The organism is Blastocatellia bacterium, from assembly GCA_035275065.1.
GTDB lineage: Bacteria > Acidobacteriota > Blastocatellia > UBA7656 > UBA7656 > DATENM01.
Map to the genome: position 1 here is coordinate 1 of DATENM010000097.1, position 57,671 is coordinate 57,671.

The 57,671-nt window shown below is 62.7% G+C and carries 47 protein-coding genes (1 of these 47 running past the window's edge); 17 read left to right on the forward strand and 30 right to left on the reverse strand.

Going from position 1 to position 57,671, the window contains the following annotated elements; translation table 11 throughout:
- Nucleotides 1-46: 46 nt before the first annotated feature.
- Nucleotides 47-1,750 carry a bacillithiol biosynthesis cysteine-adding enzyme BshC gene (gene bshC / locus VJ464_21550; GenBank protein HKQ07726.1) on the reverse strand — a complete coding sequence of 568 codons (1,704 nt, stop codon included), beginning with the start codon at nucleotides 1,748-1,750 and terminating at the stop codon, nucleotides 47-49.
- Nucleotides 1,751-1,866: 116 nt separating this feature from the next.
- Nucleotides 1,867-2,778, reverse strand: a complete 912-nt coding sequence (locus VJ464_21555; GenBank protein ID HKQ07727.1) for a dihydrodipicolinate synthase family protein — start codon at nucleotides 2,776-2,778, stop codon at nucleotides 1,867-1,869.
- 298 nt (nucleotides 2,779-3,076) lie between these two features.
- On the opposite strand from VJ464_21555, the gene fmt reads away from it, so the two are divergent.
- Entirely contained in the window at nucleotides 3,077-4,027 is a 951-nt protein-coding gene (gene fmt / locus VJ464_21560; GenBank protein HKQ07728.1) for a methionyl-tRNA formyltransferase, read from the forward strand.
- 117 nt (nucleotides 4,028-4,144) lie between these two features.
- Here the strand turns inward: fmt and VJ464_21565 are convergent, their stop codons facing one another.
- The 3 genes from VJ464_21565 to VJ464_21575 form a co-directional block, all read right to left on the reverse strand.
- A complete protein-coding gene (locus VJ464_21565; protein HKQ07729.1) occupies nucleotides 4,145-5,629 on the reverse strand; it encodes a hypothetical protein in 1,485 nt (494 codons plus the stop codon).
- A 90-nt stretch (nucleotides 5,630-5,719) separates the two neighbouring features.
- Nucleotides 5,720-6,580 (reverse strand): zf-HC2 domain-containing protein, encoded by an 861-nt coding sequence (locus tag VJ464_21570; protein HKQ07730.1) that lies wholly within the window; start codon nucleotides 6,578-6,580, stop codon nucleotides 5,720-5,722.
- Entirely contained in the window at nucleotides 6,577-7,128 is a 552-nt protein-coding gene (locus VJ464_21575) for a sigma-70 family RNA polymerase sigma factor (GenBank protein HKQ07731.1), read from the reverse strand. The genes VJ464_21570 and VJ464_21575 overlap by 4 nt, the downstream gene beginning before the upstream one ends.
- Nucleotides 7,129-7,277: 149 nt before the next feature.
- On the opposite strand from VJ464_21575, the gene VJ464_21580 reads away from it, so the two are divergent.
- The 10 genes from VJ464_21580 (at nucleotide 7,278) to ilvD (ending at nucleotide 19,801) form a co-directional block, all read left to right on the forward strand.
- Nucleotides 7,278-8,864, forward strand: coding sequence for an AAA family ATPase (locus VJ464_21580; GenBank protein ID HKQ07732.1), 1,587 nt, complete (start codon nucleotides 7,278-7,280; stop codon nucleotides 8,862-8,864).
- Complete coding sequence (locus VJ464_21585) at nucleotides 8,864-9,907, forward strand: hypothetical protein (protein ID HKQ07733.1); 1,044 nt, start codon at nucleotides 8,864-8,866, stop codon at nucleotides 9,905-9,907. Before VJ464_21580 ends, VJ464_21585 begins: the two co-directional genes overlap by 1 nt.
- Nucleotides 9,904-11,652, forward strand: coding sequence for a VWA domain-containing protein (locus tag VJ464_21590; GenBank protein ID HKQ07734.1), 1,749 nt, complete (start codon nucleotides 9,904-9,906; stop codon nucleotides 11,650-11,652). The genes VJ464_21585 and VJ464_21590 overlap by 4 nt, the downstream gene beginning before the upstream one ends.
- 144 nt (nucleotides 11,653-11,796) lie before the next feature.
- On the forward strand, nucleotides 11,797-12,387 hold the full coding sequence (locus VJ464_21595) for a hypothetical protein (GenBank protein ID HKQ07735.1): 591 nt from the start codon (nucleotides 11,797-11,799) through the stop codon (nucleotides 12,385-12,387).
- A gap of 3 nt (nucleotides 12,388-12,390) precedes the next feature.
- On the forward strand, nucleotides 12,391-12,960 hold the full coding sequence (pnuC, locus tag VJ464_21600) for a nicotinamide riboside transporter PnuC (GenBank protein ID HKQ07736.1): 570 nt from the start codon (nucleotides 12,391-12,393) through the stop codon (nucleotides 12,958-12,960).
- Nucleotides 12,924-13,949: an AAA family ATPase gene (locus tag VJ464_21605; protein ID HKQ07737.1), complete on the forward strand. Its 1,026-nt coding sequence runs from the start codon at nucleotides 12,924-12,926 to the stop codon at nucleotides 13,947-13,949. The genes pnuC and VJ464_21605 overlap by 37 nt, the downstream gene beginning before the upstream one ends.
- Nucleotides 13,924-15,345, forward strand: coding sequence for a capsule biosynthesis protein CapK (locus VJ464_21610; protein ID HKQ07738.1), 1,422 nt, complete (start codon nucleotides 13,924-13,926; stop codon nucleotides 15,343-15,345). Before VJ464_21605 ends, VJ464_21610 begins: the two co-directional genes overlap by 26 nt.
- Nucleotides 15,346-15,411: 66 nt before the next feature.
- Nucleotides 15,412-15,984: a hypothetical protein gene (locus VJ464_21615; protein HKQ07739.1), complete on the forward strand. Its 573-nt coding sequence runs from the start codon at nucleotides 15,412-15,414 to the stop codon at nucleotides 15,982-15,984.
- A 237-nt stretch (nucleotides 15,985-16,221) separates the two neighbouring features.
- A complete protein-coding gene (locus VJ464_21620; GenBank protein ID HKQ07740.1) occupies nucleotides 16,222-18,015 on the forward strand; it encodes a trypsin-like peptidase domain-containing protein in 1,794 nt (597 codons plus the stop codon).
- A gap of 112 nt (nucleotides 18,016-18,127) precedes the next feature.
- The gene (gene ilvD, locus VJ464_21625) at nucleotides 18,128-19,801 is read left to right on the forward strand and encodes a dihydroxy-acid dehydratase (GenBank protein ID HKQ07741.1); all 1,674 of its coding nucleotides are present in this window, start codon (nucleotides 18,128-18,130) and stop codon (nucleotides 19,799-19,801) included.
- Nucleotides 19,802-19,903: 102 nt separating this feature from the next.
- Here ilvD and glnA read toward each other — a convergent pair whose 3' ends face one another.
- The 19 genes from glnA to cobA form a co-directional block, all read right to left on the reverse strand.
- Nucleotides 19,904-21,313: a type I glutamate--ammonia ligase gene (gene glnA / locus VJ464_21630; GenBank protein ID HKQ07742.1), complete on the reverse strand. Its 1,410-nt coding sequence runs from the start codon at nucleotides 21,311-21,313 to the stop codon at nucleotides 19,904-19,906.
- A 199-nt stretch (nucleotides 21,314-21,512) separates the two neighbouring features.
- On the reverse strand, nucleotides 21,513-22,250 hold the full coding sequence (locus VJ464_21635) for a hypothetical protein (GenBank protein HKQ07743.1): 738 nt from the start codon (nucleotides 22,248-22,250) through the stop codon (nucleotides 21,513-21,515).
- A gap of 310 nt (nucleotides 22,251-22,560) precedes the next feature.
- Nucleotides 22,561-23,847 (reverse strand): ammonium transporter, encoded by a 1,287-nt coding sequence (locus VJ464_21640; GenBank protein ID HKQ07744.1) that lies wholly within the window; start codon nucleotides 23,845-23,847, stop codon nucleotides 22,561-22,563.
- Between the two features lie 205 nt (nucleotides 23,848-24,052).
- Nucleotides 24,053-24,391, reverse strand: coding sequence for a P-II family nitrogen regulator (locus VJ464_21645; GenBank protein ID HKQ07745.1), 339 nt, complete (start codon nucleotides 24,389-24,391; stop codon nucleotides 24,053-24,055).
- Nucleotides 24,388-27,180: a [protein-PII] uridylyltransferase gene (gene glnD, locus VJ464_21650; protein ID HKQ07746.1), complete on the reverse strand. Its 2,793-nt coding sequence runs from the start codon at nucleotides 27,178-27,180 to the stop codon at nucleotides 24,388-24,390. Before glnD ends, VJ464_21645 begins: the two co-directional genes overlap by 4 nt.
- Before the next feature lie 547 nt (nucleotides 27,181-27,727).
- Nucleotides 27,728-28,681: a LysR family transcriptional regulator gene (locus tag VJ464_21655; protein ID HKQ07747.1), complete on the reverse strand. Its 954-nt coding sequence runs from the start codon at nucleotides 28,679-28,681 to the stop codon at nucleotides 27,728-27,730.
- A gap of 10 nt (nucleotides 28,682-28,691) precedes the next feature.
- Nucleotides 28,692-29,864: an aminotransferase class I/II-fold pyridoxal phosphate-dependent enzyme gene (locus VJ464_21660; protein HKQ07748.1), complete on the reverse strand. Its 1,173-nt coding sequence runs from the start codon at nucleotides 29,862-29,864 to the stop codon at nucleotides 28,692-28,694.
- Between the two features lie 134 nt (nucleotides 29,865-29,998).
- Entirely contained in the window at nucleotides 29,999-30,943 is a 945-nt protein-coding gene (locus VJ464_21665; GenBank protein ID HKQ07749.1) for a branched-chain amino acid transaminase, read from the reverse strand.
- Nucleotides 30,933-32,627: a citramalate synthase gene (cimA, locus tag VJ464_21670; GenBank protein ID HKQ07750.1), complete on the reverse strand. Its 1,695-nt coding sequence runs from the start codon at nucleotides 32,625-32,627 to the stop codon at nucleotides 30,933-30,935. The genes VJ464_21665 and cimA overlap by 11 nt, the downstream gene beginning before the upstream one ends.
- A 186-nt stretch (nucleotides 32,628-32,813) precedes the next feature.
- The gene (gene gltB / locus VJ464_21675; protein HKQ07751.1) at nucleotides 32,814-37,349 is read right to left on the reverse strand and encodes a glutamate synthase large subunit; all 4,536 of its coding nucleotides are present in this window, start codon (nucleotides 37,347-37,349) and stop codon (nucleotides 32,814-32,816) included.
- A gap of 228 nt (nucleotides 37,350-37,577) precedes the next feature.
- Nucleotides 37,578-37,952 (reverse strand): cupin domain-containing protein, encoded by a 375-nt coding sequence (locus VJ464_21680; protein ID HKQ07752.1) that lies wholly within the window; start codon nucleotides 37,950-37,952, stop codon nucleotides 37,578-37,580.
- A 9-nt stretch (nucleotides 37,953-37,961) separates the two neighbouring features.
- Nucleotides 37,962-38,978: a ketol-acid reductoisomerase gene (ilvC, locus tag VJ464_21685; protein HKQ07753.1), complete on the reverse strand. Its 1,017-nt coding sequence runs from the start codon at nucleotides 38,976-38,978 to the stop codon at nucleotides 37,962-37,964.
- Nucleotides 38,979-39,204: 226 nt separating this feature from the next.
- A complete protein-coding gene (gene ilvN / locus VJ464_21690; GenBank protein ID HKQ07754.1) occupies nucleotides 39,205-39,735 on the reverse strand; it encodes an acetolactate synthase small subunit in 531 nt (176 codons plus the stop codon).
- A 24-nt stretch (nucleotides 39,736-39,759) separates the two neighbouring features.
- Nucleotides 39,760-41,448 (reverse strand): biosynthetic-type acetolactate synthase large subunit, encoded by a 1,689-nt coding sequence (gene ilvB, locus VJ464_21695; GenBank protein HKQ07755.1) that lies wholly within the window; start codon nucleotides 41,446-41,448, stop codon nucleotides 39,760-39,762.
- A gap of 212 nt (nucleotides 41,449-41,660) precedes the next feature.
- Entirely contained in the window at nucleotides 41,661-41,816 is a 156-nt protein-coding gene (locus VJ464_21700; protein ID HKQ07756.1) for a hypothetical protein, read from the reverse strand.
- Nucleotides 41,817-42,028: 212 nt separating this feature from the next.
- A complete protein-coding gene (locus VJ464_21705) occupies nucleotides 42,029-43,636 on the reverse strand; it encodes a nitrite/sulfite reductase (protein ID HKQ07757.1) in 1,608 nt (535 codons plus the stop codon).
- 33 nt (nucleotides 43,637-43,669) lie between these two features.
- Entirely contained in the window at nucleotides 43,670-44,257 is a 588-nt protein-coding gene (cysC, locus tag VJ464_21710) for an adenylyl-sulfate kinase (protein ID HKQ07758.1), read from the reverse strand.
- A gap of 32 nt (nucleotides 44,258-44,289) precedes the next feature.
- A complete protein-coding gene (locus tag VJ464_21715) occupies nucleotides 44,290-45,048 on the reverse strand; it encodes a phosphoadenylyl-sulfate reductase (GenBank protein ID HKQ07759.1) in 759 nt (252 codons plus the stop codon).
- Nucleotides 45,049-45,061: 13 nt separating this feature from the next.
- Complete coding sequence (cobA, locus tag VJ464_21720; protein ID HKQ07760.1) at nucleotides 45,062-45,892, reverse strand: uroporphyrinogen-III C-methyltransferase; 831 nt, start codon at nucleotides 45,890-45,892, stop codon at nucleotides 45,062-45,064.
- A 442-nt stretch (nucleotides 45,893-46,334) separates the two neighbouring features.
- Between cobA and VJ464_21725 the strand changes: the two genes are divergently transcribed.
- From VJ464_21725 to VJ464_21740, 4 genes are all read left to right on the forward strand, one after another.
- A complete protein-coding gene (locus VJ464_21725) occupies nucleotides 46,335-47,867 on the forward strand; it encodes a sigma 54-interacting transcriptional regulator (GenBank protein ID HKQ07761.1) in 1,533 nt (510 codons plus the stop codon).
- Between the two features lie 253 nt (nucleotides 47,868-48,120).
- Complete coding sequence (locus tag VJ464_21730; GenBank protein ID HKQ07762.1) at nucleotides 48,121-48,336, forward strand: hypothetical protein; 216 nt, start codon at nucleotides 48,121-48,123, stop codon at nucleotides 48,334-48,336.
- A 499-nt stretch (nucleotides 48,337-48,835) separates the two neighbouring features.
- Complete coding sequence (gene thrC / locus VJ464_21735) at nucleotides 48,836-50,074, forward strand: threonine synthase (GenBank protein ID HKQ07763.1); 1,239 nt, start codon at nucleotides 48,836-48,838, stop codon at nucleotides 50,072-50,074.
- 39 nt (nucleotides 50,075-50,113) lie between these two features.
- Nucleotides 50,114-50,389, forward strand: coding sequence for a ubiquitin-like small modifier protein 1 (locus VJ464_21740; protein ID HKQ07764.1), 276 nt, complete (start codon nucleotides 50,114-50,116; stop codon nucleotides 50,387-50,389).
- Between the two features lie 221 nt (nucleotides 50,390-50,610).
- On the opposite strand, the gene VJ464_21745 is transcribed toward VJ464_21740, so the two are convergent.
- Together VJ464_21745 and VJ464_21750 are read right to left on the reverse strand one after the other, a co-directional pair.
- A complete protein-coding gene (locus tag VJ464_21745) occupies nucleotides 50,611-50,790 on the reverse strand; it encodes a DUF1272 domain-containing protein (GenBank protein HKQ07765.1) in 180 nt (59 codons plus the stop codon).
- 15 nt (nucleotides 50,791-50,805) lie between these two features.
- Nucleotides 50,806-51,474, reverse strand: a complete 669-nt coding sequence (locus VJ464_21750; protein ID HKQ07766.1) for a pyridoxamine 5'-phosphate oxidase family protein — start codon at nucleotides 51,472-51,474, stop codon at nucleotides 50,806-50,808.
- 129 nt (nucleotides 51,475-51,603) lie between these two features.
- Here VJ464_21750 and VJ464_21755 point away from each other — a divergent pair, with 129 nt between their 5' ends.
- Nucleotides 51,604-53,127, forward strand: coding sequence for a PLP-dependent aminotransferase family protein (locus VJ464_21755; protein ID HKQ07767.1), 1,524 nt, complete (start codon nucleotides 51,604-51,606; stop codon nucleotides 53,125-53,127).
- Between the two features lie 58 nt (nucleotides 53,128-53,185).
- Here the strand turns inward: VJ464_21755 and VJ464_21760 are convergent, their stop codons facing one another.
- The 4 genes from VJ464_21760 to VJ464_21775 form a co-directional block, all read right to left on the reverse strand.
- On the reverse strand, nucleotides 53,186-53,374 hold the full coding sequence (locus VJ464_21760) for a hypothetical protein (protein HKQ07768.1): 189 nt from the start codon (nucleotides 53,372-53,374) through the stop codon (nucleotides 53,186-53,188).
- Between the two features lie 129 nt (nucleotides 53,375-53,503).
- Nucleotides 53,504-53,746, reverse strand: a complete 243-nt coding sequence (locus VJ464_21765) for a hypothetical protein (GenBank protein HKQ07769.1) — start codon at nucleotides 53,744-53,746, stop codon at nucleotides 53,504-53,506.
- A gap of 339 nt (nucleotides 53,747-54,085) precedes the next feature.
- Nucleotides 54,086-55,318, reverse strand: a complete 1,233-nt coding sequence (locus VJ464_21770; GenBank protein ID HKQ07770.1) for an ATP-grasp domain-containing protein — start codon at nucleotides 55,316-55,318, stop codon at nucleotides 54,086-54,088.
- Nucleotides 55,319-55,365: 47 nt separating this feature from the next.
- Nucleotides 55,366-56,646, reverse strand: coding sequence for an MFS transporter (locus VJ464_21775; GenBank protein ID HKQ07771.1), 1,281 nt, complete (start codon nucleotides 56,644-56,646; stop codon nucleotides 55,366-55,368).
- Between the two features lie 105 nt (nucleotides 56,647-56,751).
- Here VJ464_21775 and VJ464_21780 point away from each other — a divergent pair, with 105 nt between their 5' ends.
- Nucleotides 56,752-57,671, forward strand: partial view of a YbiU family protein gene (locus VJ464_21780; GenBank protein ID HKQ07772.1) — the 5' portion only. The gene runs 328 nt beyond the window's last position; 920 of the gene's 1,248 nt are visible here — the first part of the coding sequence; its start codon is at nucleotides 56,752-56,754; its stop codon lies beyond the right edge, outside the window.

The window sequence follows — 57,671 nt, forward strand, 5'->3', positions numbered from 1 at the left end:
CTAACAGATTACTTCAGCGTCGGAAGAATGAGTTGCCGCCTGCCGGTCAGCGGGCGTTGACGACCTGCGAGGCCGCGCCGCCTATGTATACCAGTTGATGATTCGTGTAGCCTATGTCTATCGCGGCGTACAACTCGTCGAGAAGGCTTGGGCCGTAGCGCGAAAGAAAGTAGTAAACATTCAGTTCGCGCTCCTGAAGGTTCTTGTCTGGAAACAGCGTCGTGTAGGCGCGCTCGACCTGGCGATAGACGGTCTCTTCGCGGCGCGCGCTGGTATGCACGAAGCGCGTGCGCAGATGTTCGAGCTGATAGATGATCTTCGCCCGCGCGTTCTTCGTGGCGTCAGACAAACTGGCGTCGGCGCGGCGCAGGCTGGCTTCGAGGCGGTCGAGTTGCTCGGTGATCTGGCGCTCGGTGTCGGCAAACGCGTTGGCGGTTTCGCGGTCGAGGCTCTGCTCGACGACTTTGGTGATCGCCGCGTGCAGGCCGTCGAAGAAATCCGGCAAGTTGAGCTTGAGCTTCTTGAGCGTCTTCTGATGGCGATGCTCAACGATGGTCATGCTGGCGCGCGGCAGCACGCATGGCGGCTGGCGCTCCAAGGTCTCATAGACGGCGCGAATCTGCGCGAAGTAAGCGATTTCTGCCGGGCCGCCGATGTAGGCGGCGGTCGGCAAGAGCCAGTCTTGCACGACGGGCCGCAACGTCACGTTCGGGCTGAAGCAGTTCGGACAGCGCGCCGCCAGCTCCGTAAGCTCGGCTTGATCGAACGAACGATTCGAGCCTTTCACATAGAAGCGGCCTTCGTGCTGAGTCATCGCCACGCGCCGGCCATCGTCCATAATAAACAGCGGCGCGGCGTCTTCCGAAACGTGAACCTGCGCGTGATAGCCGGCCTGTTCCAGCTCGCGGCTGCGCTCGACCAGCGCCCGCGCGATCTGCGGCGCGCGCTCGATGGCTTGCGCATAGAGCGGCGCGGCGACCTGCTTCAACTCCTCGTCGAGCGGGTCGAGCAGGACAACGCCATAGTCTTTAAAGATGCGCGCCATCAACTTTGCGAACGCGTCGGCAAAGCCCTCGCCTGCCGCGTAGCTGTCGCGCAGGTCGCGTTCGATGTCGGTTAGAAACTCCGACGGCGGCAGCGCCGCGACGAACTCATCAATGGCCGTCGCAATCCCCGCATCGATCTCGACGCGACCGACCGGCGCATCCGTGGGCCGCTCTGCCGGCTCGTAGTGAATCGTCTTCAGATGGCCTTCCGTATCGATCAGCCGGCAGTGATTGACTTCTTCATAATCGTGATCTTCACTGGCGACCCAGAAGACCGGCACCGCCTCGATGCCCTGCTCGCGCAGACAGTCGGTAAGCTTGATGACGGTCATCGCCTTATGGACGGTGTAGAGCGGCCCCGTGAACAGGCCCGCCTGCTGGCCTGTAACGATGGCTACAGAGCCCGGACGGCGCAGCACCTCGATGTTCTTGAAGGTCAGCTCGGACGAGCCTGCACGCCGGTTGATGCGTTCAAGCGCGTCGGCGACACGCTGGCGGTCGAAGGAGCGCGCGCCGACCTCGCGGGCATGCGCGGCGAGCGGCGACACGGCGCGCCCGCAGTCGGTGTAGAAGCGCGCTACTTTGTCGTAATCGTAAAGAAAATCGTTGAACAGGCGAGAGGTGCGCGGAATCTCCGTGAAGCGGAGCGCGTCCTCGGTTCGCTCGGCGGCGGCTTCGAGGTTGGTACAGTCGGCGTCTTTCATAAGCAGTTACCAGTAGGCAGTGACCAGTTGTCAGTTGTCAGTTGTCAGTTGGGTATGCTGCCTTCTGGCTGGCAACTGCCAACTGATCACTGACAATTGAATAACTGACAACTGCTTTACTCCATCTCTGGGAAGAGTCCGGTGTCGCGCATCACGGCGCGAACGCGCTCGCGCTCTTGCTCACTGAGCGGCGCGAGCGGGGCACGCGGCTGACCGCCTACAAAACCATTCAAGGCCATCGCCGCCTTCAAGGCCGCGACGCCGAGGCCGGCGGTCACGACCTGCGACAGTGGCGCAAGTCTATTCTGCAAGTCGCGCGCCAGCGCCGTGTCGCCGGCGCGCACGGCATCGTAAAGCTCAACGCAGGCGCGCGGCGCGGCGCAGGCGACCGCAAGGATCGCACCGCTCGCGCCCATCAATAATGACGGGTAGAGGATGCCGCCGTTGCCCACCATGACGCGGAAGCCGGCAGGCGCGAGGCGGAGGGTTTCGGCAAGCGGGCCGAAATTACCAGAGCTGTCTTTCACGCCGATGATGTTCGGATGCTCGGCCAGCCGCGCAATCGTTGCCGGCTCGATGATGACGCCGGTATTCTGCGGCACGTTATAGATGAAAACCGGAAGGGGCGACGCCTCGGCGACGGCGGTGAAGTGTTCGCTGAGCGCCGCCTGCGTCATGCGCGATTTGTAAAAGTAAGGCGTGACGACCAGCGCCGCGTCGGCCCCGGCAGCCCTGGCGCGCGCGGTGGCGGCAATCGCGGCTTGCGTTGAAAACTCGTTCACGCCGGCGATGAGGGTATGATCGGGCCGCGCCGCTTGCCTGATGGTTTCGATGACCTCGGTCTGTTCTTCTCTGGTCAGGTGGACGGCTTCGCCATTCGAGCCGAGCGCCACATAGCCGGCGAGGCCGGTTTCGTTAAAGCGCGCGACGTTGCGCCGCAGCCCTTCAAAGTCAACTCGACCTTGCTCGTCGAAAGGCGTCGTCAGCGGCGGCAGTATGCCGTTGTAGTGAAGTTCGCGGTCTTGCATCGCCAGTATTCCTACGTCCTCGCGCGCGCCGCCGTTTCAATGGCACGCATAGAATATTGGCAATTATAGGGAGGGCCGCCACAAGGCGCAACTTTGCCGCACTTAGCCGCCGCGCCGCAAAATGTAAAAAGATGTAAATCAGTGACGCGGAGAGAAGTCAGAAGCCCGAAGCCGGAAGTCAGAATGAACAAGGAAGTCGGCTCTCGCCTCCGCTCTCATTCTGGCTTCTGACTCCTGACTCCTGACTTCCTTCTTCTTGTCACTTGTCACTCGTCACTTGTCACTCTTTAATAAAGCTATGAGATTGATTTTCATGGGCACGCCGGAATTTGCCGTGCCGTCGCTTAAGCGATTGCTTGCCGATGGCCAAGAGGTCGCCGCCGTTTTTACACAGCCCGACAAGCCCGCGGGGCGCGGCCATCATCTGCACACGCCGCCGGTCAAGCAGTTGGCGCTTGAACGTGGCATAGCGGTTCATCAACCGGCGCGGATTAAGGCCAGCGACGAGGTGCGCGCCGTCTTTGAACGCATTCAGCCGGACGCCTGTGTCGTCGCGGCGTATGGCAAGATTTTGCCGGCGTGGCTGTTGCAGATTCCGCGGCTTGGGTGCATCAACGTGCATGCGTCACTACTGCCGCGCTATCGCGGCGCGGCGCCAATCAACTGGGCGATTGCCAATGGCGAGCCCGAAACCGGCGTCACCATCATGCAGATGGACGCAGGCATGGACACCGGCCCGATGCTCGCTAAACGCGCCACGGCCATCGGCGCAACCGAAACCGCCCCGGAATTGGCGGTCAAGCTTGCCGAGCTGGGCGCGGCGCTTTTGTCAGAAACATTGCCAGCGGTCGAGCGCGGCGCGGTCACGGCCGAGGCTCAAGACAACGACGCGGCGACCTATGCGCCCATGCTGAAGCGCGAAGACGGGCTGTTGGACTGGCGCTTACCAGCGGCGGAGATCAGCAACCGCGTGCGCGCCTTTCAGCCGTGGCCCGGCGTGTACACGACGCTCGGCGGGGCGCGCTTGCATCTCTGGCGAGCCCGCCCCGAAGACCAGCCGATAGCCGATGAGCCGCAAGCCGCGAACCCGCCCGGTACGATCCTGCGCATAGACCGCGCCGGCCTGCTGATCCGTTGTGCTGCGGGTAGCGCCTTGCTTATCGAAGAGTGTCAGCTCGAAGGCAAGCGGCGCGTCGCCGCGCGCGAGTTCGCCAACGGCATGCGGTTGAAAGCCGGCGACCGCTTGTGATCAGGAAGCAGTAGGCAGGAGGCAGGAAGCAGTCAGGAGAGCATGCAAACTCTGTTGACGATCAGCAGCCGGTAATGATCAACAACTGCCTCCTGCCTCCTGCCTACTGCTTCCTGCCTACTGCCTCCTGTTCTTCAGTTCTTCGACAATCTGTTTATACGCCGGGTCGTCGCGCAGCCCCTCTAAATCCTTGTCACCCTCGATGGCCGCCGCGTCCTTGAAGCCTTTGGCGACGGCGCGCCGTAGCGCGTCGAGCGCATTGCGGCGGTCGCGGTTGAGCGCGTAGGCGCAGGCCAGGTTGTAGAGCAGGCGTGGATTGTCGGGGGCAATCAATATCGCAAGCGACAGGCTCTCTGCCGCCGCCGCGTACTGCTTGCGCTGTTGCAGGATGCTCGCCTCTTCGCTCAGGTAAACGAAAAACTGGTTGATGACCCGCCGCGCTACGACCCGTTCGGCGCTCCCCGGCGGTGCGTCGGAGCGCTTCTTGAGGGCCGCGAGGTTCTTTTGCAAATCGGCGTAAGCCTGCCGGCGCTCGTCGCTACTTTTCGCCGGCTGGTCACCAAAATCGCTCAAACGTTCAGGCGCAAGCTCCTGGCGTTCGTCCTGGCCTCGCAACGACGCCTTCAACTTGTATAGCTCTTTAACGCGGGTCTGCTGCTCGCGCTCCTGCTCGTCTTCCTGTTTGATCGCCTGCTTGACCGCATTCGCGTCCTTCAGCTCGGCGGCGCGGCGTTCGACTTCGGCAACCTCGCGCAGCCCTTTGAAGTCGCTGGCCGCGTCATTGAAGCGAATGTAAGCTTCGTAACTTTTGCCGGCGGCTTCGGCGGCTCGGGCGCGGCTGACGCTCTGCTCGAACCATTCATTGATGAGCGCCTCGTCGCGGGCGCGGCGCTCGCTCTTCATCGCTTGCAGCTCAAGCCATGCGATGGCCTCTTCGGCAAGCGCCGCCGGCAGCCAGTCGTGCCCGCCGTCGAAAGTGGCAAAGCGATTCGCCAGCCCCAGCCGGTCAAAGGCGCGCGTCAGGTTGCGCATTTCGGGATAGTTGAAATCTTCACGGCCTGCGGTGGCAAAGAGCGCAAAGGTCACGCTGCGCGTCGGCGCGGCGGTTGCCGGGAAGCCGCCTCCACAGGCGATGACCCCGGCCACCGCGTTGCCGAGCGACAGGGCGACACCTGTGGCGACGCGCCCGCCGCCGGAAAAGCCCGCCGTGTAGACGCGGCGCGGGTCTAACGCCAGCCGCTCGCGCGTGTCGTTCATCATGGCGCGCACGGCGGCGGCAACGTCGCCTGCGCCGTTGCGCGAGTTGTTCGAGCCCGCGACGATGACGCCATACTTTTCCGCCGCCGCTTTGAAACGCTCAAGCGGGACGCGCCCGCGCGCCGCCGGGTCGAAGCAATAGATGATCGGCCAGCGTTTTTGCGGCGTATAGCCCGCGGGCAGAAACAAGGCGTAGCTCTGATCGGCGGCGGCGCGGCAGACGACGCGCTCGCTGATCGCGCCTCTCGCGAAGGTGTCGGATTGACCGGCAAATACCGAAGCTGAAGAGAGGAGAGAGACAACGGCAACGCCGAGGAGTCGGGCGTAGAAATATACAAACTTCATGGTTTTATTGATCCAGCAAAAAAGTCGCTGGGCACTACCATGAAGATAAGCGAAGCGCGCGGCGATTGGCAACTGTCTGCGAAATCGTCTTCACGCGTCGAGCCGGTTGAGGAACGATTGCACCGATGGCGCTAGCGCGGCGGCGATTTGCAGATTGTCTTCGCGGCTCAAATCAGAGACGACGAAGGCGAGATAGTCGCGCGTTTCAAAGCCGGTGACTTCCAGATTGTTCAGGCGGGCGCCAAAGACCGGCACGCCCGCGGCATCGAGCATCGCCGCGACCTGATTTTGCGTGAACGATTCGCCGTTCTTTTTCGTGACCACCAGCGACAGCGCCGTTTGCGGGCTCTTCAAGATCAGGTGAACGTACTCGCGCCCTTTGGCCTTGCAGTGGTGGCCGACGACGACGCGATAGGCACCCGGCAGCCTGTCGTTGACCATCGCCACCAGTCCGAAGAAATCAGGCCCGAGCTGCTCGCGCATCTGCGCTTCGGTGAACTGGCGATTGGCAAAGCCCGAATCCAAAGCGCAATGGAGATGATCTTTCAGCCCGATCTCAAGGATTTGCGCGCCGGCCATCTGAGCCGTCACTTCAGGGCCGGGCGAGGCCGAGAGATTCCGCAATCGCAGCCCGAAGAGGCTGACGGCGATGAGGACGACTGCCGCCGCGGCAATCAGCGTCCAGGTGGGCCATCCCGGCTTTGCGTCTTTGCGAATGCGCTTGCGAATCTTCTCCTGCAAGGCGGGCGGCACGGACTCTTTCATCACCGCGGCCTTTAAAAGTTCTTTGATGCGCCGGCGATTCTCCAGCGATTCCGAGCAAGCCGCGCAGCCTTCGAGGTGGCGCAGCACTTCGTGCGTGGTTTCGACCAGCAGCTCGTTATTCAGGTATGAATCCAGGTAAGCGCGCACTCTTTGGCAGTGGTGCTGCTCGAAGTTGACGACATTCATGCGCCCTTCCCCCTTTCTGTTTGATTGATGCCATAGCCGCCGGCGAACTCGGCCAGTTCCAGGCGCAGCAGCTTTCTGCCGCGGTTGAGCCGCGACATCACTGTGCCCAGCGGAATGCCGAGCGCCGCCGCGACCTCTTTGTAAGACAGCTCGTCAACGTCGGCCAGCAGCACGACCTCGCGGTAATGCTGCGGCAGTTTCTCGAAGGCCGCCAGCACGTCTTCGTCGCTGAGGTGCGGCGAAACCGGCGGCTCGTAGCTGACGGTTTCCTCGATCCGCTCGTCCTCGTTGCTGACCAGGCGCATCTTGAACCACTTGCGGCGGTGGTGCTGGATGACATGAAAAAGAATCTTGAAGAGCCAGGCGCGGCAGTTTGTACCGGGCTCGAAGCGGTGGAACGATTTCCACGCTTGCAGGTAAGCTTCCTGCACCAGGTCTTCGGCTTCGGCGCGGTCGCGGACGAGGCGCAACGCCGTGCGGAACAGGTCATTCAAATGCGGCAGCGCCGCGCCCTCGAACTCTTCTGTCTTGGCCGAACGTCCAAACATTGCGCTCACACCTCTCAGAGCAAATTCGTATGACCGCCACTCGGTGAATCGCCGCCGCGAAGCCAAATATTCCCGCCGCCGCCTGAAAAGGCAAATTAATTCGGGGGCGCATCTTGACAGGCTTGCGCCCAAGTTGGTATCCCTTCGGCATGGCTCCGCCGTTCGATCTCTTCAAGAAAGTCTCGCAAGCGCCGACCAATCCGCAACCGACGCCGGCGCGCCAGTCGTTCGATGTCGCCGACCTTTACACGGGACCGGCGGCGACCGCTACGGCTGACACGACGCCGCGGGTGGCGCTGGATGAAAAGCTGCGGCAGGCGTATTTCTGGATCGTCAACGCCGCCATCATCAGCCCGTATTATGACATTGAGTACAATGACGCGCCGCCGCAGACGTTCAGCTTCGGCGACCAGAAAAGCCGGCTGGTGCTGCCGTCGGATCAGAGCTATTCGAGCTTCGTGCTGATGCCGCTGCTGAACCTCGTGCTGCGCCGCCGCTGTTTGCTGGTCGGCGGGCCGGGGCGCGGCAAGACGGCCAGCGCCATCTTGATGGGCGTGCTTGCAGGCTACACGATCAAAGACATCAAGCGCGCCATTCAACATGGCCAGCCGCAGATGACCATCTCTGACCTGCTCGGCAACCCGCTGCCTTCGACGCTCGTCGCCGCCAAGAGCATGGACGAAGTGCAAATCTCATGGCGCAAGTGGCTCGCCATGCGCGTCAAGATCATTGACGAATACAACCGCATCCCGACGCGCACGCAATCGGCGCTGCTCACGGTCATGGGCGACAACTACGCCGAGGTGCTCGATCAGATTTACGAATGCCCCGAAGCGGCATGGTATCTGACCGCCAATGACGACGCCGGCGGCGGCACTTATCAGGTCATCGAAGCGCTGCGCGACCGCATCGACATCGTCGTCAAAGCCTTGCACTTCAACACGCGCTTTCTCGGCGACCTGCTGGCGCGCATCGAAGAGAACATCAAGCCCGAAGAGGTCGTGCCGCGCGAGATCGTTTTTACCGAAGCCGAGCTTGACCGCGCCTATCAAGAGATTCTCGACGTGCGGCTCGCAACCGAGTTGCGCCGCCGCATCGAATTCTTTGCCAGCCACTTCGAGTTTTTTGACGCCGCCGCCGATCAGATCGAGTACAAGACGAAAGACACGATGAAGCTGGCGGCGATTGACTTCAACCTTTTGAGCGCCCGCGACACCGGCAAGGACAAGCTGAAAGACCTGGGCAGCCAGACGCGCAACGGCTTGTCTGTGCGCGCGCTGATGACCTTGCTGGTCTTCGCCAAAGCGCTCGCATGGTTTCGCGGGCTACAGGAAGTCGGCTTTGAAGACGTGCGCCAGATCATTCCTTTCGTGCTGCACGACAAGCTGGCTCAAGACGCCGACTCGCCCTTCTTTGACGCGCCGGAAAACGGCGCTTTTCGCAGCGACAAGGTCGGCTGGATTCGCCGCCTCTTCGACCTGTCGTGCGCCGAATACGACCGCCTCGACCGCGACCGCGATGACGTGGTGGCGCAGATGGAAGCGGAATTCGCGCGCGGCCTGGAAGGCGTCAGCGAACAAGAAGCCCGCGCCCGGCTGGTCAAGATCGAGCGCACGCTCGCCGATTGGAGCAAAGGCCGCAAGCTCTACGGCCACCTGTTTGACGACATCCTCAAGCTCAAGTACCTGCATCAGCGCTACACCAATTACTTGAAGTGGCTGCAATGGAAGGCGTGATGATAGAAACGCTCGTCCGCGGGCCGCTGGCCGATGCGCTCAAGCGCGGACGCGACCGCTTCAATACAAAATTCGCTTATGCGCGCCATCGCTTCGCGGCGCTCGACGGCGACGCCGTGAAAGCGCATCTGCGCTCGACGGTCGCGCCCATCGCCGAAGCCGTCCACGCGACCGCCGCGGATCGAGTAGACGCGGTCGTTGATGCGCTCTATGACCTGTCGCTGGAATTGATCGGCGGCGGCTTTCTCGGTCGCGAGTCGCGCTACCCGGCGCTGCTGCGGGCGTGGCGCGAGATGCTGCCGCGCCTGCCGCATCTGCTCGCCCGCGAGCCTTCGCGACTGGCGAGCGCCGTGACCAACGCGGTCTACAATCTCTCGACGGCGGCGACGGCGCGACCGACTTTCTGGATAGACGCGATGACGCGGCTCGGCGTGACCTGCGGTGACGTGCAAACCTTTTTAGAAGCCGGCAAAGTCGTCGCGTGGCGCAGCGGCCTGGCCGAGTACCGCGACGGCGCGCTCGCGGCCTGCTTGAATCTGGATGAAGCGCTTGGCCGTGCCGCGCTCGGCTTGCCCGTGGCCGACACGACGCCCGTGGCGACGGTCATCGCGCGCTTGCGGCAGGATCGCTGGCTCGCGCCTGCCGCGGCGGCCAGTCATTCAGCCGACAAAGAGAAACGGCTGCGCGTCGTCGCAGTGGTCGGCGCGTTTCGCGGCTTTGGCGGCGTCTTTGTCGAGCCGCCCCGCGTGCTGCTGCGCGATGGCGAGTGGCTGGCTTATGATCGCGAGGCTTGTTGGCTGGTGACGGCTGACCTGTTCGGCGCGACCTTTCATCGTGCAGGCCCGCGCCCGCCCACAAGCGACCGCCCGGCGCAATTCGACTTCAAGATCGACCGCGGCGGGCGCGTGATGAAAGGCGCGCGAGCCGAGACCTTCGCACATCTGGCCGACCCGAGCAGCTCGGCGGCGACGGAGACGACGCTGGCCGTTACCCTGCCCCGCTCGCACAGCATTTATTTCGTCGCGCTGATGGATGAGACGTGAACGATCAACTCGACAAGCTAAAAGCCGCGTGGCTGTCGCGCTGGCCCGAGGCGCTGGCGCTGTGGAGCAAGTTCACCAAGCTGCGCGAGCCGCGCTGGTGCTGCACCGCCGCGGACGAGCAGGCCGAAGGCTTGAGCGATAGCTTTGCCATGATCCGCCTGAATGACACGTCGGTCGTCATCAGCCTGGCGCAGATTGCCGAGCGCAAGCTCGATGGCTTCCCGCTCGAAATTCTCGGCCACGAGATTGGCCATCACGTCTACTGCCCCGCCGACCTCACCGATCAAGGCCGCATGATCGCGCGCATGCGACGGGCGCTGCCGACCAAAGAACACCTCGCCGGGTTCATCGCCAATCTCTACGCCGACCTGTTAATCAACGACCGCTTGCAGCGCGGCGCGCGGCTGCGCATGGCCGATGTCTTTCAAACGCTCGGTGGAGATTCGACGAATCGCATGTGGACGTTCTACATGCGCATCTATGAAATTCTCTGGAGCCTGCCCCGGCAGACACTGGCGAAAGGCGACATCGATGCGCAGCTCGAAGGCGACTCACACCTTGGCGCGCGGGTCATTCGGGTCTATGCGAAAGACTGGCTGCGCGGCGCGGGGCGCTTCGCGGCGCTCTGTTTGACTTATCTGCTCGAAGACGAAGGCCAGCAGGTGCGGCTGCTTTTGAAAGGCTGGCTCGACACGAAAAACGCCGGCGTCGGGGCGCTGCCTGATGGGCTGGTTGAAATTGATGCCGACGAAGCCGGCGACGCTATTCACCCGGCGCTCGATCCCGAAATCACCGGCGTCATCGAAGACGACGAAGCGCCAGAGAAAGCCCGCAAGGCGCGCCTATCAGCGACGCAAGCGGCGGGCGGCGGCCAGGGCCAGTACCGCGAGCCGTTCGAGTACGGCGAAATTCTCAAAGGGCTGGGGATCAACTTGCCGCCCGACGAGCTGGCCATCCGTTACTATCGCGAGCGTAGCATTCCTTACCTTGTGCGTTTCCCCTCGCGCATCATCCCCGAGACTCAAGAGCCAATGATCGAAGGGCTGGACGTCTGGGACATCGGCTCGCCGATAGAAGACGTGGACTGGTTCGAGAGCGCGCTCGCAAGCCATCAGCTCGTGCCCGGTTATACGACCGTGCAGCGCGTCTACGGCACGTCGCCCGGCGCTACGCCAAAGCGCGAGCCGGTTGACCTGGACTTGTACGTTGACTGTTCCGGCTCGATGCCGAACCCGCGGATAGCGACTTCGTATTTGACGCTGGCCGGCGCGATCATTTCGCTCTCAGCATTGCGCGCCGGCTCGCGCGTCAAGGCAACGCTATGGAGCGGCAAGGATGATTACCAGACCACCGGCGAGTTCGTGCGTAATGAGCATGACATTCTGAAAATCCTCACCGGCTACATCGGCGGCTGCACGGCGTTCCCGATTCACCTGCTGCGCGAGACCTTCAAAGATCGCAGGCCGAGCGACCGCCCTGTACACACCCTGGTCATCTCGGATGACGGCGTAGACACGATGTTCGCAAACGACGAGCGCGGCGCGAGCGGCTGGGACATCTCGCGGATGGCGCTGACGAACGGGCGCGGCGGCGCGACGATGGTGTTGAACCTCTGGCAGGAGTGGCAGCAAAATGCGACACTGGTGCGCGCGCACGAACAGGGCTGGCAGATTCATCGCGTGCAGACGTGGGATCAACTGACCGCCTTTGCCCGCGCCTTCAGCAAAGAAAAATACGGAGAATAGAAGTCAGGAGGCAGGAAGCAGGAGGCAGGAGGCAGGAGGCAGTCCAGAAGATATGCAAACTGTCTCTATGATCGGCAGCAAGAAGTGGTCAACACTTAACGCCTGCCTCCTGCCTCCTGCCTCCTGCCTCCTGGCTTATGGCTTATGGACGAAGGGCCGCAGCTTGAAAGCCTGACGCGCCGGCTGGCGGAATGCCCGGCGGATTTTATGGCCGCGCCGCGCGACCGTGGCGGCAAAGGCGAAGTGTATGTCGCCGCCGTCGTCTTCGATCTGCTGCGCGAGCTGGGTGGCGCGCCGCTCACGCCGCAGCAGCTCGACGTGTTCGAGCTCAAGCGCGGCGATGCGCGCCGCGAGCGCAATCTGCGCGTCGTGCTGGTGGCCGTATGGCTGCTCTATGATCCGTGGTTCCGCTCGCGCAGTCGTTTCGCGCCGGCGGCCTACGAGTTACTGGCTTCAGGGCTGGACGATGTCGCGGCCATCGTGCCGCCGCAAGCGTTCATCACGGACGCCGACCGCCGCGAAGAGCTGGCGCGGCTCTGCTTGCAGGCGCTCGGCTTGCGCCCGGCGGGCGAGACTGAATCGCAAGCCGTAGACCGGCTGACGACGCTCGACAGCGTCGAGCGCGCCCACGTCATCCGCGAGGCCCGCGCCGCCGAAGCCCGCGCCCGGCAAGTCCGCGAAGAGATGGCGCGCAAGGCTGCCGAAGAAGCCGCCGCCGTCTATGGCAGAGAGTGAGCCGTGACGACCTGGGAGATCATCGCGACGATGCTGGGGCTGATTTCTGTCTGGCTCACCGTCAGGCAAAACATCCTTTGCTGGCCGACCGGCCTGGTGATGGTCGGGCTCTATGCGGTGATTTTTTTCCGCGCCCGGCTCTACGCCGACGCCGGCTTGCAGGTCGTCTACATCGCGCTGCAAATCTATGGGTGGTACGAATGGCTGCGCGGCGGCAAAGATCACCGCAAGCTGACGGTGACACGAATCACGTTGCGGCTGGGCCTCTTGCTCGGCGTCATCGCTGTGGCGGCGACCGCCTTGATGGGCTACGGGCTGGCGACCAGGACCGACGCCGCGTTGCCTTACTGGGATTCGGCGGCGACGGCTTTGAGCCTCGTCGCGCAGTGGATGCTGGCGCGCAAGCTGATCGAAAACTGGTTGGTCTGGATCGCCGTCGATGTGTTGAGCATCGGCATCTACACCGTTAAAGGGCTGTACCCGACAACCGTGCTTTACGCGGCGTTTCTGGTGCTGGCGGCGCTCGGGTGGAACGAATGGAGAAAGACGCTCAGAAATTTGCAACCGGCATGATCCTGGGCAAGTTCATGCCGCCGCATCGCGGCCATCAGCACTTGATCGATGTCGCCCGCGAGCGTGTAGCGGAGCTTACCATTCTCGTCTGCTCGCTTGAGCGCGAGCCAATACCGGGCCGCCTGCGCTACGAGTGGCTGAAAGAGATGTACCCGGACGTGCGCGTCATTCACGTCGCGGACGAAAATCCGCAGGAGCCGCACGAGCACCCGCGCTTCTGGGAAATCTGGACAGAAACCATCCGTCGCCGTTTGCCTGCGGGGCCGGAGGTTGTCTTCACTTCGGAAGCCTATGGCGACGAGCTGGCACAACGGCTCGGCGCGCGCCACATTGCCGTAGACCTCGCGCGCCAACGCGTGCCGGTGTCGGCGACGGCGATTCGTCGTGACCCATACGCCAACTGGCAATTCATCCCTGAATGCGTGCGGCCTTACTTTGCCCGGCGCGTGGCCGTGGTTGGCGCGGAATCTACAGGCAAGACGACGCTGGCCAGGCAGCTCGCGGCGCATTACCAGACCAGTTGGGTGCCCGAATTCGCCCGTGAGTATCTCGATGCAAAAGACGCCGAGCGCCCGCTTGCCGCATTGACGCTCGCAGACATCGCCGAGATTGCCCGCGGCCAGATTCGTAGCGAAGAACAACTGGCGCGACAGGCAAACCGGGTGTTGATCTGTGACACAGAGTTGCTGACGACGCGGCTGTGGAGCGAGCATTTCTTTGGCTCCTGCGAAGACTGGATAGGTCGCGCCGCCGCCGAGCGCCGTTATGATCTGTACCTGCTCACCGACGTGGACGTGGCGTGGGTGGCCGACCCGCACCGCGACGCGCCGCAGTCGCGCGAGCTGTTCTTGAATCGCCTGCGCCGCGAATTGCAATCGCGCGAGCGGCGTTTCGTGATGATCTCCGGCACGCCCGACGAGCGCCTGCGTCAGGCGATTGCCGCCATTGATGCGCTTTTCTGCTATGAGTCGAACTTGCTCACTACCTGATGAAGAACGCTACCCGCTGCTCGACGACGAGGGCCGCCGGTTGCTAGGGCGGCTGTTGGAGCACCCCTCGGCGCCGCGCTACAACTTTCGCTGCGGCGATCAACTGACCGCCGCCGGCCTGGAACGGGTGCGGGCGTATGAGCGAGAGCTGAACGCCGCGCCCGCGACCTGGGCGCACGGCGCGCCGCCCGCCTGGGTCGGCGATTACGCGGCGTGGTGTTTGCGCGAGGTGCCTTTCTATCGCAAGCGCAAAGGTGCGGCGGATGATTTTTTTGCGCTGCCGACTTGCGACCGCGCTGACCTGAGCCGCGAGCCGTGGTCGTTCGTGCCTGACTCGCAGCCGCTGGACGACATGATCGTCTATGATTCAACCGGCACGACCGGCGCGCCGCTCTACGTGCCGGCGCACCCGGAAGTCTCTGCGAAGTACCTGCCGGCGCTGCGCGCGGCGCTCGCCCGTCAGGGCGTGAGGCTCGAAGGCGGCCCCGGCAGCGTGGCGATCATGACGATCTGTGCGCAAGATTACACGCTGACCTATGCGACGGTCTCGGCGTTTCTCGATCAGGCCGCCTATGTCAAGATCAACCTGAACCCAGGCGAGTGGCGCGACCCGCAAGACTGCGTGCGTTTCATTGATGATTGCCGCCCTGAGATTTTTTCCGGCGACCCGCTGGCGTTTGCGGCGCTCGCGCAATTGCCGGTTCAGGCGCGCCCGAAAGCGCTGGTGTCGTCGGCGATGACCTTGCTGCCGGGGATGCAGCGGCGGCTCGAAGCGCGTTTCGGCTGCCCGGTGATTGACGTTTACTCGCTGTGCGAATCGCGCTTTATCGCGGCGCGGCGCAATGATGCCTTCGAGATCATCCCGCACGACATTTTTGTGGAAATCCTCGACCGCGATGGCCGACTCTGCGCGCCGGGCGAGCGCGGCGAGATTGTGCTGACCGGCGGGCGCAATCCGTTTCAGGCGATGCTACGCTATCGCACTGACGATTACGCGGCGATGGCGTGGCGCGACGGGCGGCCTGTGCTGACAGACTTCGAAGGCCGCCAGCCGACGCTGTTCGTTGACACGCGCGGCGAGCTGGTCAACAACATCAACGTAACGCACGCGCTCAGGCCGTTTGCGCTGGCGCAATTCTCTCTGCATCAATTCGCCGACCGCCGCTTGCGGCTGCGACTGCGAGGCGATGACGTTGACGAAGCGAGCGTCCGCCAGGCGCTCGTGCGACTGTTCGGCGACGGGCAAGAGTTGACGATTGAAGCGCTGCCCGGCACCGGCGCGCGCGGCGGAAAAGTGATCCAATATACGTCCGATCTGACCGGCGACGAGCTGGCCGAAAAGGGCTTCAGCTTCCGCCGCACGGCGGTGACAAAATCTCCCCTCAGCGCGCTATGAAGTTGCGGGGGCTTGCTGTATAATCCCGCGATTCGCAGTGAAAATAATCTGAAAGGAACGACAAGTATGATGAACGCAAGACGACTGGGGCTCCTCACTTTGCTGGCGCTGGCGCTGGTGGGCGCGGCGGCGTGCAAGTTCTATGAAACCGACAAGGCCAACAAGCTGGTCGAGGCCGCCAACGCCTCGATCACCGAGGCCAACAACAAGTGGCAGAGCGGCACGAGCAAGCTGGATCAGATGCAAGACGCCGCGCTGAAGGTCGAGGACGAGGACGAAGCGGGGTTGGCGAAAGTGCGCGGCGACGCCAAGGCGGTCATCGCCGACCTGGAAAAGGCGCGTGACGGCTTCACCGACGGCGGCAACAAATTTCTGGAAGCCGCCAAGATGAAGGTGCCGGATAAGCTCAAAGAATACTGGGAAGCCAAGGGCCAGGAGATGAAGAAGCGCGGCGAACAGGCCACCGCTTTGCTCGCCGACCCACAGGCCCTGCTCGATAGCCAGAACCGCGAAGACTATAAGGCGAAGGCTGTCGAAGCCGAGAAGAAGTTCCAGACCATCAAGAAAGAAGCGGATGACCTGGAAACCAAGGCCAACAAGATTTACGAAGATAACAAGGCCATGTTCAAACAGAGCTAGCTCATCCGTTCGAGCGGCCAGAATTCGACGGGCGGACGCCCTGGTGTCCGCCCGCACTGTTTGGTTACGGCTCAGACAGCCGGCGGCGGACGGCGGAAAATATCTCGGCAAAACTGAAAATCCGAACGTGACTATTTCTCACACAGTGGTATAATTTGCCAACCGGTCGGCGCGAAAACCCGCACGACTTGAAATTCCGTTATTGTCAGGTTGCATATAGGTCAAAGGAGATTCGCCATGCGTAAGTTTTCCATTGTCATTCTGGTGGCGCTGGCCGCCCTGTCCGCCGCCTCGCTGTTTACGGCGAGCGCGCAGCAAGTCAGCGAGGGACAGCGGCTGGCGATGTATTCCAAACCCGCCGTCGTGCGCATCTACGACGGATATTACGGCCAGGTCCTTTGGCCTCGGCTGAACAAGACCTACAATTGCTTTGCGGTCGGCAGCGGCTCGGGCGCGTTCATCAACCCGAACGGCTACATCGCCACCAACGCCCACGTCACCGACGCGACGCACCAGGGCGACGACAAGGGCAAAGAGTCTGTGCTAACCGCTTTTATCAACCAGCTGGCGCGCGATTATGGCAAAGACGCGCGCGCGATCTTCGCCGATGGCGACCTGCTGCGCGGCATCCTGTCTGAAGCGCGCTTGCAGAGCCTGACCCACATTCACCACGTCATCACGCCCGACGGCAGCAACTTCCCGTTCGAGATTAAAGCCTTCGGCGCACCCGTCGGCGAAGGCAAAGACGTGTCGATCATCAAGATCGAAGTCAAGAACGCGCCGGTGCTGAAGCTGGGCGATTCCGACAAGGTGCAGCTTCAGGATCACATCACGGTCTTCGGCTATCCGGGCGCCGCCGACACCAACGTTCTGGATCAGAAGTCGGCGCTCGAAGCCTCGATCACCGACGGCAAGGTTTCGGCCAAGAAGAACGCCCAGGACGGCGCGCCGGTCTTGCAGGTGAGCGCGCCTTCGACGCACGGCAATTCGGGCGGCCCGGTCTTAAACGACAAGGGCGAGCTCATCGGCATGCTGACCTTCCGCGGCGACACCGTCAATGGCCAGGAAGTCCAGGGCTTCAACTTCGTCATCCCCTCCAGCACGATGAAAGAATTCATCAAGCAGGCCGGCACCGAAAACGAAGAGGGCCTGGTTGACAAGCGCTACCGCGAAGGGCTGGAGCTTTACTGGGACAACAACTACAGCCAGGCGATCAAGAAATTCGAAGAGGTGTCGCGGCTCTACCCGCAGCATTCGGAGACGGCGCGGCTGATCCGCGACAGCCAGCAGGCGATTGCCGAAGGCAAAGAGAAATCGGGTCTCGGCGGCTTTCTGATGCTGGCCGTTCTCGGCATTCTCGGCCTGGTCGTCGTCGGCGGCATCATCGGCTTTGTCGTGATGCGCAGCAAGAAACAGCCGGCGCGCCCGGCGGGGCAGGCGGCCTTCCAGGCCCATGCCAGTTACCCGCAACATCAACAGCCGCAGCACGGGCAGTACCCACAGCAACCGCAGCAGCCGTCTTACGGGCAACAACCGCAACAGCCGCAGTACCCGCCGCAGCCGGCTTACGGACAGCAACCGGGCTACGCGCAGCAACAGGGCTATGGCCAGCAGCAGCCGTCCTACCCGCCGCAGGCCAAGCCGGCAGCGCCGCAGCCGACGCAGGTTTTTTCAGCACAGTCGCAGACGGCCGGCCTCGGTGGCGCAGCCGCGGCAGTGGCGGGCCATGGGGCGATCCGCTGGACCTCTGGACCGTTCAACGGCCAGCGCATGGATGTGCGGCCGGAAGGCTTCTACATCGGGCGCGATGGTAACTACGCCCAGGTGAAGATCGAAGACCCGCGCGTTTCGAGCCGCCACCTGTGGGTCGGCGTGCGCGATGGCCGCGTCGTCGCCATCGATCAGAACTCGACCAACGGCACGTTCCTCAACCAGCTCGGCACCCAGCGCATTAAAGAAGTGGCGCTGAATGCCGGCGACACGGTCATCCTTTCGGAAGCCGACGTGGCGCGCTTCGTCTACGAGAAATAGCCGCCTCCGAATCGCTACGACACGGCGAGCGCGATTGTGATCAAGTCACAATCGCGCTCGTTTTTCTTTTGTGATATTGTTCTTCGGCCTGCGCAACACCTGGGGAAAAATCATGAGCGATAATCGAAGAAGCAGAACCATCACCGAAGGCTTGCACCGTTCACCGAACCGCGCCATGCTGCGCGCCGTCGGCTTCGGCGACGACGATTTCGCAAAGCCCATCATCGGCGTCGCCAACGGCTACAGCACGGTGACGCCGTGCAACCTCGGCCTCAACGATCTGACCGCGGCGGCGGTCGCCGTCCTGCACGAGCAAGGCGCGATGCCGCAGGTCTTCGGCACGATCACCGTCAGCGACGGCATCACCATGGGCACCGAAGGCATGAAGTATTCGCTGGTGTCGCGCGAAGTCATCGCCGACAGCATCGAGACGGTCTGCAACGCCCAGAGCCATGACGGGCTGGTGGCCATCGGCGGCTGCGACAAGAACATGCCCGGCGCCATGATCGCCATCGCCCGGCTGAACATCCCGGCCATCTTCGTCTACGGCGGCACGATCAAAGCCGGCCACTGGAACGGCGAAGACCTGACCATCGTCAGCGTCTTTGAAACCTTCGGCAGCTACGTCGCCAAGAAGACCACAGAGGTTGAGCTACTCGAAGTCGAGCGCCACGCCTGCCCCGGCGCCGGCTCGTGCGGCGGCATGTTCACGGCCAACACCATGTCGAGCGCCATCGAAGCGATGGGCATGAGCTTGCCTTACTCTTCGACGATGGCCGCCGAGGACGCCGAGAAAGTCGAGAGCGCCCGCCAGTCCGCCGAAGTGCTGGCCGCCGCCGTGCATCAGCAATTGCTGCCCGGCGACATCATGACGCGCAAGGCGTTCGAGAATGCCATCAGCGTGGTGATGGCGGTCGGCGGCTCGACCAACGCCGTGCTGCACCTGCTGGCGATTGCCCACGCGGCGCGCGTGCCGCTGACGATTGACGACTTTGAAGCGATCCGCGCCCGCGTCCCCGTGCTGTGCGATCTGAAACCATCGGGCCGCTACGTTGCCACAGACCTGCACCGCGCCGGCGGCGTCCCGCTGGTGATGAAGATGCTGCTCAATCATGGCCTGCTGCACGGCGACGCGCTGACGATCACCGGCAAGACGATTGCCGAAACGCTCGCCGAAGTGCCCGACGCGCCCTCTGCCGATCAGGACGTGATTCGCCCGTTCGAGCAGCCGGTCTACGAGCAAGGCCATCTGGCTATCCTGAAAGGCAACCTTGCCGAAGAAGGTTGTGTGGCGAAGATCACAGGCATCAAGCACCACCAGATCACCGGCCCGGCGCGCGTCTTTGACTGCGAAGACGATTGCCACCAGGCGATTCTGGCGGGCAGCATTCGCCCTGGCGACATCGTGGTGATTCGCTATGAAGGGCCGCGCGGCGGCCCCGGCATGCGCGAGATGCTGGCGCCGACTTCGGCCATCATCGGCATGGGGTTGGGCGATTCGGTAGGCTTGATTACCGACGGCAGATTCTCCGGCGCGACCTATGGCATGGTCGTCGGCCACGTCGCGCCCGAAGCGGCGGTCGGCGGCACAATCGCGCTCATCGAAGAGGGCGATCCGGTAACGATTGACGCCGACGGTCGCTTGCTCCAACTCAACATCAGCGAAGAAGAGATCGCCCGCCGCCGCGCCGCGTGGCATCCGCCTGAGCCGCGTTACCGGCGCGGGGTGCTGGCGAAGTACGCCCGGCTGGTGTCGAGCAGCAGCCTCGGTGCGGTCACGGACTAGGCAGAACAGGAATAACACAGAGACACAGAGGCACGGAGGAAGCACAGAGTTTTCTCCGTGCCTCTGTGTCTCTGCGTCTCTGTGTTTAGTTCCCTTCCTTATTTAAACATCGTAATACAGCGAGAACTCCATCGGGTGCGGGCGCATGCGCACGACGTTGATCTCGCGCTCGCGTTTGTAATTAATCCAACGCTGAATCAGCTTCTCGCCGAACACGTCGCCCTTGAGCAGGAACGAGTGATCCACTTCGAGCGCCGCGAGCGCTTCGTCGAGCGAGCCCGGCACGCTCGGAATCTCGGCCAGCTCCTCGGGCGGCAGATCGTAGATGTCTTTGTCTAACGGCTCGCCCGGATCGATGCGGTTTTGAATGCCGTCGAGGCCCGCCATCAACATCGCCGAAAACGCCAGATAAGGGTTGCACGTCCCGTCGGGGAAACGCACTTCCAGGCGCTTGGCTTTCGGGCTGGGCGAGAACATCGGGATGCGCACCGCCGCCGAGCGGTTGCGCGCCGAGTAGGCCAGATTGACCGGCGCTTCAAAGCCCGGCACCAGCCGTTTATAGCTATTCGTCGTCGGCGCGGCAAACGCGGCGATGGCCGGCGCGTGCTTGAGGATGCCGCCGATATAATACTTGGCCAGCTCGCTGATTCCGGCATAGCCGTCGCCGGCAAACAACGGCTTTTCGTCCTTCCACAACGACTGGTGACAGTGCATGCCATTGCCGTTGTCGCCAAAGAGCGGTTTCGGCATGAAGGTCGCCGACTTGCCGAACTGGCGGGCGACGTTCTTGACCGTGTACTTGAAGATCATCAAATTGTCTGCCGTGCCCAGCAGCGTCGAATAGCGGAAGTCAATCTCGCACTGCCCGGCGGTCGCGACTTCGTGGTGGTGGCACTCGACCGTGAGGCCGACGTCTTTGAGCTTGGCGGCAATCTCCGAGCGGATGTTATGGATCGAATCGAGCGGCGGGCAGGGCACATAACCTTCCTTGCCGCGGATCGCCCAGCCCAGCTTGTTGCCATCGCTGGCGGTGTTCCACCAGCCTTCGCTGCTGTCAACGGTCGCGCCCGACGAATGATTCTCGTTGTGAAAACTGACATGGTCGAAGATGAAGAACTCGGCTTCCGGCCCGAAGAAGACGGTGTCGGCGATGCCTGTGAATTTCAGATAGTTCTCGGCGCGCTTGGCCAGGGCGCGGGGGTCGAGCCAGTAGCTCTCGCGGGTGATCGGGTCAACGACGTCCGTGGCGATGCAGAGCGTCGGGCGATCCATAAATTGATCGATCCAGAACCGCGAGATGTCGGGGATCAAGAGCATGTCGCTTTCATTGATCGCCGCCCAGCCGCGCAAGGATGAAGCATCAAAGCCGAAGCCGGCGGCGAACGAATCTTCGGTTAACTCGGCAATCGGAAAGGTCAGGTGGTGCCAGGCGCCAAGCAGGTCTGTGAAGCGCAGGTCTACGAACTCCGCCTTGGCGTCGGCAGCAAATTTCAGAACATCTTTGGGATTCATTGTTTCCTCCTGGTTTGGGTTTGAATTCCATGCGAGCGAAGCACGCGCTGCCGGGCCACCACGCGTTCGGCTTCGTCACTCGACCCTGCAACGCTCGCTTCACTCACCATCACAAAAACGCTTTCCTTGTGGCGCAAGGCGGTTAGCTTGCGCAGAGTTGTGCGCAAGCTAACCGCCTTGCGCCACATCAATCGGTATCTCAGAACGTCACGCCGTAATAAACAAAAAGACCGTTGTTCTTGCGGCCCGCATTGCCGACGCTGTAGCCAATGTTCAACAGCCCGTTCTTCGGCAGCGCGAATGAAAAGCCCGGCGTGACATAGCCGAAGCCGTTTTCGCCGCTGAACCAGTCGGCAACGAAGCTGGCGCGACTCGCGATTGCCTGCTCGTAGCCGAGCATGGCGCCGCCTTTGTCAACGTCGGCTTCGACGCCGCCGAGGCCATAGCCGCCGGCGGTCAGGCGCGGCCCGAAGCGGCCTTTGAACTTCTTGCTGACGTTCGCATAAACCATCGCGAAGCTATCATTCACGCCGCGATCCTTGAGCGGCGTGAACGCAATCGCGCCCGCCGACAGCGCCACGCCCGAGCTTTCATTGGCGTAAAACTGCCACTTGAGGTTCGGCTGAATGTAGACCGTCGTCGGCAAAGCCGAGGTGGTCGCCGCGACGTTGACGCCAACCTCGACGCCACGGCCCAGGCCGACGACAACGCGCGGCACGGTGGTCTGAAAGCCGCCATTGGCATGGCTTTCGAGGTGGCTGATGAAATCGAACTCAAGATAAACCTTCTGTCGGGCGACGACATCGGTGCTGGGAATATTGAAGATCGTTGACTGCGCCCGCGCCGTTTGACATTGCCAGTTCGCCATCACACTAACCACTCCCAGAGCGATCACCATCCCGCTCAACTTCGCAGCGACAGATGTGCTATTCAACATGGGTTCTCCTTGTCACCGCCCGGCGCGCGGCACGCGCAGGGCCGTGGTGAAGCGCGCCCCGCAGGGCAGCCGCCAGTAGTTGATTGCCCGGCAGCGCTCCCCGCGAATCAAGAAGAACCCGCGACGTTTGACTTTCAACGCCGCGTTGATTACGGTTTTAGGGCTGCTGCACAGGTAACCGCCAGGTCATCTGAGCGCGGTGTGTGGGAGACGCTCTTGAGAGATGGTCGCCAAATCATTCGCTCAATGGCGCCCCCACACCTTCCGCAAACTTTCATCAAACTTTCATCGCCTATCACACCTTCTCAGCTCAATCACCGGACGCCGCATCGCCGGTCGCCGGAATCGCTGCGTAGGAGGATTCGCGCAGCGCCGAGCTGCTGATGCCGCTCATGCCCGGCTCCAGGAAGTTGTACGCCGTTTCGCCATGCAGGGCGAGGTCGAGGCCGATGACCTCTTCCTCTTCGCTGACGCGCAGCGGCACGACCAGGTTGACGAGCTTGAGGATGACGAACGTGCCGACGAGGGCCAGCCCCCAGCTTGCGGCCACGCCGATCAACTGGGTGACGAGCTGCGGCGCGTTGCCATAAAGCAAGCCATCAGCGCCCGCCGGGTTCACCGATTTGGTTGCGAAGATGCCGGTCGCAATCGCCCCCCAGGTGCCGCCCAGCCCGTGAACGCCGAAGACATCGAGCGTGTCATCGTAACCGAAGCGCGGCTTGAGCGTGTTGAGACCGAGATAGCAAATCAGGCTGACGCCGATGCCGATGGCCATCGAGGCGGGCACCGTGACGTAACCGGCAGCCGGCGTGATCGCCACCAGCCCGGCGACTGCGCCCGTCGCCGCGCCGAGAATCGTCGGCTTGCCGCGATGCAGCCATTCGATCATCGGCCAGGTTAGCCCTGCCGTCGCCGCCGCCGTGTGCGTCGTCGCAAAGGCGAGCGCCGCAAGCCCGCTCGCGCCAAGCGCGCTGCCGGCGTTGAAGCCGAACCAGCCGAACCACAGCAGGCCGGCGCCGATCACCGTGTAAGAGATGTTATGCGGCGGCAGCGCCTTGTGCGGGTAGCAGCGCCGCTTGCCGATGACAATGGCCGCCACCAGCGCCGACACCCCCGAGCTGATATGCACGACGGTGCCGCCGGCAAAATCGAGCGCGCCCATCTTCATCAACCAGCCGCCGCCCCAGACCCAGTGCGCCAGCGGGTCGTACACCAGCGTCGCCCACAACAGGCTGAACAGCGCGAACGCCCCGAACTTGATGCGCTCGGCGAACGCCCCCGTAATCAGCGCCACCGTGATGATCGCGAACATTCCCTGGTACATCGCGAAGACCAGATGCGGGATGGTCGCCGTGCCCGACGGGTCCTGGCCGACGTTGCTGAAGCCGAGGTAATCCAGGCCGCCGAGCAGGCTGGAATGGTCTGTGCCGAACGACAGCGTGTAGCCGAACAGCACCCATTGAAGGCTGATCAAGCAGAGCAGAAAGAAGCTGTGCATCAGCGTCGAAAGCGCGTTGCGGTGGCTGACCAGGCCGCCGTAAAACAGCGCCAGCCCCGGCACGGTCATCATCATGACGAGCGCCGCCGAGGTCAGCATCCATGCCGTGTCGCCGCTGTTTGCGGCGGGCGGCGCGGCATCCTGCGCGCAGGCCGGCAGCGCCAGGCCCAGCAATAAGGCGGCGCTGCCTATGGCGATTCGAGTTTGCGGAATCCTCCCTGATTTCATAACCCGATCTCTCCTCTTCAATGAATTGGTTGCGCCTGCCCGGCAGTCGTCGAGAAGCGCTGCCGGCGGCAAGGGGTTACAGAGCCGCTTCGCCGCGTTCGCCGGTGCGAATGCGGATGACCTCTTCGACCGGCAGGACGAAGATTTTGCCGTCGCCGAACTTGCCGGTCTTCGCTGTCTTCATGATGGCGTCAATCGCCTGGTCTACCATCTCCAGAGGCAGCGCCACTTCGACCTTCACCTTCGGCAGAAAATCGATCTTGTACTCGCTGCCGCGATAGGTTTCGGTGTGGCCCTTCTGACGCCCGAAGCCGCGGACTTCGGTGACCGTCAAGCCATTAATGCCGACTTCCTGCAAGGCGTTCTTGACGGCGTCGAGCAGGTGCGGGCGGATGATCGCTTCTATCTTCTTCATACAGCCTCCTTCATGGGTTGGTCTGTCGGCTCATCGCCGAGCGCGCCGACGAGCGCCTGTTCGACTGCCTGCATGGCGGCGGCGTCGAGCTTCTGGCCGCGCGCGTCCGTCACATAAAACACATCGAGCGCGTGGCTTTTTTCGGTGGTGATCTTGGCGAAAGTGATGTTGAAGTTGAGCCCGGCAATGGCGCTGGCCATCTTATAGGCGAGGCCCGGCTGGTCATCGGCGCGCACTTCGATGACCGTGCTGAGGGCCGACGCCTCTGTATCAAATCTCACGGATGGCCGCACAGGCTTGCGCGCCGTCTTGCGCCACGAGCGCCGCGGCCCGCGCGCCAGCTGCCCGGCGACCGCCGCCGCCACGTCATAACTGCCGGCGAGCGCCGCCTGCAAATTCTTTTCGACCTTGCCGTGCAAATCAGCGCGCACAGGCTGTGCGGTCTGCACCTCGCAGACTTTGAAGGTATCGATCACCAGGCCGTCTTCGCGGGTGTTGAGGTCGGCGCTCAGGATGTTGATGCCGTGCGCCGTCAGCGTGCCGGCGATGCGCGCAAACAGCCCTGCGCGGTCGCGCGCGCAGACCGACAGGTGCGTGCAGTGTTCGCCCGGCGCGACCTGCCAGTCGGTCGCAAGCGACTCCGAATCAAGCCGCCGCGCCAGCCTGAGGTGGCGGGCGATCTGCGACGGCTTGTTGGCCCGCTGATAGCGGTCGGGCATCATCGCGAAGTGGCGCTCGATGCCGCTCGGCGGGAACTCGGGCGCCAGCTCGCGAATCACCTGCTGCTTGAAGAGCATGCGCCGGTCGCGTTCGTAGCGCGCGGCATTCTCTTCAACAAAGTGGGTGCGCGCGCGGGCATAAAGCTCCCACAGCAGCGTCGCCTTCCAGTCAGTCCAGACGCCCGGCCCGACGCCGCTGATGTCGCCATAGGTGAGCAGCAGCAGCTTGTTCAGGTTGTTCAAGCTTGTAACCCTGGCCACAAAACTTTCGATCAGCCCCTCTTCCGAGAGGTCGCGCCGCTGCGAGGTATGCGACATCAGCAGATGCTCCTTGACCAGGAAACGCACCTGCGCGGCGCTCTCGTCATCAAGCCTGAGCCGCTCGCAGACGCGCTCGGCGATGCGTGTGCCCTTCTGCACGTGGCCGCCGCCGTGGCCTTTGCCGATGTCGTGCAGCAGCAAGCCGAGGTAGAGCGGCGCGGCGTTCTCAATTTCGCCAAAGACCTTCACCAGCCGCAGCAGTCGCGGGTCGCATTCGTCGGCAAGGCGGTCGAGCGCTTCGATGGCTTTCAGCGTGTGCTCGTCAATGGTGTACTTGTGATAAAAGTCGTGCTGCACCAAAAAAGTGATGCGCGCGAATTCCGGCATCAGCTTTCCGAGGAAGCCTGTCTCGTGCATCATCCTGAGCACCGCGGCGACGCGCCCCTTGCGGTTGAGCAGGTCGAGGAAGGCGCGGCTCGCCTCTTTCGAGTCGCGGAAGCGCCGCGTCACCAGATGGAGCTGACCGCGGATCGTCGCCTTCAATTCTTCGCTGAGCGCGACACGCTCGCTCTGCGCCACCGAGAATAACTCCAGCAAGTGCATGGCGTTCGAGCGGAAGTCGCTCGGCTCTTCCTTGAGGTAGAGCTTGCCCCGCTTGATCTCGTAGCCGGTCGCTTTGCCCGATGCCTGGGCGCCGCGCGTGATCGTCAGAAAGAGCTGACCCTGGCGTGACTCGAAGCTCGCGGTGACCCGCTTGACGAGGTTGCGCTTTTCGGCCGGCGGGGCGAGGGCTCGGGCGATGAAGCGCTCGGCGAAGTCATGCAGCTCGCGGGCGCGCTGATAGTAATCGCGCATGAACAACTCCGAAGCTTCGAGGCCGCGCTTCGCCTGGTAGCCGAAGCTCGCCGCCACCTGCGGCTGAAGATCGAGCGTTAAGAGATCGGTTTTGCGCCCGGTCAGAAAGTGAGCTTCATTACGAACGCGCACGATGAAGTCATAAGCCCGGCGGGCGGCGGCATACTCGGCGCCGGAGATATGATCGGCGGCGCGCAGGTCGTCGAGATGGTTCAGCTGGTAGCGCGCGTGGCCGACCCAGAGCGCCGTGTGCAGGTCGCGCAGGCCGCCGGCGCTCTCCTTGACGTTCGGCTCCTGCACGCAGACCGCCTTGCCGAACTTTTCGTAGCGCGCCCGGCGCTCGGCCATCATCGCTTCGAGAAAACCGCCGGTCTCGCGCCGCGAGCGGAAGACCGCATCATCAAGCTGGCGCGTGAAGCGACGGAACAGCTCGGGATTGCCCGTCAGGTGGCGCGCTTCGGCCATGGCATTGCGCGACACCAGATCGGCGCGCGCCATCGCCACGCACTCTTTCGGCGAGCGGAAACTGTGACCGACGGTCAGGCCCATGTCCCAGAGCAGGTAGAGCGTGTGCTCGACGAAGCGCCTGGCCTCGGAGGTGCGGCTGCCGGCGTGCAGGAATAACAGATCGACATCGGAGAACGGCGACAGCTCGCGCCGCCCGTACCCGCCGAGCGCGACGACCGCATAATGGTTCAACTCAGCTTCCGAAGCATGCAGGTCAGCGGCAGCCAGTTGGCAGGCGCGGCAGACGACCATATCGATGAGGTAGCTGCGACCGCGGGCGATTTCGACGCCGCCCAGGCCAAAGCGATGGCGCATGCGCAGCCGCTCGGTCTCGATCTTCAAAAACTTCTTGAAAGCTCCGGCCTGCTGCTGGCGCTCGGCGGCCAGACTGATGTCGGCCAGCCGCTCGTTGGCATGAACCAGCATTTTCTCGAAATCAATCTGCATCGTTGAACCTTACGGAAGCTCGTCGCCGAACTACACACGGCACATAGGCAGCTTGAAGGAGCAAGGGCCGTACCAACACCTCGCTTTAATTGCCGAGCCCTTCTATCTGACTTTAATGCAGAGCTTACAGGCCACTTGGGGCAGCGAGCCCATAGTCACAGGCATCTTCAGAACTGACGATTTTGTCGGCACTATAGGGGCATCACAACAGAATTGTCGTCTGGTTTTGCACAGCCATTCAGCAGGCGAGTACCCGGCAGCGGAGCCGCGCCTCAGAGGCGTCCCGTCCGCGCTACGCTTTGTCCCTGGCCGAACGCCGGCGCAAGTAAAGCGCCCGGCATGGGGGCGAACCGGCGACCCCGCTGCTCAAACGATAAAGGGGCGCAGAATATGGGATAGAAAGCCTGTCCGTCTTCTGTATCTGGTAGGTCTTTCGGAGAGGCTTAACTGAAGGGGCGGCGGCGGCGCAGAAGGCGGCCCGACAAAATTGTCTGTCTCGTAGTCAACGCCACGAAAATTGTCGCCCGCGATAAACGCCCACGCGCGTTCACATAAGAGCTTCGGCCGCCGGCTTTTCCATCCCCACGCCACCCACCGGCTGGCTGCGCAGGAATTTTTCGGCCATGGCGTTGATGATCTCAAGAAAAGCCTGAGCGGCGTGCGAGTGCGCGTCGGTGCGACGGCGCACCGCCCACAGGGTGCGCTCGTAGCGAAAGCCCTCGACGGCGATCACCGCCAGATCGCCGCGCTCGACGTCTTCCTGAACGCACATGCTCGGCGTAAAGGCGAGGCCGAGATTCATCGTCACGAAGCGCTTGATCGTTTCGATGGTGGCAATCTCAATCGTGATGTTGAGCGGTATTTGAAAGCGGCGGAACGCTTCAATGACTTTGTCGCGCGACGGCGACCGCACGTTGTGAGCGATGAAGTTTTCGTCGCCGAGCTCGCGGATGTGAACGCGCTCGCGGCCCGCCAGCCGGTGCTGCGGGCTGGCGATCAAGACCAGTTCATCGCGCCGGATCGGCGTCGCCTCCAGGTCGCTGGCGTCGGGCAAGAAGGAGAGGATGGCGAAGTCGAGGTTGCGCTGGCGAAGCTCCTGCGGCAGCCGCGCCGACAACTGGCGGAAGACCTCGATCTTGATCTCCGGGTAACGCGCGCGGAAATCCAGAATGAGCTGCGGCAGCAGGTAAAGGCTGGTGCTTTCGTTCGCGCCGATGCGGATGCGCCCGCGTTGCAGGTTGTGGAGTTGCTGGAGCGTGATGACCGCCTCGTCCCGCAGATTCAGCAGCCGCTTGGCGTAATCGTAGAGGACTTCGCCGGTGTCCGTCAGCACGCAGGCATTGCGATTCGAGCGGTCGAAGAGCTGCGAGCCGAGTTCGTGTTCGAGCTTGCGGATCGCCATGCTGACCGCCGGCTGGGTGCGGAAGACGCGCTCGGCGGCTTTATGAAAGTTGCCCTCTTCGACCATCGCCACGAACATTTCAAGCTGCATCAACTCCATAATCTGTCCCTCAATCCTCGCGAAACATCTGCTTCAGGCCGCGCGCCGCCTGGCGGATGCGCTGCTCGTTTTCAATCAGCGCGAAGCGCACGTGGCCGTCGCCGGCCTCGCCAAACCCGATGCCGGGCGAAACCCCGACACGGGCGCGCGCCAGAACGTGCTTGGCGAATTCGAGCGACCCCATCGCCCGATAACGTTCGGGGATGCGCGCCCAGACGAACATCGTTCCTCTTGGCTTTTCGATCTCCCAGCCGGCGCGCGCAAAGGTGTCAATCAGCACATCGCGCCGCTTGCGATAGGTCTCGGCGATCTGCCCGACATAGGCTTCGCACTCGTTCAGCGCGATGATGGCGGCGATCTGAATGGGCTGAAAGGTTCCGTAATCCAGATAACTTTTGACCCGCGTGAGCGCGGCCACCACCTCGGCGTTGCCGACGACAAATCCCATGCGCCAGCCCGCCATGCTGTAGCTCTTCGACAGCGAGAAGAGCTCGACGGCGACATCTTTCGCGCCCTCGACCTGAAGGATGCTCGGCGCGGTGTAGCCATCAAAGACCAGATCAGCATAGGCAAAGTCGTGAATGATCAGCGTCCCATGCTCGCGCGCCAGCCGGACGACCTCTTCAAAGAAGCTCAGGTCAACGCACATCGTCGTCGGGTTATTGGGAAACGACAGCGTGACGACTTTTGGGCGCTCGGTTTTGATGGCCGACGCCAGCCGGTCGAGCAGGTCGGCAGGGTTATCTGCCGCGAGCTTGATCAGCTTGCCGTTGGCGATGATCACCGAGTGCGTATGAATCGGGTAAGCCGGCACCGGCACGACGGCGGTTTCGCCCGGCGCCAGCACCGTCATCACCAGATGCGCGAGGCCCTCTTTCGCGCCGATGGTCTGCACGACCTCTGTGCCGGGGTCGAGCTGCACGCCCCACTTGCGCAGGTAGCGGGCGGCGATGGCTTCGCGCAAGTGCGGGATGCCACGCGATACCGAGTAGCGGTGATTGCGCGGGTTGCGCGCCGCCTCGACGAGTTTTCGGACAATCGGCTTCGGCGTCGGCAAATCGGGATTACCCATGCCGAGGTCAACGACATCTTCGCCCCTGGCTCTGGCCGCCGCCTTCAATTCGTTGGTGATGTTGAACACATAAGGCGGGAGCTTGCTGCTCAGTAAAAAACGGTCGCTCACAAAAACCCCAATCGCGAATTCAAAATGATGGCGGGCTCACGCTTGCGCCGGCGTCCACCACGCGCGCCGGTCATCGGCAATGGCTCGCCGAGCATTGCCAGCGCACCTGAGATTTCAAATTTGAGATTTGAAACTCAGACGGCCAGTGACGCGGGGCTGCCGACCGTATGGAGCCAGTCGCCGTAGCGCGGGTCGCGGCCCAGCACGGCATCAAAAAACCGCCGCTGGATCGCTTCCGTCACCGGCCCGCGCCGGCCCGCGCCAATCGGCGTCTCGTTCAGCTCGCGGATCGGCGTCACCTCTGCCGCCGTGCCGGTGAAGAACGCTTCATCCGCCCCATAGAGATCGTCGAGCGTGATTACCCCGACCTCGACCCGGTAGCCGAGATCGTCAGCAATCCGCATCACCGCGTCGCGCGTGACACCGAGCAGAATAGAGGACTGCTCATCGTTGGTCAACAAGCCGCCCTGGCGCACGATGAAGAGGTTTTCGCCTGAGCCTTCGGCGACGTTGCCGCGCTCGTCCAGCAGCAAAGCTTCGTCGTACCCGGCGGCCATCGCCTCGCGCACCGCCAGCATCGAGTTGATGTAGCCGCCGCACGCCTTGGCCGTCGTCGGCATCATGCGCGAATGGAATTTGGTGATCGGCGACACCTTGACGCGCACGCCGTTTTCCAACCCTTCATCGCCCAGGTAAGCCGCCCACGGCCAGACGAGGATCGCCGTTTCGATGGGACAGTCACGCGGATGGACGCCGAGGCTTGAGCTGCCGTAGTAAACGATGGGCCGCACGTAACAGCCGGTGAAGCCGTTGCGGTCAATCACTTCGCAGATGGCTTCAGCGATCTCGCCCTGCGAATACGGAATCGGCAGGCCGTAGAAATTCGCCGAAGCGTAGAGGCGGTCGAGATGCGCGTCGAGGCGAAAGAGCGCCGGGCCATTGGCGGTTTCATAACAGCGAATCCCTTCAAAGACGCCGCTGCCGTAATGCAGCGCGTGCGACGAAACGTGCAGCGTCGCCTCCTGCCAGCGCACCACGCGCCCATTCATCCACACCCACTCGGTTTGCTCAAACGACATGATGCACCTCCGGTGACGATGGCGACGCGACGACACCGGGACGCGGCGACGCGGCGACCGGCGCAATCGAACTCTCCGTCGCCGCGTCTCCCCTTCGCCGCGTCTCCGCGTCGCACGCCGCCCCTTGCCTTTCCTTGTTCAGCTTGTAGTTGATCGAATCGGCGAGCGCCTGCCAGCTCGCTTCGAGAATGTTCTCGGAAACGCCGACCGTGCTCCACGCTTCGTCGCTGTCGCGCGTCCGCACCAGCACGCGGACTTTGGCCGCCGTCGCGCGATCAGCGTCCAGCACGCGCACCTTATAATCAACCAGGTGGACTTCGGCGAGGCACGCGAAGCCATCGCTTAAGGCGAGGCGCAAGGCACAGTCGAGCGCATGCACAGGGCCGCAGCCTTCCGCCGTCCCTTCGCGCAATGCGCCATCGAGGCTGACTCGCACCATCGCGCGTGACGTCGGCCCGTGGCCTTCGCGGCGCTGCGTCGTCACCTCGTAGCTTTCGAGCGAGAAGAACTCGCGATAAGCGCCGACCGCGCTTTCCAGCAGCAAACGGAACGACGCTTCGGCAGCCTCAAATTGAAAGCCCTGATGCTCCAGCTCCTTGATGCGCTGGACGACGGGCCGCAGCCGCGCGTCATTCGCGTCAACCGCGATGCCCATCTCGGCGGCTTTGTAAAGCACATTACTCTTGCCCGACAGGTCAGAGACCAGCACGCGGCGGCGGTTGCCCGTCAGCTCAGGATCGATGTGCTCGTAAGTCGCCGGATCACGCATCACGGCGCTGACGTGGATGCCGCCTTTGTGAGCAAAGGCGCTGCGGCCCACGAACGGCAGGTGATTCGGGTGCGGCAGGTTCGCCAGCTCTGCGACATAATGCGAAACGTGCGTCAGACCGGTCAGCCGCTCACTGCCGACCGTCTCGTGGCCGAGCTTCAATTCGAGCGCCGCAATCACCGAGCAAAGATTCGCATTGCCGCAGCGCTCGCCGTAGCCGTTGATCGTGCCCTGCACCTGGCGCGCGCCCTGCTCGACCGCCGCCAGCGAATTGGCTACGGCCAGCTCCGAATCGTTATGCGCGTGAATGCCAAACGGGATGGCGATGGCGCGCTTGGCCGCGGTGATGGCCTGCACCAATTGGCTGGTCAACGTGCCGCCATTGGTATCGCACAAGACAATCAGGTCGGCGCCGCCGCGCTCTGCCGCAAGCAGCGTTTGCATGGCGTAATGCGGGTTCGCTTTATAGCCGTCGAAGAAATGCTCGGCGTCGTAGATGACTTCGCGCCCTTTGGATTTCAGGTAAGCGACCGAGGCGGCAATCAGCTCGATGTTTTCGTCGAGCGAGATGCCGAGCGCCCGTGTGACGTGCAGGTCCCATGTCTTGCCGAAGATGGTGACGACAGGCGTTTCTGCCGCGATCAAGGCGCAGAGGTTTGGGTCGTCTTCCGGGCGGTGCTTCGGGTGGCAGGTGCTGCCGAAAGCGGCGAGCCGGGCGCGGCGCAGGTCGAGCGCGCGGGCGCGCTCGAAGAACTCGGCGTCTTTGACGTTCGAGCCGGGCCAGCCGCCCTCAATGTAATCAACGCCAAGCTCGCCGAGCTTGCGCGCCACGGCCAGCTTGTCTTCAACCGAAAAGGCGACGCCTTCGCCCTGCGTCCCATCGCGCAATGTCGTGTCGTAGATTCTTACCCTCATAGCTGCTCGTTTCCCTGTCTGTAATGAAAGCTCCGTAGGAGCGCGATGTTTATAGTAACCGCTGCTGATAAAACCAAGCCCCGTAGGGGCGAAATGTCCACATGCCGCTGCTGACGGAGCTTGGCTTTATTTCCGTCATCCCGTTGCTATAAACATTGCGTCCCTAACGGGACTGCTTCAGATGCGCTACACCGATGCATGACGACGTGGGGACTTGATGGGTACTGATTCGACTGTTTCCGCCGCATCATCTGCGGCAGCAACTTCTGTCGTCTCGGCCTGACGCGCGGCGCGGGCGGCCAGCTCGCCTTGCGTCACTACCTGCCAGAAACGCGAGCGGTAGACGGCCCAGTGCCACAGCACCTCGCGCGCCCGCAGGCTGCCGGTCAGCTCGCAATGCCGCTCGATCAAGCGTCGCAGTCGCTGCTCGGCGGCTTCCGTCAGCTCGCGTTCAAGCTGCACCATCTCTTGATTGCAGCGACGCTCGAAACACTCGTTGACGTCGAACACGAAAGCCGTGCCGCCGGTCATGCCCGCGCCGAAATTGCGCCCGGTGTCGCCAAGCACGACCACCGTGCCGGCTGTCATGTATTCGCAGCCGTGATCGCCGATGCCTTCGACCACCGCCGCCGCGCCGCTGTTGCGCACGGCGAAGCGTTCGCCGGCGCGTCCGGCCAGAAAGATCGAGCCGCCGGTCGCGCCGTACAGAATCGTGTTGCCGGCGATGACATTGTCGGCCCAATCAAAGCCGGCTTCGGCGGACGGGCGGATGACGATTTCGCCGCCGCTCATGCCTTTGCCGACGTAGTCGTTGGCCTCGCCCATGAGCGTCAGCCTCATGCCCCCGGCGCAGAACGCGCCGAAGCTCTGCCCCGCCGTGCCGTTGAACACCGCGTCAATCGTGCCGTCAGGCAGCCCCTGATTGCCGTAGCGCCGCGCGATGCTGCCGGCGACGCGCGCCCCGACCGTGCGATCCGTGTTGCCGATTGAATAAGTGAGCGCCACCGGCGCGACCTTAACAATGGCTTCGCGTACGTCTTGCAAGAACCGTTCGTTGAGCGGCGAGGTCAGCTTGCCATTGCATTCGCCGACTGAACGACGTGCCCGCGTGCCCGAACTGTCGGCCTGAGCGATGAGCGGCTCAAGATCGAGCTTCACATTGCGCGCCGTCTTGGCATTCGCTTTTTCAATCAACAACTCGCTGCGGCCGATGACCTCTTCCAGCGAGCGGAAGCCGAGGCCGGCAAGCAAAGCGCGCACGTCTTCGGCGAGCTGCATGAAAAACCGAATGACCATCTCCGGTTTGCCCGCGAAGCGCTCGCGCAGGTGGCCAAGCTGTGTCGCGATGCCGACGGGGCAGGTGTTCAGATGGCACTGCCGCGCCATCACACAGCCGAGCGCCACCAGCAAGCTCGTGCCAAAGCCAAACTCTTCGGCGCCCATCATCGCGGCAACCATCACGTCGCGCGCCGTCTTCAGGCCGCCGTCAACGCGCAGCCGCACGCGCCCGCGCAGGTCGTTCAACAAGAGCGTCTGTTGCGCCTCGGCCAGGCCGATCTCCCAAGGCGCGCCGGCATGCTTGATCGAGCCGAGCGGTGACGCGCCGGTGCCGCCGTCGTGGCCGGCGATGTGAATCACGTCGGCGAACGCTTTCGCCACACCCGCCGCCACCGTGCCGACGCCGGCTTCGCTGACGAGTTTCACCGCGACGCGCGCCCGCGGGTTGACCTGCTTTAAGTCGAAGATGAGCTGCGCGAGGTCTTCGATGGAATAGATGTCATGGTGCGGCGGCGGCGAAATCAACGTCACCCCCTGGACCGAATGGCGCAGCGCGGCAATCTCTGCCGTCACCTTGTGACCGGGCAGTTGGCCGCCTTCGCCGGGCTTCGCGCCTTGAGCGATTTTGATCTCCAGCTCGTCGGCAGACATCAAATATTCGGGCGTCACACCGAAGCGCGCCGACGCCACCTGCTTGATGCGACTGTTGCCGAGGTCGCCGTTCGCGTCGGGGTAATAACGCGCCGCGTCTTCGCCGCCTTCGCCGCTGTTGCTGCGCCCGCCGATGCGGTTCATGGCGATAGCAATCGTCTCGTGCGCTTCTCGCGAGAGCGCGCCCAAAGACATCGCCGAAGCCACGAATCGCTTGACGATTTCGGCCGCCGGCTCGACTTCATCAATTGAAACCGGCTCGCCGCCGCGAAAGTCGAGCAGATCGCGCAACGTCATCGCCGGTCGTTCATTGACCGTGCCGCTATAGGCAGCGAACTCGGCTTGATTGCCGCGCGCCAACTTGTGCAGGGCGCGAAAGACCGCCGGGTTGAAGGCGTGATACTCGCCGCCGGCGCGATAGCGGAAATAGCCGGCGTCTTCAAGCGGCCTGTCGCCGGCGTACGCCGCGTCGTGGAAGCGCAGCATATCGCGGGTAATCTCGCGGAGGCCGATGCCGCCGACGCGCGACGGCGTGCCGGTGAAGTATTTCTCGATCAACTGGTGGTCGAGGCCGATGGCTTCAAAGACTTGCGCGCCCGCGTAGCTCGCAATCGTCGCGACGCCCATCTTCGTCATTATCTTGCGCAGGCCGCTTTCGACCGCCGCTTTGTAGTTGCGCAGCGCGCCCGGAATGCTCATGCCGCGCTTGCGCGTTTCGTGGGCGACGATCTCGAATCCGAGATAAGGATTGACCGCCTGCGCGCCATAGCCGAGCAGGCAAGCGAAGTGATGGTCTTCGCGGGCTTCGCCGGTTTCGACGACGAGGCTGGCGCGCATCCTCAGGCCCGCTCGGATCAAGTGGTGATGCACGGCGCTGACCGCCAGCATCATCGGCATCGGCAACTGCAAATCGCTCGCGCCGCGGTCGCTCAAGATGACAATCGAATGGCCGGCTTCGACCGCCGCCGCGGCCTGCTCGCACAGCGCATCAAGCACATTCTCTAGTGACCGCTTGCCGCCGCGCCTGCCGTACAATGTCGCCAGCGTCACCGTTGCGTAGCCGCGGCGGCCACTGCCGCGCAGCCATTCAAGATCAGAATCCGTGAGGACGGGGGAGCGCAGCTTGATTAATCGCGCCGCCGCCTGCCGGTCTTCGAGCAAACTGCCGCGCGGCCCGATCAAGGTTTCGAGCGACATCACCAGCTTTTCGCGGATCGGGTCAATCGGCGGGTTGGTCACCTGCGCGAAGCGCTGCTTGAAGTAGGTGTAGAGCAAGCGCGGCTTGGCTGACAGCACCGCCAGCGGCGTGTCGTCGCCCATCGAGCCAATCGGCTCGCGGCTCTTGTCAAACATCGGCTCGATGATGCGCTGCACGTCTTCGACCGTGTAGCCGAACTGTTTCATGCGAACGATCAAATCCGCTTCGTCCGACGTGACCGCATAGCCCAGGTCGAGTGTGCTTGGGCAGACGGTCATCTGATTCCGCACCCACTGGCGATAAGGCTTGCGCCGCGCCCGTTCGAGCTTGATCTGCTGGTCGCGCAGCAGCAGGCCGCGCTCGGTATCAACCGCGATCATCTGCCCAGGCCCCAGGCGGCCCTTTTCAAGAATGCTTTCTTCGTCGAGCCGGACAGCGCCCGCCTCGCTCGCCATCACCACCAGGCCGTCGCGCGTCACCGCGTAGCGCGCCGGGCGCAGGCCGTTGCGGTCGAGCGCCGCGGCAACGAACCGCCCATCGCTGAAGGCGACACCCGCCGGGCCGTCCCACGGTTCGGTTAAGCACGCCGCGTATTCGTAAAAGCCGCGCAGGTCGCCTTCCATATGCGGCGCGTTCTCGTGCGCTTCGGGCATCAACATCATCATCGCGTGCAGCGCGTCACGGCGGCTCAGCGCCAGCAGCTCAAGCGCATTATCGAAGCTCGCCGAATCCGACCCCTGTGCCCAGATGATCGGCTTCAATCGCTCGACGCGGTGCTGCCAGACACGCGAGCGCAGGCTGGCTTCGCGGGCGCGCATCCAGTTGCGATTGCCGGCAATCGTGTTGATCTCGCCGTTGTGCGCCAGCATGCGGAACGGCTGCGCCAGCGCCCAGTTGGGAAACGTGTTGGTCGAGTAACGCTGATGAAAGATGGCGAAACGCGTTGCGTAATCCGCGTCGCGGAGGTCGCGGTAAAAGGCCGCGAGCTGCGTGGCAATCATCAAGCCTTTGTAGACGACCGTGCGGGATGACAGCGAGGTGATATAGAAGCCTTTGATTTCGGCGGTCTGCCGCTCGATCTCTTTGCGGACGAGATAAAGCGTCTGCTCGAACTCGAACGGCTCGACGTGCCGGCGGCCGATTAATACCTGCTCAATTCTTGGCGCGGTGCGCGCGGCCTTGGCGCCGAGCGCCGCTTCGTCCACAGGCACACGCCGCCAGTAGTAGACCAGCAGGCCATAGCGTTCGAGCACCTGTTCGACAACGCGCCGGCAGACGGCGGCTTCGTCCACCGCGCGCGGCAGAAAGATCATGCCGAGGGCCAGGTCTTCGGATTGAGGGCGCAGGAAGCCACGACGTTCGATCTCGCGCACGAGCAGCCGCCGGGGAAGCTGCGTGAGCACGCCCGCGCCGTCGCCCGTCAAGCCATCGGCATCAACTGCGCCACGGTGCAAGAGGTTGCCGAGCGCTTCGAGTGCAGTGCCGAGCAGGCGGTGGCTGGCGTCGCCTGTGAGGTTGGCTACAAAGCCCACGCCGCAGGCGTCGTGCTCGAATTGCGAGTCATAGAGCAGGCGTTGAGGAACGTCGTCCTTCATTGCTGAAACCTTTCAAATGCGGATTGCCGATTGCGGATTGCGGATTTCGTCTGCGAGCGAGCACCGGAGGATGCGATTCGAGAGGGAAGACTTCAAGACAGTGACAAGTGACAAGTGACAAGAACGAGAAAATGTCTTGTCACTGTTTACTTGTCACTTGTCACTATCCTCAAGCCCTCCCTCTCAAATCAAGCTGGCAATCCGCAATCCGCAATCGGCAATCCGCCTTCACACAGCCCACAAGTACTGATCGGGGTCCTGGTGCAGGAAGCGGTCTTCGCCGGTGATCCAGTCCACACGCCGCGGCGTGCAGATGTCTAAGGCGACGGTGTCTTCTAACGCCTCCGACGAATGCTCGACCCCTGGAGAAATGGCGAGCATCTGGTTTTCGCGCAGCGTCACATCGCCGGTCGGCAGGTGGAACAGCCATGCGCCTTTGAGCACGATGACGACTTCTTCGTGCTCGTGGTGGTGCGTCTGCGTCACCGCGCCGCCCTTGACTTCGACGCGCGCGACGACCAGGTTTTCGCCGAGCGCCACTTTGCGCTTATACATCTCGGAAATCTCTTCCGGTCGCATCTTGTCCCAATCGTAGAATCCCATACTGCCTCCCTAATTCTTCGCCCGATCCACCAATCGTTTTTCGCCGAGCCAGGGCATCATCGAGCGCAGCCGCTTGCCGACCTCTTCGATTTGATGGCCCTGAGCCTGTGACTCCAGCTCGCGGAAGCGCGGCTTGCCGGCTTCGTGCTCGGCCATCCATTCGTCGGCGAATTCGCCCGACTGAATCTCGTCGAGCAAGCGCCGCATCTCGGCGCGCGTCGTTGCGTTGATGATGCGCGGGCCGCGCGTCAGATCGCCGTATTCGGCGGTGTTCGACACCGAGTAACGCATGTTGGCGATGCCGCCTTCATAGAGCAGGTCAACGATCAGCTTCACTTCATGGAGGCATTCAAAGTAAGCCATCTCCGGCGCGTAGCCCGCTTCGACGAGCGTCTCGTAGCCGGCTTGAATCAATGAAGTCAGGCCGCCGCACAGCACCGCCTGTTCGCCGAAGAGATCGGTTTCGGTCTCTTCGCGAAACGAGGTTTCGAGAATGCCGGCGCGCCCGCCGCCGATGGCCGAGGCGTAGGCGAGGCCGACCTGTCGCGTGTTGCCCGACGGGTCTTGATGCACGGCGAGCAGGCAGGGCGTGCCGCGCCCTTGCATGTATTCGTGACGCACCAGGTGGCCGGGCGCTTTCGGCGCCACCATGAAGACGTTGACGTTTTCGGGCGGCACGATCTTCTTGAAGTGGATCGAGAAGCCATGCGCGAAAGCCAGGTGCTTGCCCGGCAGCAGATTCGGCGCTACCTCTTTCGTGTAAATCCGTGGCGCCAGCTCGTCCGGCACCAGCATCATCACCACGTCGCCGTTGAAAGCGGCTTCGGCGGTGTCCTGAACCGTCAACCCCGCGGCTTCGACTTTGGCGCGTGATGGGCTGTCCGCGCGCAAGCCCACGATCACGTCACAGCCCGACTCTTTCAGGTTGTTGGCGTGCGCGTAGCCTTGCGCGCCGTAGCCGATGACGGCCACCTTCTTTCCTCTGAGATAGTCAGGGTCGCAGTCCCTGTCATAGTAAGCTTTCATACTCTTCCTCCGGTGTCTCCTGTTTGACGTATCGAACCCATTGTCCGGGGCGTAACTCGTCCCTGCATGAACCGCGTGGTTTCAACCTGCGCATCACAATGTAAGCATCAGCTTTAGAAGCCGATTCACGCAGGGACTAGCTCCGCCCCGGCAATCCCCTTGCTGTGGCGCAAGGCGGTTAGCTTGCGCGAGTCATTGCGCAAGCTAACCGCCTTGCGCCACAGGCTTATGCTTCTGCTGCCGCGATCATCGCGGCAACCTCTTCGTCTAAGGTCTGCTCGGCCAACCGGGCGATGGCGACCGTGCCGGTGCGAACGATCTCGCGGATGCCGAACGGCTTGAGCAGATCGATCATGGCGCTGACTTTGTTCCAATCGCCGGTCGCCTCAACGATCATGCCTTCGTCGCTGACATCAACGACCTTGGCGCGGAAGATGCCGACCAGACTCAAGACCTCCTGGCGCTCGGCGCCGGCGCGCGCGCCGACATTGATTAGCGCCATCTCGCGCTCGATGTGGCGCACGCCGTTCATGTCAACGGCGCGCAGCACGCGCACCTGCTTATCGAGCTGGCGCGTGATCTGTTCAATCGTCTCGTCATCACCGCGCGTCACCAGCGTCATGCGCGAGATGTTGCCGTCGAGCGTCTCGGCGACCGTCAGGCTCTCGATGTTGTAGCCGCGGGCGCTGAACATGCCGACGATGCGCGACAGCTCGCCGAAGCGATTCTCGACTAAAATGGAAAGCGTGTGTCTCATCGTGACCTTACTTGTTAGCGGTGATTACTTCAGCACCATGTCTTTGAGGCCCGCGCCGGCGGGAACCATCGGGTAAACGTTCACCTCTTCGGCGACCAGGATGTCCATGACGACGACGCCGGGCGTAGCTAACCCGCGCTGCAAGGTGGCGCGCAGTTGTTCGGGCCGCGTCGCCCGGAGGCCGGTCGCGCCGTAGGCTTCGGCGAGCTTCACGAAATCGGGCAGCCACTCCATGTTGACGTGCGAGTAAGCGCGGTCATAAAACAGCTCCTGCCACTGGCGCACCATGCCAAGATAGTTGTTGTTCATGATGACGATCTTGGTGTTCGCCTTGTACTGCACGGCAGTCGCCAGCTCTTGCGCGGTCATCTGAAAGCCGCCGTCGCCGACGAAGGCAATCACCTGCTTGTCGGGGTGCGCCATCTGCGCGCCGAGCGCCGCCGGGAAGCCGAAACCCATCGTCCCCAGGCCGCCGGAAGTCAGCCACTGGCGCGGGCCATTGAACGGGTAATACTGCGCGACCCACATCTGATGTTGCCCGACGTCGGTCGAGATAATCGCCTCGCCTTTCGTCAGCGCGTGCAGCTCTTCGACAAGCTGCTGCGGCATGATCACGTCGTCGCGCTTTTCGTAGGTCAGCGGCGCGTACTCTTTCCACTCCTCGATCTGTTCCCACCAGTCGGCGAGCCGCGCACGGCTGGTCGCGCAGGCTTCGTCGCTCAGCATATCGATCATCTGCCGCATGACGCTGCGGGCGTCGCCGACGATGCCGACCTGAGCGCGGCGGTTCTTGTGAATCGAGCTGGGGTCAACGTCTACGTGAATGACGGCGGCCTGCGGCGCGAACTTGTCGAGCGCCCCCGTGACGCGATCATCAAAGCGCACGCCGACGGCGACGATCAGGTCAGATTCCGAGATCGCCATGTTCGCCCAGTAGGTGCCATGCATGCCGAGCATCCCAAGCGATAGCCGATGTCCCGACGGGAAGCAGCCCAGCCCCATCAAGGTCGGCGCGACGGGCAGGTTCAAGCGCGAGGCCAGCTCAAGCAATTCGTTTGCGCCGTTCGAGTGAATGACGCCGCCGCCGACATACAGAATCGGGCGGCGCGCTTTGCTGATCATCTCGACGGCGCGGCGCACCGCTTCGACATCGCCCCGTTGATAAGGCTGGTAGCCGGGCAGAAAGACGCGCTCCGGGTAATCGAACTCGGTGGTCTCGGCGGTCACGTCTTTCGGGATATCGATCAGCACGGGGCCGGGCCGACCGGTGCTGGCGATGTGAAAAGCTTCTTTGACCACATCGGCCAGGTCGCGCACGTCTTTGACCAGGTAGTTGTACTTCGTGCAGGGCCGCGTAATGCCGACGGTGTCGGCTTCCTGAAACGCGTCGGTGCCGATGAGCTTGCGCGGCACCTGGCCGCTGATGACGACCAGCGGCGTCGAATCCATGTAAGCGTTGGCGATGCCGGTGACGGCATTGGTCGCGCCGGGGCCTGAGGTGACCAGCGCGACGCCGGGCCTGCCGGTGGCTTTGGCATAGCCTTCGGCCATGTGGATCGCGCCCTGCTCGTGACGGCCAAGGACGTGATGCAGGCGGTCGCGCATGCGGCACAGCTCGTCGTAGATGTGCAGCACCGCGCCGCCGGGATAGCCGAAGATCGTTTCGACGCCTTCTTTGACGAGGGCTTCGCAAAGGATGCGAGCGCCGCGCATCACGGGCGCGCCGTGGTTCTCCGCTTCATCAAGCCGGGCGGCGGCGAGGTCTGCTGAGTTGGCTTTCGTCGTTGCCGACATGAATCGTTCTCCTGTGCGTTCTTTGCCGTGAGGTGTCTACCGGCGAGGGCTTGCCGAGCCCTATAAACTTGAAAGGCCATCATCCTTTGGCTTCGGATGATGGCCTTTCGCTTTCCCTTAGGCTTTGACCATCATCCGCTGCTGCCGATAAGCAGAATAAGGCTGATGATATTAATTACGAGGGCCTTGACGAGCGATTTAGCGACGACCGGGCGCACGGCAAGAGCGAAGCGCGTTCCTGCCGGCTCGGTGAAGCTGTCGAGTATGCTTGGCGTATGCAGCGTCATAACTCTCGATTGATCGCCCGAACGATTGACCTTCAAGGCTCTTGAAACCAGCCTAAGTGGTATCACGATTCCCCGGCACGGGCAAATAGATAATCCTTATCAGTTGATAAGCGAAAGGCATTAATAAACCGCAGAGAGCACAGAGGGACGCAGAGGATCATTCCGGCCTCTGCGTCCCTCTGCGCTCTCTGCGGTAAAATGAACGATGATGATCAGCCGTGAATCCGCGCCCCGGCTTCCGGCGACGCGGCTTCGCCGAGCGGCAGCACAGGCCCGAGCATTGCCGCCAGCTCCGTGTTGCTGTGGCGCAGGCAAAACGCTTGAAAGGTTTCGCCGTCATCGCGCTCCTGCTTGTAGCGCGTGAAGAGTTGCGCCATGCGCTCGGCCAGTTCTTCCGACGGAATGCGGACGCCGATTCTGCGGCCAAAGCTCTCATGAAGGCCGACGCCGCCGCCGAGAAAGACCTGAAAGGTTTCGCGCTTCTTGCCGTTGATCGTCACCAGCGCCCCTTCGAGCCCAACATCGCAGATGTGGTGCTGGCCGCATGAGTTCGGGCAGCCGGTGACGCTGATGCGCACGCCGTCATCAAGTGACACGGCGCGCGACAGATGCTCATCCAGCTCGACGGCGCGGTTCTTGGTTTCAGCAATCGCCAGCTTACAAAACTGCACGCCGGTGCAGGCGATGATGCCGCGCCGCGCCCAGCTCGGCTTATAGTCCAGACCACTCTTGTCCAGCTCGCGGGTGAGCGCCGGCAGATTCGCTTCGTTGATGTCGAGCAAGATGATGTTCTGCGTGTTGGTGGCGCGCAATCGCCCGCTGCCATAGGTTGCCGCAAGCTCCGCGAGCCGCGCCAATTCGTCGCCCGAAGTGCGCCCGCCGAGCAGCGAGATGCCGACATAAAACTGATCGCCCTGGCGCTGACGGTGAATGCCGAGGTGTGTGCGGTCGCGCTCGGTGATCGGCTCGGCCTCCGGCTGTTCGGCGCGGCGGAGTGTGTGACCGAGCCGCGCTTCGACGGCTTCGCGAAAGCGCGGAATCTCCCACTGCTCGACCAGGAACTTCAAGCGCGCCTTCTTGCGGTTGTTGCGGTTGCCTTCGTCGCGAAAGACGCCGGCGATAGCGGCGCAGAGGTCAACGACTTCTTCCGGCTCGACCAGCACGCCGAGGTCTTTCGAGAATCGCGGCGTCGTCGACAAGCCGCCGCCGACGCGTGCGCGAAAGGCGACGCGGCCCGCTTCGCGCACCGCAAACAGGCCGATGTCATTGATCTCCGGGTAGACGCAGCGCGCCGCGCAGCCGGTGATGGCGATCTTGAATTTGCGCGGCAGATTCGAGAAGTCACGGTTGCCGACAAAGAACTCGTTGACCTGCCGAATCAGCGGCGTCGTGTCGTACAGCTCTTGCCCGTCAACGCCCGACACAGGGCAGTTGATGATGTTGCGCACGCAATCGCCGCACGCTTCGGTCGTGGACAACCCGATGCGAAACAGGCGGTCGAGAATGTCCGGCAAGCTTTCGACCCGCACCCAGTGAAGCTGAATGTTCTGGCGCACGGTGATGTCGGCAAGCCCGCGTCCATGCTGGTTGGCGAGCGCCGCGATCTCGCGCAGTTGCTGCGCGGTCAGGTCGCCGCCCGGCATGCGCAGCCGCACCATGAAATAGCCGTCCGACGCGGGCCGCTGCGTGTAAATGCCGTACCAGCGAAACAGCGCTTCGTCTTCGGGCGTGATCGCCTGATGGCCAAGCTCTGCGTAACGGTAGATGTCGGCCAGCACGTCCAGGCCATCTTTGCGCTGCTTGATCTCTTCGATGTTCATACTGCCCTCAAGCGTTGAGCGAAGCGCGGCGGTTCACACGGCGGCTTCGGCTGCTGTCGGAAGTGTACGTGGCGCGACGTTAGCCGCGAGCGCGCCGGTTTCGAGCAGATAATCGAGAATGCGGGCGGCGCTCTCCTCGACCGTTTCTACAGAGCTGTCGACGACAACGTCGGGCGCAAGCGGCGCTTCATAAGGGTCCGAGACGCCGGTGAAGTTTTTGATCTCGCCGGCGAGCGCCTTCTTATAAAGCCCCTTGACGTCGCGCTCGACCAGCACGGCGAGCGGGGCGCGCACATAGACTTCGACGAAGTTCGCCGCGTCACTTTCGACTGATTGACGAACATCATCACGCGACTGCCGGTACGGCGAGATGGCTGAGGCGAGCACAATCACGCCATTGCGTGCCAGCAGTCGCGCGACGAAACCGATACGGCGGACATTGGTGTCGCGGTCTTCTTTCGAAAAGCCGAGGCCGCGACTCAGGTTCTCGCGCACCTCGTCGCCATCGAGCGTCTCCACGCGATGGCCCGCCGCCGTCAGTTCATTCCTTAAAACCGAGGCGAGCGTCGTTTTGCCCGCGCCTGAAAGCCCCGTAAGCCAGATCACAATTCCCTTGCTCATGTCGTTTTGTAATATTCCTTTCAAAGATGTTTTCAGAGTTGCAGCTTGAGCGGCACGACCTTTGGCTCCTGGCCGTGCAGGCCGCATTCCGTCTTGGCGCGGCCCGCCCAGCGCCCTGCGCGTTCCGCTTCGCCGGGGCCCACGGCGCGCGTGCAGTGTGTGCAGCCGATGCTCGGATAGCCGGCGTCGTGCAGCGGGTTATAAGGCACGTCGTGTCGGGCGATGTAATCCCACACGTCGCGTTTCGTCCAGCCGACGAGCGGGTTGATCTTCACGCGCTGCCAGCGATAGTCCCACTCGGCAGCGCGCGCCGTGGCGCGCGCCTCGGTCTGGTCGCGGCGAATCGCCGTGATCCATGCGTCCAAATCTTTGAGGGCTTCTTTTAGCGGTTCGAGTTTTCTGAGGCGGCAGCAGAGGTCAGGGTCACGCGACCACAGGCGCGGGCCGAACATCTCGTCTTGACTCTCAGGCGTGATGGCGGTCCGCACGGCGCGAATCTCTATGCGGTAACGCGCTTCCATGCGGCGGCGCAGCTCGTAAGTTTCGGGAAAGAGAAAACCGGTGTCGAGGAAGAAGATGTTCGGGTGAGGATTGATCTTCACCGCCATATCGATCAGCGCCGCGCCCTCGGCTCCAAAGCCTGTCGCAATCGCCACGCGGTCGCCGAACTCATCGAATGCGGCGAAGAGAATCTCTTCAGGCGTTGCCGCTTCAAGCCGCTCGGCGAGCGCGTCGGCGCGATTGAGCGGGGTGTATTCAAGCTGCACAAGCTCGCTTTTTGGCAGTGCCATAACGTTGCTCCGATCAGCCGCCGGCGACCTGCGTCGTCGCGTGCTCAGATAATGAATGGAGTGAAAACTCTAATTCCGGCGAGCCGAACCAGCCGAGCGTTCGGCGCAAGGCGACGACTTCGCCAATGATGGCAATCGCCGGCGGCTCGATGTGAAAATCGGCGCTTCGGCTTGCGGCAATGTCTGAGAGCGCACCGGCGTAGACTTCCTGGTGCGCGTAGGTTCCCCAGCGGATGATGGCGATGGGTGTGGTGGCCGCGCGGCCCGCTTCAATCAGCCTGGCGGCGATCTCGGCAATCGTTTCAGCGCACATGAAGATCACCAGCGTGTCGGCGGCGTGTGCGGTCACAGACCAGTCAATCGGCTGGCGGCGCTTTTGCGGATTCTCGTGGCCTGTGATGAAGGCCACACTCGAAGCCGCGCCGCGGTGCGTCAGCGGGATGCCGGCATAAGCGGCGGCGGCAACGCCCGACGAGATGCCGGGGACGACTTCCCAGCGAATGCCCGCCGCGACCAGGGCTTCGGCTTCTTCGCCGCCACGCCCAAAGATGAACGGGTCGCCGCCTTTGAGCCGCGCCACGACGCGGCCTGCACACGCCTGCTCGATAAGAATGTGATTGATCTCGGCTTGCGAAGCGGAAGGCTGGCCGGCGCGCTTGCCGACATAAATCAATTCAACGCCGCGCCGTCCGTACGCCAGCGTTTCGGGGTTAACCAGATAGTCGTAAACGATTACGTCGGCTTCGGCGATAGCTTCGGCGGCTTTGATCGTCAGCAGTTTGGCATCGCCCGGCCCTGCGCCGATCAGATAAACCTTCCCAGCTTGTCGCGTTTGCTCGCTCATCGCCTGACCCAAAAACGAAAAACCCACCAGAGGCGCGGTGCCTGTGGTGGGTCGGTAGTAACTCTAACCGTTAAGTTCTAGAGCTTACGTTTTAGACTGAGTGACCTCCACTGAAGGCTCCGCCGGGCGCGCTTGTAGCGCGCAGCAACAGATGCAACATGCGAAGCCGTTCATTTGGTTCATCAGTCGTTTCATAACTCGTACAATAGAGACCTTACTCGTTTGCTACCTTAACCAATCGCCCACGGGGCGTCAAGCACCAAGTTGTAAAAAGATTTTTTCATCAACTGAATTCATCACCCGATAAGCGGCCCGCCCAATCTCCGACCGGCGGAAAATGAGCTTGAGATGGGCACGGCGGCTATCCTACAATTGCGTCGCCGCGAGGTTAATTCGGCAACAGTTTTGTAGGATCACGGTTTTCCCATCCGAAAGGCAATCGATGACCGACCAGACGAGTGAAATCAAGAAGCTCTCGACGCTGCTCGAAGTCAGCCAGGCGTTATCGGGCACGCTCAACCTCAAGGCGGCGCTGCACCGCGTGCTGGAAATTCTCGAACAGCAGCACGGCATGATTCGCAGCGCCGTTATGCTGTTGCACGAAGATGCCAGCGAGCTGACGATTGAAGCGGCCAACGGCATTACCGCCGACGGCCAGCGGCAACGCTACCGGCTCGGCGAAGGCATCATGGGCCGCGTCGTCGAAAGCGGCAAGCCGGTCGTCGTGCCGCAGGTCAGCCGCGAGCCGCTCTTCCTGCATCGCGCCGCGCCGCGCCGCGACCTCAGCCGGCAGGAACTGTCGTTCATCTCTGTGCCGATCACCCTCAACCGCAAAGCCGTCGGCGCCATCGGCGTCGATCTGAAGTTTAAGAAAGACCGCGACTTTGATCGCAGCGTTCGCTTTTTGCGGGTCGTCGCCTCGATGATTGCCCAGGCGTTGAAGATGCAGCGCTCGGTCGAAGCCGAGCGGCAGCGCCTGCTCGACGAAAACATTCACCTGCGACAAGAGCTGCGCGAGCGTTACGACTTCACCAACATCATCGGCAACAGCGGCCCGATGCGTCAGGTCTATGAGCAAGTGGCGCAGGTGGCGCCGACCAACACCACCGTGTTGATCCGCGGCGAATCGGGCACCGGCAAGGAGCTGATCGCGCACTCGATCCATTACAACTCGCCGCGCAAGCACAAGCCGTTCGTCAAAGTCAGCGTCGCGGCGCTCCCTGACACGCTCATCGAATCCGAGCTATTCGGCTACGAGAAGGGCGCTTTCACGGGGGCACAGGCGCGCAAGAAAGGCCGCTTCGAGCTGGCCGAGGGCGGCACGCTGTTCCTCGACGAGATCGGCGACTTGAACCTGTCCACGCAGGTCAAACTGCTGCGCGCTTTGCAGGAGCGCGAGTTCGAGCGGCTGGGCGGCATCGAAACGATTAAGATGAATGTCAGATTAATCGCGGCGACTAACAAAGACCTCGAAAAGGCCATCAGCGAGGGCACATTCCGCGAAGACCTCTATTACCGGCTGAACGTTTTTACGATCTTCGTGCCCCCGTTGCGTGAGCGCAAGTCCGACGTCTTGCAACTGGCCGATCACTTTCTCGAAAAGTTCGCGCGCGAGCACAACAAGCACATCAAGCGCATCTCGACGCCGGCGATTGATATGCTGACGGCCTATCACTGGCCGGGTAACGTGCGCGAGCTGGAAAATGCGCTTGAGCGCAGCGTGCTGGTCTGCGATGGCCAGGTCATTCACGGCCATCACCTGCCGCCGACCTTGCAGACGGCTTCCGAGAGCGGCACCGTTACCCGCCTGTCGCTCGACGCGGCGGTTGGGGCTTATGAAAAAGATATGATTCAGGATGCGCTCAAGACAGCGCGCGGCAACCGGGCCCGCGCCGCCAAGCTGCTCGGCACCACCGAGCGCATCATCGGCTACAAGGTGAAGAAGTACGGCATTGCCTGCGAGCGCTTTCGTTAAACCGCGGATAAGCACAGTTCGAGTCCGCCCACCACGGAAAAACAAAATTGTCTGTGATTTAATAATCCCAAACAATTTTGTTAGCCCGGCGCTGTCTCCAGCATTGCCCTCGGCAACCGAAAATTCGCGTTTTTCCTGAGTTTAAGCATTATTTTTAGCCTGACTCCCTGCTGGCATAAAGATTGCCATAGCAGTGGCGCTGGCGGCGGCGGCGCTGTCCTGCCAGGCATTCAACAGACGTGAGGAAAAGCTGATGAAGAAAGAACACGGCGAATTGATGGGCCACCTGCTGCGCTCACAAGGCCGCTACCCACGCGAGGACGAATTCCGCGCTTTCCTGCGCGAGTCGGTGCGCACGCTGGCCCGCGACTTGAAAGCGTTTGATATCGAAGTGGCGCTGGTGCCGGAACCAAAGGCCGGCCAGGGGGCGAGCCGCGATGAAAAGACTTTAAAGATCGGCTGCGAATAGCGCCGCACGGATTCACGGATGAGCGCTGGCGCCAGTGATGCGCAGGTCAGATGTTTGCGTCGGTGCTCATCTGTGATGTCTCTGGTTGAGCGGGCTCGGCAGCCATCGTCTCTGGCCCTGTTTATCGGCAGGCATCGTCAAGGCGATAAACATTTCTTATTTGACTCCCCGTGGCTGCCCGGTGTACTCTGGCGCTTCCGATGATGGACGTGGCGATTTAAGGCAACTTGCTCCACGTAAAAAATGTGCTAAACCGCTGGCGAGTTCTCGAAGCCCTGCGACGGTTTGGCGCAGGGCTTTTCACTTTGCTCTTTCAAAAACCAACGACGTGGCGATTTAAGGTAACTTGCTCCACGTAAAAAACTGCTAAACAGCCCGGAAGGATTGAAGGCCCCGCGACGGTTTGGCGCGGGGCCTTTCTTTTTCCCAGTAGCCCGCGGCTGTGCTCGCTAACGCTGTTCCTGATCGTCAGGGACCTCGAATCGAGGAGATGAAGGCTATGAGTTTCGTGCAAGGATTGAAGTGCCGCGAGTGTGGCCGCCAGTACGAAAAGACATTGCGCGCCGGCTGCGAAGACTGCTTCGCGCCGCTCGAAATTGCTTATGACTATCAAGCCATCCGTCGCCGCCTGACGCGTGAGGTCATCCGCTCGCGCGACAAAAATCTCTGGCGCTACCGCGAATTGTTACCGCTTGACGGCGAGCCGCGCGTCGGGCGCGCCTCAGGCGCAACGCCGCTCGTGCGCGCCGAGCGGTTGGGCCGCCGGCTGGGGCTCAGTAATCTCTACCTCAAAAACGACAGCGTCAACGCGCCGACGCTTTCTTTCAAAGACCGCGTCACCGCGGTTGCCATCAACAAAGCCATCGAGTTCGGTCTTGATGCCGTCGGCTGCGCTTCGACCGGCAACCTTGCCAACTCGGTGGCGGCCAACGCGGCGGCGGCGGGGCTGCCTGCTTACGTCCTGATCCCCGACAACCTCGAACCGAGCAAAGTCCACGCGACTTCGATCTATGGCGCGCGGGTGGTTGCGGTGCGCGGCAATTACGACGACGTCAACCGGCTGTGCTGCGAGATCGCCGACCGCTTTAACTGGGGATTCGTCAACGTCAACCTGCGCCCGTTCTATGGCGAAGGCTCGAAGACGTTCGGCTACGAGATTGCCGAACAGCTTGGCTGGCGCGCGCCCGATTGCGTCGTCGTGCCGATGGCCGGCGGCTCGCTGATTACGCGGATTCACAAAGGGCTGAAAGAGTTTGAACAACTCGGCCTGCTCGACGCGGAAGTCACGACGCGTGTCTACGGCGCGCAGGCCGCCGGCTGCAACCCGATTGTTGACGCCGTGAAGCGCGGCTCGCGCGACATCCGGCCGGTGAAGCCTGCGACGATTGCCAAGTCGCTCGCCATCGGCAACCCGGCGGATGGCTATCTGGCGGCGGGCGTCATTCAACAGAGCGGCGGCCACGCCGAAGACGTCGGCGACGAAGAGATCGTCGCCGGCATCCGTTTGCTCGCCGAGACCGAAGGCATCTTCACCGAAACCGCCGGCGGCGTTACCGTCGCCGTGACGAAGAAGCTGGTCGAGCAAGGCCGCATTGCGCCCGACGATCTGACAGTCATTGCAATCACCGGCAATGGCTTGAAGACGCAAGAGTCGGTTCAGCTCGCGCCGCCCGCCGTCATCGAGCCGCGCATTAAACAGTTCGAGCAGATCATCCACGGCTTTGCCGCGACCGCCTGATTGCTGACCCGGCGATAGGCAGTGAAAGAAAAAAAAGAAATGTCACAGAAAGTCATTATTCCGACGTTGCTTCGCAGATTGACCGACAACGCAGACGCCGTCGAAGTGGACGCCGCGACGGTGCGCGATATTCTCGACCGCCTGGACGAGCGCTATCCGGGCTTCCGCGCCCGCGTCTGTGAAGAGACAGGCGAGCTGCGCCGCTTCATCAACATCTATGTGGACGGCGAAGACGTGCGCTTTTTGGATAACCTGGCGACGACGGTGCCCGAGCGCGCCGAAATCTCTATCGTTCCGGCCATCGCCGGCGGCTAATTCGACAAGGCAAAAGTAAAAAGGTAAAAGTAAAAAGTGCGGAGCCGGAATAATAGATGGCTTGTGGCTATTTATTTAATCCCTGCCGACCTTTTGCCTTTTTACTTTTTACTTTTGCCTTGATGAGATTCACCGCAAAGGCGCGCCACTATCTGTCAGCTTCCCTGCGGCAACGGTTGCGCCTTTGCGGTGATGAATTCTGCTGGTGACCGGCGGAGGTTTTATTCCAGGCGGCGGCGCGGTCGTTCGACGAGCGTGCCCGCGCAGTTCGGGCAGACGCGCTCTAGCGCCTCGGTGCAGGCTGGGCAAAAGGTGCATTCATACGAGCAGATGTAGGCTTCGCCATCCATCTTGAGCGTCGTCAAGCAGCGTTCGCACACGGCGCGCATTTCGAGAACCATGAGCGTCGCACCTCCTCACTTGCCGTTCTGCCGCGGGCGCCGGTAATCGCGCACCGACTGCGGCAAAGCGATGCCGGGCGGCAACTGTTCGTCGTCAACCGGCTCGCCGATTGTAAGCCGCAGCGGCAACACGCCGGCCCACACCGGCAGCGCGTGATCTTCTTCATCGTCAATCGGCGGCCCCGTGCGAATCTTTGCCGAGGCTTCCTGAAGCGGCAGCGCCAACACCGTCGTCGCTTTCAACTCGCCGTCGTTCGGCTCGCGCACCTCGTTCCAGCGGCCCGCGATGACGTGCTCGGTGAAAGCGCGCAGCGCCGCTAGCTTCTCTTCCCTGTCGGTGACCGTTCGGGCTCTGCCGAAGACGACGACCGAGCGATAGTTGAACGAGTGATGAAAGGCCGAGCGCGCCAGCACCAGCCCGTCCACCAGCGTCACCGTGACGCAAACATCAATGCCTTCGCCGAGGGTGCGCAGCATCCGGCTGGCCGCCGAGCCGTGAAGATAAAGCACGTCCGCGATGCGCCCATAGCCGGTCGGGATCACCACCGGCTGGCCATCGGCGACGAAGCCGACGTGGCAAACCAACGCTTCGTCGAGGATGGCATAGACGCGGTCACGGTCATACTCGGCGCGCTTCGGCAATCGCTTTAAGGTGGTGCGCTCGGTCGGCGCGAATCGTTCCATCGGTCCCACTCCGTCGTCAGACTTCCTGCTCGTGCGACGCCAGCATAGCAGGAATTGGCCTGGAAACAAGTTCCATTTCGGCCTACACTGAGGGTGCCAATTTAACGACGCGAATCGGCGGAGGCTGAAATGTCTAAGCACGCGATAGCCGTCCCTTACACGGCGCTGACGCTCGATGCGGCTTCGTCAGAGCCACTCTATCACCAGCTTTACGAAGCGCTGCGGGGGGCGATTCTCACCGGTCAGCTCAAGCCCGGCACGCGCCTACAATCAACGCGCGAGCTGGCCGGTGAGCTTGGCGTGTCGCGTAACACGGTGATGAACGCCTTCGAGCAACTGCTGGCCGAAGGCTACCTGGAAGGCCAGGTCGGCAGCGGCACCTACGTCTCGCGCGCCCTGCCCGACGAGATGCTTTTCATACGCGCCGCCAAATCGCGGGCGGCGCAGGTGACGCGACCGGGGCGGTCGTTATCGGAACGCGGCACGGCGCTCGCCCGCACCTTCCTCACCACCTCGCGCGATGTTTCGGTCGTTCGCCCGTTTCGTCCGGGCACGCCGGCCCTCGACGCCTTCCCCGCCAATTTGTGGTCAAAGCTACTCGCGCGCCGCTGGCGGAAACCACCGCGCGAATTGCTCGGCTATGGCGACGCGGCGGGCTACCGGCCCTTGCGCGAAGCCATTGCCGCTTATCTTGGCGCGGCGCGGGCGGTGCGGTGCGAAGCCGAGCAGGTGATCATTGTGGCGGGCGCGCAGCAGGCTCTGGATCTGACGGCGCGGCTGATGCTCAATGCCGGCGACGCGGCGTGGATCGAAGACCCCGGCTATCTCGGCACGCGGGCGGCGCTGCTCGCCGCCGGGGCGCGCGTCGTCCCTGTGCCGGTTGATACGGAAGGGCTGGACGTGCAGGCGGGGGCGCGGCTGGCGCCCGCGGCGCGGCTGGTCTATGTGTCGCCGTCGCACCAGTACCCGCTCGGGGTGACGATGAGTTTGGCGCGGCGGCTGGCACTGCTCGATTGGGCGCGGGCGGCGGGCGCGTGGATCATCGAAGACGATTACGACAGCGAATACCGCTACGCCCGCCGCCCACTGGCAGCGATGCAAGGGCTTGATAAGGATGGCCGCGTCATCTATCTCGGCACCTTCAGCAAAGTGATGTTCCCGTCGTTGCGCATCGGCTATGTCGTCGTGCCCGCCGATCTGGTGGATGCGTTCATAGCGGCGCGCGGCGTGCTGTCGCGCTTCACGCCTTCGATAGATCAGGCGGCGCTCGCCGACTTCATCCACGAAGGCCACTTCGCTCGCCACATTCGCCGCATGCGGACACTGTATGCCGAACGACAAAACTCACTGGTCGAGGCAGCGCGGCGCGAGCTCGCGGGTTTAATCGAAGTCGAGCCACACGACGCCGGCATTCATCTGGTCGGCTGGCTGCGCGGGGGCCTGGATGATCGCCGCGCACAGGAGGAGGCGGCGCGGCAGAACGTCGAAGCGCCGGCGCTGTCAGCCTTCAGCATGAAGTATCGCCATCGGCCGGGCCTGATGCTCGGCTACGCCGGTTACGGCGAGCGCGAGATTCGCGTCGGGGTGCGCCGGCTGGCCACCGCGCTGCACAACCTTAAGCCAGGCAAAAAAGAAAGAAGCGGCCACAGATGAACACCGACGAACACCGATAAGAATAGGGCTTAAACTCGGCCTTTTTCACCATCTGTGTTTATCTGTGTTCATCTGTGGTTTCATTTTTCCAGAGCTGTTGCGAAGGCACGCGCAGGGCGCGATTGAATTTGCTCGACGCGTTCTCCCAGGCAATGATGGCGGTCAGCTCGACAATGGCGTCGGCCTCGTAAAAGTTTTGTAGCCGGGAAAACAATTCGCCGCTGACCTCGCGCCCGGTGATCGTCATGGCGTCGGCGTATTCGAGCGCGACACGCTCGGCTTCGTCGTAGAGCGGACTGCTGGCGTAATCCGCGAGCGCCAGAATTTTCTCACGGCTGACGCCAAGCCCGCTGCCGACCGCAGCGTTGATGTCCTGTCAGAACTCGCAGCCGTTGATCGAAGCGACGCGGCGATTAATCAACGCTTGCAGCCGCGCGTCAATCAGCCCCGACGCCTCCAAGCCTGTCCACATGCCGCGCACGCCGCGAAAGACCGAAGGCCGCCGCGCATAGAGCAGGTGGTTGGCCAGCGGCGCGCCCCATTTGCGCGCCTGCGCCTCGAAGACTTTTTGGATATAGGGTTCGACGGTGTCGGGGTCAACGCCTGGGATTCGTGCCATCGGGTTTACTCCTCGATGGCCATGCTAGCGTGAATTGGCCCTTAGGCAAGAGCCACTTTCAGGCGAGCGGCGCGGGCCAATTTGGCGAATGCGCCGCCGCAAGCGCGGCGGGTGGTTTGTAGGCCCAGGCCCTCGGCGCGTGCGGCGGCTGGCTGAAAAAATCTGTTCACGCGAGCAGTGGTGGTTGAACTTTTCTGACGAAAGCACTCTCGCAGCTCAGTGGAGTCAGAACTGCTCGCGTGAATTACGTTGGCCAGTGTACCTATCCGCGCCCCGGAAAATCCTCACGCGTTTGTCAAAAGCTGTAAAAAGATGTCTTGTGATCTGAGGTTAAAGATTTCAAACGATTATGAACTCAAGGCGGGCGTGAGCCTGGCGCAAAGCGGCTTCGACGCGGTCGGGCGTGGCGGCGCGGCTGAAGATGAAGCCGAGATAGCTGGCGCCTTCGGGCGGCGGCGCGATCTGTTGCGTCAGGTGAGCCGTGATGATGATGTCTTCGATGTCAGCAACCTGTCGCGCTTCATCGAGGCCGAAGACTTCGCGCAAGGTGCCGGCGCGCGGGATGGGAATCATCATCACGCCGGCGGCCTGGCGCTCGCGCTCGACCGCGCGCAAGTCTTCGCCGAGCGCGTGACGGATAACCACTTCTTCGAGCGACCAATCCTCGCCGAACTTCAGGGCGCGGGCGCAGAGGCCGCCGATGGTGCGCGCCGCGACTTCGATGACATACGCGCCGCGCTCGTTGACGCGCAGCTCGGCATGGACAGGCCCGCGCGTCATGCCCATTGCGCGAGTGGCGGCGGCGGCGGTTTCGATGATGTCGCGCTGCACGGCTTCGGATAGCCGCGACGGCGTGACGTAGATCGTTTCTTCAAAGAACGGCCCGTCGAGCGGGTCGGGCTTATCAAAGATCGCAAGCGCGCGGAACTCGCCATCAGTGACCAAGCCTTCGACGGCGACCTCGAAGCCGGGGATGAACTCTTCAACCAGGGCTTCGCGCGTTTGCGGGCCGCCGCGCCGAGCAAGCTTCGGATCGCTGACGATGCGGCTCAATCGTTCGACGACGTGGGCGAACTCTTCTTCATTGTCGGCGCGCATCACGCCGCGACTGGTCGAGAGAAAGGTCGGCTTGACGACGCACGGATAATCGAGCCGGGCCGCCACCTCGCGCGCGTCTTCGTCGAGCGAGAACGCCTGATAGCGTGGCACGCGCACACCCGCACGACTCAAGACATCACGCATCAGGCGCTTATTCTTGGCGGCGCGGGCGGCGGCAGGCGGGTTGTAATTGAGTCGCAGGCCGTCGGCGATGGCTGCCGCCGCAACCGCCGTGTCTTCGTCCACGGGAATGACAGCGTCAATCGCGTACTCATTGGCGTATCGCTGCGCCTGCCGCGCCGCTTCATCAGCGTTGAAGAGGTCGAGCGTCAGCAAGCCTTTGGGATTGTGCGCCGCAAGTGTGCTCGCCCATTCGGATGCGGCGACGACATCCACGCCCATTCGGCGCGCGGCGTCGAGATAGGCTTTCGTGCGATAGGTGGTCGTCGGCAATAACAGCAGGACTCGTGGCATATACCTTCACCTTATGTCCGCAACGCGTGGCTTGTCCAGCCGGGCTATTATTGCGAAGGCCCTTCGTAACCGAGCAGGCTGCGGGCCGTGAAGCCCGCAATGAGGACGGCGACGAGACAGCCGACGCCGCCGGTAATCACCGACAGCGTCGCGCCGACCGCTGCCGCTAACGCGCCGGCTTCCATTTCGCCCAGTTGCGGCCCGCCCATAAAGAAGATCATGTTCACCGAAGTCATGCGCCCGCGCAGGTGATTGGGCGTGACCAGTTGGCGAATCGTCTGCCGCAGTACGGTGCTTACGGTGTCTGCCGCGCCGGTGATGGCCAGCATCGCTAGCGACAGCCAGAACCAGCGCGACAGGCCGAACACAATCGTCGCCGCGCCATAGATCGCTATGGAAATCAGAACGAGCCTGCCCTGTCGCTTGAAGGTCGCGGCACGCGCCATCACCAGCCCGGTGATGACCGAGCCGGCTGCCGGCGCTGCGGCCAGCAAGCCTAAGCCGCGTGCCCCGACTCGCAGAATCTCTGCCGCAAAGATCGGCAGCAACGCCGTCGCCGAAGCGAAGAAGGTGGCGATGAAATCGAGCGTCATCGTCTGCACGATGATCGGCGTGCGCCAGACAAAGCGCAGCCCTTCGCCGAGCGCCGCGAAGCTCACCCTGACCGCCGCTTGATCGCCGCTCTCAGGCCGCCCGCTCGTCTGCATAATCAGCAGCGCCAGGATGACCGCGAGAAACGAAACGGCGTTAATCATGTAGATCAAGGCCGGGCCGTGACCGGCAAGCAGCAAACCAGCGAGCGCCGGGCCAACAATCATCGCCGAGTTGAAGGCGAGAATGCCTAAGCTCACGGCATTCGGAAAGACTTCGGCGGGAACCAGCGTCGGCATCAGGGCGTGGCGGGCGGGATTATCAAAGGCGACGGCTGCCGAGGCGACGGCGGTCAGCAAGTAGATCGGCCACACCGCATCGAGCCCAGACGCGGTGGTGGCTGCGAGCGCGGCGGCGCTCACAAGCATGACAACTTGTGTGACGATCATCAGTCGCTTGCGGTCAATCGCGTCGGCGACCACGCCGCCGATGAGCGAGCAAAGGATGATGGGCACGACGCGCACCAGGCCGACGAACCCCAGCGCCAGCGGCGAGTGAGTCAACAGATAAACGTGCCAGTTGATGGCGACCAGTTGCATCTGCGAGCCGGTGATCGAAACCAGTTGTGCCAGCCAGAGCAGACGAAAGTCGCGGTGGCGCAAGGCCGGGAACGCAGAACGCTGCGACTGGGGATTGATGCCCGGCGAGCGGTCGGTCGCGCTGGTGCGTTGAGCCATCACTATAAACTTAGCGGGTTCGCCAGCCGCTCGCCAGTTGAACGCCCAATGGCTTCGACAAATCGCTGGCCGCGGCCTGATACTACAGTCAGGAGAGCATACGCCATGCCCATTGATGCGAACCGACTCGCCGAAACCATCGTCGCCACGAAGCGGATGCTGCGCGCTCAACTGCCGACTTACGCCGAGACCTTTGCCGAAGTCGAGGCCCACATCCGCGGCGAGGCCGAAGAGATTCAGGCCAGCAGAGAGCGCGGCGAATCGGTGATTCCAACGCTCGACTACGCCGCCGTCATCAGCGGTCAGGTCAGCCCCGCCGAGACGCAGCAGATTCGGCGTCGGGGCGCGGTCGTCATACGACAAGTCTTTCCGCGCGAGCAGGCCGCGGCATGGAATCAAGAGTTAGGCGAATACGTCATGAGCAACGGCTACTACGAGGCCGAGGCCGACCCCACACTCGATCAGTACTTCAGCACGCTGGTTTCCGCGCGCCCGCAAATCTTCGGCATCTACTGGTCGCGCCCGCAGGTCTTCGCGCGTCAGGCCGAGAGCCTGGCGGCGGCACGCGTGTTTCTGAATAGCCTCTGGATCAGTGGCCGCGACGGCGAGCAGTACTTCGACCCGCGGCGAGAGTGCACTTACGCCGACCGCATCCGCCGCCGCGAGCCGGGCGATACGACGCTCGGCCTCTCGCCGCACATGGACGCCGGCTCGGTCGAACGCTGGCTCGATCCCGCCTACCGTCAGGTCTATCGGCATGTCTTCTCCGGCAACTGGCGCGCTTACGATCCGTTCGACGGGGCCTACCGCACGGCGGTGCAAGAGATTCCCTCGCCGGCGGTGTGCAGCATGTTTCGCACCTATCAAGGGTGGACGGCGCTGACGCCGCAAGGCCCCAATGACGGCACGCTTCAGGTGGTTCCCATTACAATTGGGGTGGCTTATATGCTGCTGCGCGCGCTTCAGGACGACGTGCCCGAAGAGGTGCTATGCGGCGCTCAACCGGCGCGAGCCCTGTCGGCAAC

Excerpts from the sequence above, each read along its gene's own strand:
- VJ464_21655 (HKQ07747.1), bottom strand. The coding sequence starts at position 28,681 with ATGGAGTTGATGCAGCTTGAAATGTTCGTGGCGATGGTCGAAGAGGGC.
- VJ464_21620 (HKQ07740.1), top strand. The coding sequence starts at position 16,222 with ATGCGTAAGTTTTCCATTGTCATTCTGGTGGCGCTGGCCGCCCTGTCC.
- glnD (HKQ07746.1), bottom strand. The coding sequence starts at position 27,180 with ATGCAGATTGATTTCGAGAAAATGCTGGTTCATGCCAACGAGCGGCTG.
- VJ464_21575 (HKQ07731.1), bottom strand. The coding sequence starts at position 7,128 with ATGTTTGGACGTTCGGCCAAGACAGAAGAGTTCGAGGGCGCGGCGCTG.
- VJ464_21615 (HKQ07739.1), top strand. The coding sequence starts at position 15,412 with ATGATGAACGCAAGACGACTGGGGCTCCTCACTTTGCTGGCGCTGGCG.
- VJ464_21770 (HKQ07770.1), bottom strand. The coding sequence starts at position 55,318 with ATGCCACGAGTCCTGCTGTTATTGCCGACGACCACCTATCGCACGAAA.
- VJ464_21565 (HKQ07729.1), bottom strand. The coding sequence starts at position 5,629 with ATGAAGTTTGTATATTTCTACGCCCGACTCCTCGGCGTTGCCGTTGTC.
- VJ464_21750 (HKQ07766.1), bottom strand. The coding sequence starts at position 51,474 with ATGGAACGATTCGCGCCGACCGAGCGCACCACCTTAAAGCGATTGCCG.
- bshC (HKQ07726.1), bottom strand. The coding sequence starts at position 1,750 with ATGAAAGACGCCGACTGTACCAACCTCGAAGCCGCCGCCGAGCGAACC.
- VJ464_21700 (HKQ07756.1), bottom strand. The coding sequence starts at position 41,816 with ATGACGCTGCATACGCCAAGCATACTCGACAGCTTCACCGAGCCGGCA.
- gltB (HKQ07751.1), bottom strand. The coding sequence starts at position 37,349 with ATGAAGGACGACGTTCCTCAACGCCTGCTCTATGACTCGCAATTCGAG.
- cobA (HKQ07760.1), bottom strand. The coding sequence starts at position 45,892 with ATGAGCGAGCAAACGCGACAAGCTGGGAAGGTTTATCTGATCGGCGCA.
- VJ464_21745 (HKQ07765.1), bottom strand. The coding sequence starts at position 50,790 with ATGGTTCTCGAAATGCGCGCCGTGTGCGAACGCTGCTTGACGACGCTC.
- VJ464_21765 (HKQ07769.1), bottom strand. The coding sequence starts at position 53,746 with ATGGCACGAATCCCAGGCGTTGACCCCGACACCGTCGAACCCTATATC.
- VJ464_21595 (HKQ07735.1), top strand. The coding sequence starts at position 11,797 with ATGGACGAAGGGCCGCAGCTTGAAAGCCTGACGCGCCGGCTGGCGGAA.
- VJ464_21645 (HKQ07745.1), bottom strand. The coding sequence starts at position 24,391 with ATGAAGAAGATAGAAGCGATCATCCGCCCGCACCTGCTCGACGCCGTC.
- ilvN (HKQ07754.1), bottom strand. The coding sequence starts at position 39,735 with ATGAGACACACGCTTTCCATTTTAGTCGAGAATCGCTTCGGCGAGCTG.
- VJ464_21775 (HKQ07771.1), bottom strand. The coding sequence starts at position 56,646 with ATGGCTCAACGCACCAGCGCGACCGACCGCTCGCCGGGCATCAATCCC.
- ilvD (HKQ07741.1), top strand. The coding sequence starts at position 18,128 with ATGAGCGATAATCGAAGAAGCAGAACCATCACCGAAGGCTTGCACCGT.
- VJ464_21740 (HKQ07764.1), top strand. The coding sequence starts at position 50,114 with ATGTCACAGAAAGTCATTATTCCGACGTTGCTTCGCAGATTGACCGAC.
- VJ464_21680 (HKQ07752.1), bottom strand. The coding sequence starts at position 37,952 with ATGGGATTCTACGATTGGGACAAGATGCGACCGGAAGAGATTTCCGAG.
- VJ464_21755 (HKQ07767.1), top strand. The coding sequence starts at position 51,604 with ATGTCTAAGCACGCGATAGCCGTCCCTTACACGGCGCTGACGCTCGAT.
- VJ464_21585 (HKQ07733.1), top strand. The coding sequence starts at position 8,864 with ATGATAGAAACGCTCGTCCGCGGGCCGCTGGCCGATGCGCTCAAGCGC.
- VJ464_21580 (HKQ07732.1), top strand. The coding sequence starts at position 7,278 with ATGGCTCCGCCGTTCGATCTCTTCAAGAAAGTCTCGCAAGCGCCGACC.
- VJ464_21715 (HKQ07759.1), bottom strand. The coding sequence starts at position 45,048 with ATGGCACTGCCAAAAAGCGAGCTTGTGCAGCTTGAATACACCCCGCTC.
- fmt (HKQ07728.1), top strand. The coding sequence starts at position 3,077 with ATGAGATTGATTTTCATGGGCACGCCGGAATTTGCCGTGCCGTCGCTT.
- VJ464_21555 (HKQ07727.1), bottom strand. The coding sequence starts at position 2,778 with ATGCAAGACCGCGAACTTCACTACAACGGCATACTGCCGCCGCTGACG.
- cimA (HKQ07750.1), bottom strand. The coding sequence starts at position 32,627 with ATGAGGGTAAGAATCTACGACACGACATTGCGCGATGGGACGCAGGGC.
- VJ464_21725 (HKQ07761.1), top strand. The coding sequence starts at position 46,335 with ATGACCGACCAGACGAGTGAAATCAAGAAGCTCTCGACGCTGCTCGAA.
- VJ464_21705 (HKQ07757.1), bottom strand. The coding sequence starts at position 43,636 with ATGAACATCGAAGAGATCAAGCAGCGCAAAGATGGCCTGGACGTGCTG.
- ilvC (HKQ07753.1), bottom strand. The coding sequence starts at position 38,978 with ATGAAAGCTTACTATGACAGGGACTGCGACCCTGACTATCTCAGAGGA.
- VJ464_21640 (HKQ07744.1), bottom strand. The coding sequence starts at position 23,847 with ATGCTGACCTCGGCGGCGCTCGTCATGATGATGACCGTGCCGGGGCTG.
- VJ464_21635 (HKQ07743.1), bottom strand. The coding sequence starts at position 22,250 with ATGTTGAATAGCACATCTGTCGCTGCGAAGTTGAGCGGGATGGTGATC.
- glnA (HKQ07742.1), bottom strand. The coding sequence starts at position 21,313 with ATGAATCCCAAAGATGTTCTGAAATTTGCTGCCGACGCCAAGGCGGAG.
- VJ464_21730 (HKQ07762.1), top strand. The coding sequence starts at position 48,121 with ATGAAGAAAGAACACGGCGAATTGATGGGCCACCTGCTGCGCTCACAA.
- VJ464_21760 (HKQ07768.1), bottom strand. The coding sequence starts at position 53,374 with ATGACGATCACCGGGCGCGAGGTCAGCGGCGAATTGTTTTCCCGGCTA.
- VJ464_21605 (HKQ07737.1), top strand. The coding sequence starts at position 12,924 with ATGGAGAAAGACGCTCAGAAATTTGCAACCGGCATGATCCTGGGCAAG.
- VJ464_21570 (HKQ07730.1), bottom strand. The coding sequence starts at position 6,580 with ATGAATGTCGTCAACTTCGAGCAGCACCACTGCCAAAGAGTGCGCGCT.
- thrC (HKQ07763.1), top strand. The coding sequence starts at position 48,836 with ATGAGTTTCGTGCAAGGATTGAAGTGCCGCGAGTGTGGCCGCCAGTAC.
- VJ464_21610 (HKQ07738.1), top strand. The coding sequence starts at position 13,924 with ATGAGTCGAACTTGCTCACTACCTGATGAAGAACGCTACCCGCTGCTC.
- VJ464_21665 (HKQ07749.1), bottom strand. The coding sequence starts at position 30,943 with ATGTCGTTTGAGCAAACCGAGTGGGTGTGGATGAATGGGCGCGTGGTG.
- ilvB (HKQ07755.1), bottom strand. The coding sequence starts at position 41,448 with ATGCGCGGCGCTCGCATCCTTTGCGAAGCCCTCGTCAAAGAAGGCGTC.
- cysC (HKQ07758.1), bottom strand. The coding sequence starts at position 44,257 with ATGAGCAAGGGAATTGTGATCTGGCTTACGGGGCTTTCAGGCGCGGGC.